The sequence below is a fragment of the Mycobacterium tilburgii genome, from assembly GCF_902168065.1.
Lineage (GTDB): Bacteria > Actinomycetota > Actinomycetes > Mycobacteriales > Mycobacteriaceae > Mycobacterium > Mycobacterium tilburgii.
This window is the reverse complement of record NZ_LR655704.1, coordinates 1-56,170: the sequence shown is the minus strand read 5'-3', so window position 1 is coordinate 56,170 and position 56,170 is coordinate 1. Positions and strand designations below refer to the sequence as shown.

The 56,170-nt window shown below is 64.5% G+C and carries 43 protein-coding genes, 2 tRNA genes and 11 pseudogenes; 29 read left to right on the top strand and 27 right to left on the bottom strand.

What is annotated here, in order from left to right:
* Together FQ389_RS19530 and pknB are read left to right on the top strand one after the other, a co-directional pair.
* Positions 1-419, top strand: a pseudogene (locus FQ389_RS19530) (serine/threonine protein kinase); the annotation flags it as partial.
* Positions 416-2,287, top strand: a complete 1,872-nt coding sequence (gene pknB / locus FQ389_RS08565; RefSeq protein ID WP_144206815.1) for a Stk1 family PASTA domain-containing Ser/Thr kinase — start codon at positions 416-418, stop codon at positions 2,285-2,287. The pseudogene FQ389_RS19530 and the gene pknB, both read left to right, overlap by 4 nt.
* Here pknB and FQ389_RS08560 read toward each other — a convergent pair.
* Positions 2,265-2,960: an aminodeoxychorismate/anthranilate synthase component II gene (locus FQ389_RS08560; protein ID WP_144206813.1), complete on the bottom strand. Its 696-nt coding sequence runs from the start codon at positions 2,958-2,960 to the stop codon at positions 2,265-2,267. The genes pknB and FQ389_RS08560 overlap by 23 nt on opposite strands.
* Positions 2,961-3,009: 49 nt before the next feature.
* Positions 3,010-3,701, bottom strand: a pseudogene (locus FQ389_RS08555) (DUF881 domain-containing protein).
* A gap of 168 nt (positions 3,702-3,869) precedes the next feature.
* Here FQ389_RS08555 and crgA point away from each other — a divergent pair.
* Positions 3,870-4,151 (top strand): cell division protein CrgA, encoded by a 282-nt coding sequence (crgA, locus tag FQ389_RS08550; protein ID WP_144206811.1) that lies wholly within the window; start codon positions 3,870-3,872, stop codon positions 4,149-4,151.
* Between the two features lie 160 nt (positions 4,152-4,311).
* Positions 4,312-4,659, top strand: a pseudogene (locus FQ389_RS19525) (hypothetical protein).
* Between the two features lie 14 nt (positions 4,660-4,673).
* On the opposite strand, the gene FQ389_RS08540 reads toward FQ389_RS19525, so the two are convergent.
* From FQ389_RS08540 to dnaA, 10 genes are all read right to left on the bottom strand, one after another.
* Positions 4,674-5,222: a peptidylprolyl isomerase gene (locus FQ389_RS08540; RefSeq protein WP_144206809.1), complete on the bottom strand. Its 549-nt coding sequence runs from the start codon at positions 5,220-5,222 to the stop codon at positions 4,674-4,676.
* Between the two features lie 288 nt (positions 5,223-5,510).
* Positions 5,511-5,583, bottom strand: a tRNA-Ala gene (locus tag FQ389_RS08530).
* A gap of 163 nt (positions 5,584-5,746) precedes the next feature.
* A tRNA-Ile gene (locus tag FQ389_RS08525) sits at positions 5,747-5,820 on the bottom strand.
* 61 nt (positions 5,821-5,881) lie between these two features.
* On the bottom strand, positions 5,882-6,754 hold the full coding sequence (locus tag FQ389_RS08520; protein WP_144206807.1) for a DUF3566 domain-containing protein: 873 nt from the start codon (positions 6,752-6,754) through the stop codon (positions 5,882-5,884).
* Between the two features lie 134 nt (positions 6,755-6,888).
* Positions 6,889-10,665 (bottom strand): intein-containing DNA gyrase subunit A, encoded by a 3,777-nt coding sequence (gene gyrA / locus FQ389_RS08515; protein WP_144206805.1) that lies wholly within the window; start codon positions 10,663-10,665, stop codon positions 6,889-6,891.
* A gap of 40 nt (positions 10,666-10,705) precedes the next feature.
* Positions 10,706-12,739, bottom strand: coding sequence for a DNA topoisomerase (ATP-hydrolyzing) subunit B (gene gyrB / locus FQ389_RS08510; RefSeq protein ID WP_144206803.1), 2,034 nt, complete (start codon positions 12,737-12,739; stop codon positions 10,706-10,708).
* 271 nt (positions 12,740-13,010) lie between these two features.
* Positions 13,011-13,568, bottom strand: a complete 558-nt coding sequence (locus FQ389_RS08505) for a DUF721 family protein (RefSeq protein ID WP_144206801.1) — start codon at positions 13,566-13,568, stop codon at positions 13,011-13,013.
* A complete protein-coding gene (gene recF / locus FQ389_RS08500) occupies positions 13,565-14,728 on the bottom strand; it encodes a DNA replication/repair protein RecF (protein WP_144206799.1) in 1,164 nt (387 codons plus the stop codon). The genes FQ389_RS08505 and recF overlap by 4 nt, the downstream gene beginning before the upstream one ends.
* A gap of 9 nt (positions 14,729-14,737) precedes the next feature.
* A complete protein-coding gene (gene dnaN, locus FQ389_RS08495) occupies positions 14,738-15,937 on the bottom strand; it encodes a DNA polymerase III subunit beta (protein ID WP_144206797.1) in 1,200 nt (399 codons plus the stop codon).
* 530 nt (positions 15,938-16,467) lie between these two features.
* The gene (gene dnaA / locus FQ389_RS08490; protein ID WP_144206794.1) at positions 16,468-18,006 is read right to left on the bottom strand and encodes a chromosomal replication initiator protein DnaA; all 1,539 of its coding nucleotides are present in this window, start codon (positions 18,004-18,006) and stop codon (positions 16,468-16,470) included.
* A gap of 580 nt (positions 18,007-18,586) precedes the next feature.
* Between dnaA and rpmH the strand changes: the two genes are divergently transcribed.
* From rpmH to FQ389_RS08445, 9 genes are all read left to right on the top strand, one after another.
* Positions 18,587-18,730: a 50S ribosomal protein L34 gene (gene rpmH, locus FQ389_RS08485; protein WP_144206792.1), complete on the top strand. Its 144-nt coding sequence runs from the start codon at positions 18,587-18,589 to the stop codon at positions 18,728-18,730.
* Positions 18,731-18,753: 23 nt separating this feature from the next.
* Positions 18,754-19,116, top strand: coding sequence for a ribonuclease P protein component (gene rnpA, locus FQ389_RS08480; RefSeq protein WP_144206790.1), 363 nt, complete (start codon positions 18,754-18,756; stop codon positions 19,114-19,116).
* A gap of 2 nt (positions 19,117-19,118) precedes the next feature.
* Positions 19,119-19,472: a membrane protein insertion efficiency factor YidD gene (yidD, locus tag FQ389_RS08475; RefSeq protein WP_144206788.1), complete on the top strand. Its 354-nt coding sequence runs from the start codon at positions 19,119-19,121 to the stop codon at positions 19,470-19,472.
* Entirely contained in the window at positions 19,456-20,541 is a 1,086-nt protein-coding gene (gene yidC, locus FQ389_RS08470; RefSeq protein ID WP_144206786.1) for a membrane protein insertase YidC, read from the top strand. The genes yidD and yidC overlap by 17 nt, the downstream gene beginning before the upstream one ends.
* 78 nt (positions 20,542-20,619) lie before the next feature.
* Entirely contained in the window at positions 20,620-21,192 is a 573-nt protein-coding gene (locus tag FQ389_RS08465) for a Jag family protein (protein WP_144206821.1), read from the top strand.
* A 60-nt stretch (positions 21,193-21,252) separates the two neighbouring features.
* Positions 21,253-21,996 carry a 16S rRNA (guanine(527)-N(7))-methyltransferase RsmG gene (rsmG, locus tag FQ389_RS08460; RefSeq protein WP_144206784.1) on the top strand — a complete coding sequence of 248 codons (744 nt, stop codon included), beginning with the start codon at positions 21,253-21,255 and terminating at the stop codon, positions 21,994-21,996.
* Complete coding sequence (locus tag FQ389_RS08455) at positions 21,993-22,955, top strand: ParA family protein (protein ID WP_144206781.1); 963 nt, start codon at positions 21,993-21,995, stop codon at positions 22,953-22,955. The genes rsmG and FQ389_RS08455 overlap by 4 nt, the downstream gene beginning before the upstream one ends.
* A 17-nt stretch (positions 22,956-22,972) precedes the next feature.
* Positions 22,973-23,974 carry a ParB/RepB/Spo0J family partition protein gene (locus FQ389_RS08450; protein WP_144206779.1) on the top strand — a complete coding sequence of 334 codons (1,002 nt, stop codon included), beginning with the start codon at positions 22,973-22,975 and terminating at the stop codon, positions 23,972-23,974.
* Positions 23,975-24,253: 279 nt separating this feature from the next.
* Positions 24,254-25,018: an acetyltransferase gene (locus FQ389_RS08445; protein WP_144206777.1), complete on the top strand. Its 765-nt coding sequence runs from the start codon at positions 24,254-24,256 to the stop codon at positions 25,016-25,018.
* Here the strand turns inward: FQ389_RS08445 and FQ389_RS08440 are convergent.
* From FQ389_RS08440 to FQ389_RS08405, 8 genes and pseudogenes are all read right to left on the bottom strand, one after another.
* On the bottom strand, positions 25,015-26,235 hold the full coding sequence (locus FQ389_RS08440; protein ID WP_144206775.1) for an N-acetylmuramoyl-L-alanine amidase: 1,221 nt from the start codon (positions 26,233-26,235) through the stop codon (positions 25,015-25,017). The genes FQ389_RS08445 and FQ389_RS08440 overlap by 4 nt on opposite strands.
* A gap of 134 nt (positions 26,236-26,369) precedes the next feature.
* Positions 26,370-26,723, bottom strand: a complete 354-nt coding sequence (gene trxA / locus FQ389_RS08435; RefSeq protein WP_144206773.1) for a thioredoxin — start codon at positions 26,721-26,723, stop codon at positions 26,370-26,372.
* The gene (trxB, locus tag FQ389_RS08430; protein ID WP_144206819.1) at positions 26,720-27,730 is read right to left on the bottom strand and encodes a thioredoxin-disulfide reductase; all 1,011 of its coding nucleotides are present in this window, start codon (positions 27,728-27,730) and stop codon (positions 26,720-26,722) included. The genes trxA and trxB overlap by 4 nt, the downstream gene beginning before the upstream one ends.
* Positions 27,731-27,822: 92 nt before the next feature.
* Positions 27,823-28,518: a hypothetical protein gene (locus FQ389_RS08425; protein ID WP_144206771.1), complete on the bottom strand. Its 696-nt coding sequence runs from the start codon at positions 28,516-28,518 to the stop codon at positions 27,823-27,825.
* Positions 28,460-29,130: pseudogene (sigM, locus tag FQ389_RS08420) on the bottom strand (RNA polymerase sigma factor SigM). Before sigM ends, FQ389_RS08425 begins: the two are co-directional and overlap by 59 nt.
* 63 nt (positions 29,131-29,193) lie before the next feature.
* Positions 29,194-32,772 (bottom strand): murein biosynthesis integral membrane protein MurJ, encoded by a 3,579-nt coding sequence (locus FQ389_RS08415; RefSeq protein ID WP_144206769.1) that lies wholly within the window; start codon positions 32,770-32,772, stop codon positions 29,194-29,196.
* Positions 32,769-35,153, bottom strand: coding sequence for a DUF6049 family protein (locus FQ389_RS08410; RefSeq protein ID WP_144206767.1), 2,385 nt, complete (start codon positions 35,151-35,153; stop codon positions 32,769-32,771). The genes FQ389_RS08415 and FQ389_RS08410 overlap by 4 nt, the downstream gene beginning before the upstream one ends.
* Complete coding sequence (locus FQ389_RS08405) at positions 35,150-35,890, bottom strand: NUDIX hydrolase (protein WP_144206765.1); 741 nt, start codon at positions 35,888-35,890, stop codon at positions 35,150-35,152. The genes FQ389_RS08410 and FQ389_RS08405 overlap by 4 nt, the downstream gene beginning before the upstream one ends.
* Positions 35,891-36,008: 118 nt before the next feature.
* Between FQ389_RS08405 and FQ389_RS08400 the strand changes: the two genes are divergently transcribed.
* From FQ389_RS08400 to FQ389_RS08355, 13 genes and pseudogenes are all read left to right on the top strand, one after another.
* Positions 36,009-37,463 (top strand): CCA tRNA nucleotidyltransferase, encoded by a 1,455-nt coding sequence (locus FQ389_RS08400; RefSeq protein ID WP_144206763.1) that lies wholly within the window; start codon positions 36,009-36,011, stop codon positions 37,461-37,463.
* Between the two features lie 42 nt (positions 37,464-37,505).
* Positions 37,506-37,855 (top strand): annotated as a pseudogene (locus tag FQ389_RS08395) (pullulanase); the annotation flags it as partial.
* Positions 37,856-37,931: 76 nt separating this feature from the next.
* Positions 37,932-38,288, top strand: coding sequence for a WXG100 family type VII secretion target (locus FQ389_RS08390; RefSeq protein WP_144206761.1), 357 nt, complete (start codon positions 37,932-37,934; stop codon positions 38,286-38,288).
* A gap of 107 nt (positions 38,289-38,395) precedes the next feature.
* A complete protein-coding gene (locus FQ389_RS08385) occupies positions 38,396-38,608 on the top strand; it encodes a hypothetical protein (RefSeq protein ID WP_260860600.1) in 213 nt (70 codons plus the stop codon).
* A gap of 59 nt (positions 38,609-38,667) precedes the next feature.
* Positions 38,668-38,802, top strand: a complete 135-nt coding sequence (locus tag FQ389_RS19520) for a hypothetical protein (protein ID WP_260860599.1) — start codon at positions 38,668-38,670, stop codon at positions 38,800-38,802.
* Positions 38,803-39,128: 326 nt separating this feature from the next.
* Positions 39,129-39,275: a hypothetical protein gene (locus tag FQ389_RS19515; RefSeq protein WP_260860598.1), complete on the top strand. Its 147-nt coding sequence runs from the start codon at positions 39,129-39,131 to the stop codon at positions 39,273-39,275.
* The gene (locus FQ389_RS19510; protein WP_260860597.1) at positions 39,272-39,493 is read left to right on the top strand and encodes an ESX secretion-associated protein EspG; all 222 of its coding nucleotides are present in this window, start codon (positions 39,272-39,274) and stop codon (positions 39,491-39,493) included. The genes FQ389_RS19515 and FQ389_RS19510 overlap by 4 nt, the downstream gene beginning before the upstream one ends.
* 119 nt (positions 39,494-39,612) lie before the next feature.
* Positions 39,613-40,550: pseudogene (locus FQ389_RS21200) on the top strand (AAA family ATPase); the annotation flags it as partial.
* Between the two features lie 55 nt (positions 40,551-40,605).
* Entirely contained in the window at positions 40,606-41,178 is a 573-nt protein-coding gene (locus FQ389_RS08370) for a ubiquitin family protein (protein ID WP_186296326.1), read from the top strand.
* A gap of 73 nt (positions 41,179-41,251) precedes the next feature.
* Entirely contained in the window at positions 41,252-41,515 is a 264-nt protein-coding gene (locus tag FQ389_RS08365) for a hypothetical protein (RefSeq protein WP_327021923.1), read from the top strand.
* Between the two features lie 126 nt (positions 41,516-41,641).
* Positions 41,642-41,788, top strand: coding sequence for a hypothetical protein (locus FQ389_RS17875; protein WP_186296325.1), 147 nt, complete (start codon positions 41,642-41,644; stop codon positions 41,786-41,788).
* A gap of 783 nt (positions 41,789-42,571) precedes the next feature.
* Positions 42,572-47,155 (top strand): glutamate synthase large subunit, encoded by a 4,584-nt coding sequence (gltB, locus tag FQ389_RS08360; protein ID WP_144206757.1) that lies wholly within the window; start codon positions 42,572-42,574, stop codon positions 47,153-47,155.
* Entirely contained in the window at positions 47,148-48,614 is a 1,467-nt protein-coding gene (locus tag FQ389_RS08355) for a glutamate synthase subunit beta (protein WP_144206755.1), read from the top strand. The genes gltB and FQ389_RS08355 overlap by 8 nt, the downstream gene beginning before the upstream one ends.
* A gap of 279 nt (positions 48,615-48,893) precedes the next feature.
* Here FQ389_RS08355 and FQ389_RS08350 read toward each other — a convergent pair.
* Positions 48,894-49,483, bottom strand: a pseudogene (locus tag FQ389_RS08350) (LLM class flavin-dependent oxidoreductase); the annotation flags it as partial.
* Positions 49,484-49,574: 91 nt separating this feature from the next.
* Between FQ389_RS08350 and FQ389_RS08345 the strand changes: the two are divergent.
* Positions 49,575-49,896: pseudogene (locus FQ389_RS08345) on the top strand (hypothetical protein); the annotation flags it as partial.
* 48 nt (positions 49,897-49,944) lie between these two features.
* A pseudogene (locus tag FQ389_RS08340) lies at positions 49,945-50,960 on the top strand (PHP domain-containing protein).
* Positions 50,961-50,976: 16 nt separating this feature from the next.
* Here the strand turns inward: FQ389_RS08340 and FQ389_RS08335 are convergent.
* Positions 50,977-52,172, bottom strand: a pseudogene (locus tag FQ389_RS08335) (Y-family DNA polymerase).
* Positions 52,173-52,217: 45 nt separating this feature from the next.
* A complete protein-coding gene (locus FQ389_RS08330; protein ID WP_144206753.1) occupies positions 52,218-52,856 on the bottom strand; it encodes a TetR/AcrR family transcriptional regulator in 639 nt (212 codons plus the stop codon).
* Positions 52,857-52,933: 77 nt separating this feature from the next.
* On the opposite strand from FQ389_RS08330, the pseudogene FQ389_RS08325 reads away from it, so the two are divergent.
* Positions 52,934-54,401 (top strand): annotated as a pseudogene (locus tag FQ389_RS08325) (flavin-containing monooxygenase); the annotation flags it as partial.
* A gap of 6 nt (positions 54,402-54,407) precedes the next feature.
* Here the strand turns inward: FQ389_RS08325 and rraA are convergent.
* From rraA to FQ389_RS08305, 4 genes are all read right to left on the bottom strand, one after another.
* The gene (gene rraA / locus FQ389_RS08320) at positions 54,408-54,881 is read right to left on the bottom strand and encodes a ribonuclease E activity regulator RraA (protein ID WP_144206817.1); all 474 of its coding nucleotides are present in this window, start codon (positions 54,879-54,881) and stop codon (positions 54,408-54,410) included.
* Positions 54,881-55,279 (bottom strand): Rv3852 family protein, encoded by a 399-nt coding sequence (locus FQ389_RS08315; RefSeq protein ID WP_144206751.1) that lies wholly within the window; start codon positions 55,277-55,279, stop codon positions 54,881-54,883. The genes rraA and FQ389_RS08315 overlap by 1 nt, the downstream gene beginning before the upstream one ends.
* Before the next feature lie 108 nt (positions 55,280-55,387).
* Positions 55,388-55,897, bottom strand: coding sequence for a copper resistance CopC family protein (locus FQ389_RS08310; RefSeq protein ID WP_144206749.1), 510 nt, complete (start codon positions 55,895-55,897; stop codon positions 55,388-55,390).
* On the bottom strand, positions 55,894-56,170 hold a 277-nt coding region (locus FQ389_RS08305; protein WP_144206747.1), incomplete at its 5' end, for a DUF1775 domain-containing protein. The genes FQ389_RS08310 and FQ389_RS08305, both read right to left, overlap by 4 nt.

Genomic DNA, 56,170 nt, shown 5'->3' with positions numbered 1-56,170 from the left:
CGTCGAATCCGGCGACCAGAGCAACCGCGGCCGCCGGCCCCCGGACTGCGGCGCCACGCCGCGCGCGCCCGTCCTCGGCCGTTCATCGTCCACCGCCGGCGCGACGCATGTTCTCCTCGGGGCAGCGCGCGTTGCTGTGGGCCGCAGGGGTGCTCGGGGCGCTGGCCATCATCATCGCGGTGCTTATCGTCATCAATTCCCGCGCCGACACCCAGCAGCAGCCGCCCCCGACGGTCACCGACACCGGTATCCCGCCGACGAACAAGACAACGGCCGGTTCGGCCCCCAGCCTGCGGCTGGATTGGACACAGAGCCCGGCCGTGAGCAATTCTGGATTCCAGAGCAGGCCATTCAAACTGAGCTGGGCTAACCCCCTGACGCCCAACCTGTCTCCGGCCCGATACGAGACACCGCAATGACCACCCCGCGGCACCTGTCCGACCGATACGAACTAGGGGACATCCTCGGTTTCGGTGGGATGTCCGAGGTTCACTTAGCCCGCGACGGCCGCTTGCATCGCGACGTCGCGGTTAAGGTGCTGCGCGCCGATCTAGCTCGCGATCCCAGCTTCTATCTACGGTTCCGCCGCGAGGCACAAAACGCCGCGGCGCTGAACCACCCGGCCATTGTCGCGGTGTACGACACCGGGGAGGCCGAGACGCCCAGCGGGCCGCTGCCCTACATCGTCATGGAGTACGTTGACGGGGTCACGCTGCGCGACATCGTGCACAACGATGGCCCGCTGCCGCCGCGGCGCGCGATCGAGATCATCGCCGACGCCTGCCAGGCCCTGAACTTCAGCCACCAAAACGGTATCATCCATCGCGACGTCAAGCCGGCCAACATCATGATCAGCGCCACCAATGCGGTCAAGGTGATGGACTTCGGAATCGCGCGCGCGATCGCCGACGGCGGCAACAGCGTCACCCAGACCGCTGCGGTTATCGGCACGGCTCAATATCTTTCGCCGGAGCAGGCCCGCGGCGACTCGGTGGATGCCCGGTCTGACGTATATTCACTGGGCTGCGTTCTCTACGAAATCCTTACCGGCGAGCCCCCTTTCACCGGTGATTCTCCGGTTTCTGTTGCCTACCAACATGTTAGGGAAGACCCAGTGCCCCCGTCGAAGCGGCACGAGGGCATCTCGGCGTACCTCGACGCGGTCGTGCTCAAGGCGCTGGCCAAGAACCCCGACAACCGCTATCAGACCGCCGCGGAGATGCGCGCCGATCTGGTCCGGGTGCACAACGGCGAGACCCCCGAGGCGCCCAAGGTCCTCACCGACGCCGAGCGCACTTCGCTGATGGCGTCGGGCACGCATGGCCCCCGCACCGACCCGCTGCCCCAGCAGCGCCTGACCGACGCCGACCTGGACCGCATGGGGGGCCCGGTCGGGCGTTGGGTCGTCGCAGTCGCTGTGCTGGCGGTGCTGACGATCGTCGTGGTGATCGCGTTCAACACCTTCGGCAGCTCGACCCGCGATGTTCAAGTCCCTGATGTGCGGGGCCAGGTCTCCGCGGATGCCGTTGCGGCGCTGCAGAATCGGGGCTTCAAGACGCGCACGCTGCAGCAGCCTGACTCATCAATCCCGCCCGACCACGTCATCAATACCGATCCTGGCGCCAACGCGTCGGTGGCTGCCGGCGACGAGATCACCATCAACGTCTCCACCGGACCCGAGCAACGCGAAGTGCCCGACGTGTCCTCGCTGAGTTACTCTGACGCGGTGAGCAAGCTCAAGGCATCCGGGTTCAGCAAATTCAAGCAGGCGAATTCGCCGTCCACCCCGGAGTTACTGGGCAAAGTGATCGGCACCAACCCGCCGGCCAATCAGACGTCAGCCATCACCAACGTTGTCATGGTCATAGTCGGTTCCGGACCCGAGACCAAGCAGGTTCCCGACGTCGCGGGACAGACCGTCGACGTCGCCCAGAAGAACCTCACCGTCTACGGCTTCACCAAGATCACCCAGGCGCAGGTGGACAGCACCCGCCCCGCCGGGGAGATCGTCGGCACCAATCCGCCCAAAGGCCAGACGGTTCCGGTGGACTCGATCATCGAGCTGCATGTGTCCAAGGGCAATCAGTTCACGATGCCAGACCTGACGGGCATGTTCTGGACCGACGCCGAGCCGCGGTTGCGGGCGCTGGGCTGGACAGGCGTGCTGGACAAGGGTCCCGACGTCGACGCTGGCGGTTCCCAGTCTCACCGGGTCGTCTATCAGAACCCGCCGGCTGGCGCCGGGGTGAATCGAGACGGTGTCATCACGCTGAAGTTCGGTCAGTAGCCGCGGGCTCGGGGAAATACGGCCGCACCGCAGAGCGGACCTCGTTTTCCAGCCGGCGGATCAGGGTGTCGTCGCGTGACCACCCGCAGTAGGTGAGCCAGTTCGCCAGCATCCGGTGCCCACCCTCGGTGAGGATTGACTCGGGATGGAACTGCACGCCGTGGATCGGCAACTCGGTGTGCTGCACGCCCATGATCACCTCGCTCGCCGTCTGAGCGGTCACCTGCAGTTCCTCCGGCAGCGATTCGGGCACGATGGTGAGCGAGTGGTACCTCGTGGCCGTGAAGGGATCAGGAAGTCCTTGCAACACACCGGTATTGGTATGGTGCACACTACTGGTCTTGCCGTGCAGCAGTTCGGGCGCCCGGTCCACGGTGGCGCCGAACGCCACACCGATGGCCTGGTGACCGAGGCAGACCCCGAGCAACGGGGTGGTCGCTGCGGCGCACGCGCGAACCAGGGCGATGGACGCTCCGGCGCGCTCGGGGGTGCCGGGTCCCGGGCTGAGTAGCACGCCGTTGAACTGCGTGGCGATCGCGGCGTGCCCGCCCGGTGGGGTCACCAACCGGGTGTCGTCGTTGCGCCACACGTCGGTCTCGACTCCGAGCTGCCCCAGGTATTGCACGAGGTTGAACACGAAGCTGTCGTAGTTGTCGACAACAAGGATCCGCATCGTGTCAGGGTACCATTCGACCGCGGGCCTGCCACTTTCCCGTGGTCTGTCAGTAGCCGATCGGCGCGTCCGGCTCGGCGTGTGGGTGCGGGCCGGTTCGCTGTGACCGCCGATTCGCACGTCCGGCCTGACAGTTTCGTGGTAGCCGAGGCCGAAGCGCACCACGTACTGCTTATAGAGGATCACCAGGGGGCCACGGCCAGCGCCGCCTGCATGGCCGTGGCATTGCCGATGGCAGTGATCGTGTAGGGCGGGACTATAGGTGCGCCCGTTGAGCAGTAAGCGTGTCACCCACGCAGCGCGCGGCACCGAGGTGGGGATGATCCGCTGGTCCTGCTATCTGGATCGCCTCCGCCCCGGCGCTCCACAGGGCGTTGAGAACGGCCACGCTGTCTTGCTGGTGCACGACCAGGTCGTCGGGGAAGGCGTCCTGCGGGAACCGGCTGTTGGCGTCGCGCTGAGCATCGTCAAGGGTGACCGTCAACCCGGGCCCGTGCACTGGGGTCATCTGCGCCTCGACCGCCAGTTCGGCGGAGCGGCGCAGCATGGCCACCAAGGCGGCGTCAGTCGATTTCAGGTTGCGTCAAGTCGATCTTGCCGGCGAGCACGTCGCGCTTGGTCTTGAGGCGATCCACCGACGCCTGCGTCTCGCGCACCAGGTCCACCAGCCGCGGCGCTGCGCCGGATCGCGGCCCCGCTCGCCACCCCGTGGGTGGCGGCGATGAGCAGACCGGTCGGCAGGCAAACTAGGGGGACGCCGAAGCATCACGGCGAGCGGCGGGGCTGTGTCATCGCGTCTCCGATTTCCTGGTCGGGCCGCCGGGTGCGTTAATCTCGTAGCCAAGTTTTGCGTGCAGCTACAACCGCTATCATTGCACCCGTCTTGTTTACCGTGATCCCGAGGTAGTCATGCCGAAGTCCAAGGTCCACAAGAAGAACGACTTTATCGTCAGCACGGTTAGCCGGACGCCGGTCAAGGTGAAGGTTGGGCCGTCCAGCGTGTGGTTCGTTGCGTTGTTCGTCAGCCTCATGCTGATCGGGTTGGTCTGGCTGATGGTGTTCCAATTGGCGGCGGTCGGTAGCCAGGCTCCGACCGCGCTGCATTGGATGGCCCAACTTGGGCCCTGGAACTACGCGATCGCGTTCGCTTTCATGATCACCGGTTTGTTGCTCACGATGCGCTGGCACTAAACAAAGATCTGATGTGGAATGAATTCGTTTCGGGGCGCGTCGGTGCCTGAACCAGCAACCTTGTGATCACCCAATCACACGCGTGTGATTTATCCCAACTGTTGGTAGCTGGTGTGGATAACCGCATCGGAGCTGGTGGGAGGGGTTAGGGTTAGACACTATGCAGCAAACAATGTGGGAGCCTGGGTTGGGGGAATCGCTGGTTGTGGCGTCGTCGGCGCTTTCATGGCTATCGCGAGTGTGACTGTGGTTACAGACGCGCCTGGCTGTGTTCTGGCCGGAATTGCCGGGGCAGAACTGCTGGTGATTGCCGGTGGCATCTGGCGCGCACGACCGAAGCTGGCAATTACCGACGACGGCCTGACTGTTCTCCCGCTGGGAACTCGGCACCGACCCGCTGGTCGTGCTGGCCGCCCTCACCGCGGTCGGATACACGGGCCGAAAGCCGCCCAGCCGGCCTAGCGTGGCCGGCTCAGCGAACAGGGCCCAACTAAAAATACCCAACTAAAGATAAGAACCTAACTAAGAAATGGTGATCGACTCGATGACGACCGGTTCGGTCGGACGGTCGTTGCCGTCGGTCGGTGTCGTCGAGATCGCCTCCACGACCTTCTGCGACTTGGGGTCGGTCACCTCGCCAAAGATCGTGTGCCGACGGTTCAGGTGCGGGGTCTTGCCGACCGTGATGAAGAACTGTGAGCCGTTGGTCCCCGGACCAGCGTTGGCCATCGCCAGTAAATACGGCTTGTCGAACTGCAGCTCCGGGTGGAACTCGTCGGCGAACTGATACCCCGGTCCGCCACGTCCCGTACCCGTCGGGTCGCCGCCCTGGATCATGAAGCCCTGGATCACCCGGTGGAAGACCACGCCATCGTAGAACGGGCCGGACGGGCCGCCGGATGCGTTCTGCGTCGAGTACTCCTTGGTGCCCTGCGCTAGGCCAACGAAGTTGGCGACCGTCTTGGGCGCATGATTCCCAAACAGAGCGATCTTGATGTCGCCGCGATTGGTGTGCATCGTGGCAGCTGCAGTCTGACGTGGGCTGTTGATCACGACACCAGAGTCTGCCATTACCCACCCCTCCGTCCACAACCCGGTGCCACCCGGCGCGGCCTGGCACGAAAATACCAACGTCGCGCCGCGATAGGCCCACCGGCCTCATGTTGGTGGCAGTCTGTAGGTTCCACAAACGGCACAGAAAGGCAGCATATGAGCGCAAACGCGGAATCCGGCCGACCCCGAGGCAGCGACTCTTTCGCGATCTCGCCGCCGCGCAGGACGTAGTCGCGAACCGATCGTGGGTGCCGCGGTCGTGGTGCTGGCCGGCGGCGCGGCCGTGTTTGGCATCGTCCGGCGGTGTGGAGCCTAGGGGAATCGAACCCCTGACACCCGCCTTGCAAAGGCGGTGCTCTACCAACTGAGCTAAGGCCCCTCTTGACCGCCAGATGCGGCAGACGGATCAACGGGTGTGGGATCAACAGCTGCCACGTGCCAGATCTCAACCCCGCGTCGCGACCACACCACCGCCGCCACCAACGCAATCAGCACCAACGGCAATGCAAGTCTCACACAACGTCTGGACGGGTACATGGTTGTGGGCCTAGGAGGACTCGAACCTCCGGCCTCTTCGTTATCAGCGAAGCGCTCTAACCGCCTGAGCTATAGGCCCGGACACGCGTACAGCCGAGCGACGAGATTACAGCACTCACCGCCCTATCCCAAAGCCCCAACTAATCTCGATCCGCCAGCGTCACTTCGATGCCTCCGATCAAGTCTGCCGTCAGGTTGTAGACGAACGCGCCGATCGTTGCCATCGCCGTAAGTAGGACGATGTTGACCAACCCGATCAACACGGCACCGCCGAAGATCGTGCCGCTAGAGACCAATTCGCCACTGCTGCCGCTGGTGTTGTTCAGCAGGTCGCCGACGTTGCTGTTCAGCTTCGCCCACACCCCCATACCACCCAGCACCAGGTAGAGGAACGCGACGGAGATCATCCACACGAAGAACAACGCCACCGACATCATCAGCGACACCTTCAACGTGCTCCACGGATCGATCCGGCGGACCTGCATGCTCGCCCGGACCGGGCCGCCGCGGCGCCGCGTGACCTGAACCAGGTTGTCGCGGCCTTCCCGCGGTTCCCGGGTGCCCGCTCGCCCGCTCGGCTGCACCGCCTCCGCGCCACAGTCCGACGGGGACTTACGCTGCACTCCGCGCGGCGCACCGCCGGAAAGGTCCGGCAGCTCGCTGGCATAGGCCTCGTGCGTTGGCCCGTTGGCGCGTTTGGGCGTCTCGGCTTCGGGGCTCTTCGGTTGGCCTTGCCCACTAGTAACAGGCGCATTGCCGCCCGCAACGAACCGGTTCAGCCGGGCGTCCACATCGGACAGCGGTCCTTGCGGTCGTGCCTCCGTCAGTGGTTCGCCCTGACGATTCTCGGGGTTGGCGGCCCGGGCGGCGCCCCGCTGCCACGGCAGCGTATCAGAACCATCGGACCCGCGGCCGGCTTGCGAAGGCGCACCGTGCTGGTACATCCCGGCCGCAATGTCGCCGTTCGGGCTGTCGCCCTTTTGGGGTGCGCCCGGCTCGCTCGATGAGGTCACCAGACTCCTTACCTCTGCTTGCCCCGGCCCGCCTGATCGGTGGCACTCGCATGGTCTGATCGTACTGAGTCTAATGCCCACGTCCGGTGGCAATGCCCCGGCGGGCCGCCTACCGGATGCAGACGCCGTGCTGGTTAGCTCCCGGACCTAGTGGTGTCGTTGGCTTCCTCGGCTTCGTCCTCGGCGCTTTCTTCTGCGTTGCGCGCGATGGCCAGCAGTGTGTCGCCCTCACCCAGGTTCATCAACCGGACGCCCTTGGTCTGTCGGCCGGCCTTGCGGACCTGGCGCGCGGCGGTGCGGATGACACCGCCGCCCGAGGTGATCGCATACAGCTCACTGTCGTCATCGACGATCAACGCCCCCACCAGCCTGCCACGCCGGCGGTCGTATTGGACCGTGAGAACACCCTTGCCGCCGCGGCCCTGCACCGGATACTCCTCGATCGCGGTCCGCTTGGCGTAGCCGCCCGCCGTGGCCACCAGTAAATACATGCCGTCCTGGACCACCTTCAGCGACAGCAGCCGGTCGTCTTCGTTGAAGCGCATGCCCTGCACGCCGGAGGTGGCGCGGCCCATCGGCCGTAACGCCTCGTCTGTTGCGGAGAACCTGATCGATTGCCCATTGGCCGAGACCAGTAACAGGTCGTCCTCGGCCGAGCACAACACCGCCCCGACTAACTCGTCGTTGTCGCGCAGGTTGATCGCAACGATTCCGCCGGATCGGTTGGAGTCGAAGTCGGTCAGCTTGGACTTTTTGACCAGCCCGTTCTTGGTGGCCAGGACCAGATACGGTGCGTCCTCGTAGCTGTGGATTTGAATGACCTGCGCGATGCACTCCTCCGGCTGGAATGCTAGCAGGTTGGCAACATGTTGACCGCGCGCCGTCCGGGACGCCTCGGGCAGTTCGTAGGCCTTGGCTCGGTAAACGCGGCCCTGCGTGGTGAAGAACAGGATCCAATCGTGCGTCGACGACACGAAGAAATGCGCGACGATGTCATCTTGCTTGAGCCCGGCGCCCTGCACACCCTTACCGCCCCGCTTCTGGCTGCGGTACAGATCGGTCTTGGTGCGTTTGGCGTAACCGGTCTCGGTGATCGTGACCACGACGTCCTCGCGGGCGATCAGGTCCTCGTCGTTGACCTCGCCGTCGGTGGCGATGATTCGGGTGCGTCGCTCGTCGCCGTGCTTCTCCACAATCTCGGCGAGCTCGTCGCGCACGATCTCGCGCTGCCGTTCCGGCTTGGCCAGAATGTCTTCCAGGTTGGCGATCTCGGCTTCGATCTTGACCAAGTCGTCGATGATACGCTGACGTTCTAACGCGGCCAGGCGCCGCAGCTGCATATCCAGGATTGCCTGAGCCTGGATTTCGTTGATGTCGAGCAGCTCGATTAAGCCGGCGCGGGCGATGTCGACGGTCTCTGACGCCCGAATCAGCATGATCACCTCGTCGAGCGAGTCTAGCGCCTTGACCAGACCGCGCAGAATGTGGGCCCGCTCGTTAGCTTTTCGTAACCGGTAGGTGGTCCGGCGCACGATTACGTCGAGTTGGTGTTCGACGTAAAAGCGAATCATCTGGTCGAGGCGTAGTGTGCGCGGCACCCCGTCGACGATCGCCAGCATGTTGGTGCCAAAGCTGGTCTGCAGCTGGGTGTGCTTGTAGAGGTTGTTCAGCACCACCTTGGCGACCGCGTCACGTTTGAGTTCGATAACGATCCTCATGCCGATTCGGTCACTGGACTGGTCTTCGATGTTCGAGATGCCGGCGAGCTTGCCGTCGCGTACTTGCTCGGCGATTAAGGTGATGAAGTTGTCGTGGTTGACCTGATACGGCAGCTCGGTGATCACCAAAGATGTTCGGCCCCTGAGCTCTTCAATTTCCACCACGCCGCGCATCCGGATCGAGCCGCGGCCAGTCTTGTAAGCGTCGGCTATACCCTGTGAACCGACGATCAGCCCAGAAGTCGGGAAATCGGGTCCTTTCACCCGCTCCATGACCGCGGCCAGCGTAGCCTCTTCGTCGGCGTTGTAATTCTCCAACGCCCAGTACACGGCCTCAGCAAGCTCACCGAGATTATGCGGCGGGATATTGGTGGCCATGCCGACCGCGATGCCACCCGAACCGTTGGCTAGCGTATTGGGAAACCTGCTGGGCAGTACAGTCGGCTCCTGCACCCGACCGTCATAGTTCAGGATGAAATCGACTGTCTCCTCGTCAATTTCGCGAAGCATCTCCATTGCCAACGGCGTAAGCCGAGCCTCGGTGTTGTGGCTGACGAATCCGTTGGTCAGGAATGCATGGTCCGCTGTGTCGACGAGTAAGCTGTACACCGGTTGCACGTCCGCGTCAACGACTGCGGCCACCTCGGCGTAGTAGAAACGTCCGTCGGTGAGATCGCTTGCGATGGACCGCACATCGGGATCAGCGATATGGGCAAGAATCTCGTCGGCTTCAGTACGCGACCTTGCGATCTCATCAACACTGTGCCGGTTCAGCCAGTCACGATCCATCCAAGAACCACCGGCGTGGCTGCGGATGAACGCCGCCAACTCCGGAACGTGGTCCGAATCGCGTCGTGCGCAAGGTGCCATCGAATGGAGGATGGACGTCAGCTTGGCTTGCTTGGCGCCAACAAAACCTACTTCTGTGGCAAACTTTTCTGCTTCTCCGCGGTTGGTTATGACCACCTTGTATCTGCCCACCGTGTGACGGTAACGGCGCGAGATAATCCCGAATTCGAGCAGCATCTGCTGCACGTCGACAGACAACCGCCGGCTGCTCGTCGAGTAAGATATCTGAATTGTGTTGCGCGACAGCATCGAACATGATCCGTCTCCTTCGAACAGCGCCTGCAGGAAGGCGCGCTTGACGGCTACGGGTGAATGCCACAGCCAATTCGGGACAAACTTGTCCGCCGACCGATTCCCGCACAAGTCGGCCAGTCGGGTTTTCTTTAGTTCGGTCAAGTCCTGGATATCGAGCTCGTGCAGCACCGAACCGGATGCGATGGTCCTAGTCGACAGGTAGTGGTGGCCGCCGACAACCGCGTCGTACGCGGCCACCACTACGTTGAAATAATAGCGATCAGGGTTGTTGAACCTGGCGCGCCCGTCAGAGACGAAACCCTCACTGATGAACGCGCCGAATAAAAGCGCCTCCATCGTCGAATGCGAATCTACCGGACCGAACTCCACCGACGGTGTCCGCTGCAACGCGACGTGATCGCCGGGTCGGATTTCCTCGATTAGCTTCCACAACAATGTAGGTATACCGCCGACGTTGACCAAGCACAGGAGCGGGTGGTTGGCCGTTCCCGTGACTTCGTAGCCTTCGGCTGTTCGCACCGCATATGTCTGGTGCTCGCCCGAATGAAACAGTCGATTGGCGACCACAGGGTTGCCGTGCCGATCGAGCACCTTCAATTCAATTGCATTGTCGGAGTTGGGTCGGGCGTTTGGCACCACATCGGCAATACGAACCGAGCCACCGAATGGTAAGCGCACCAACGCGTCCCCGGTGACGCAGTACCGCATCGCGGCTGGCGGGTCGTTGCCCGGCGAACCGAAGTTGCCTTGGCCGTCGATCAATGGGTAGCGCAGCGACCACGGCTGCGCCATCCGCACCAACGTGTCATAGATCGACGCGTCACCGTGTGGGTGATAGTTACCCATCGTCTCGGCGACTGACCGCGCTGACTTCGCATGGCTGCGGTCTGGCCGGAATCCGGAGTCGTACATCGCGTACAGTACCCGGCGATGCACTGGCTTGAGTCCATCGCGAACTTCCGGCAAGGCGCGGCCCACGATCACGCTCATTGCGTAGTCGATGTAGCTGCGCTGCATCTCCTGCTGAATGTCGACCGGCTCGATCCGGTCGACAGAATCGTCGCCCAGGGGTAGCGTCGTGTCGGTCATGTAGTCCTCTTTTTAGAAGTCGCACAACAGGTTAAGACTTTTAAACGTCGAGGAAGCGGACGTCTTTGGCGTTGCGGGTGATGAAGCTACGGCGGGCGTCGACGTCTTCGCCCATCAGAATGGAGAATGATTCGTCGGCGGCGGCAGCGTCGTCGAGGGTGACTTGACGCAGTACCCGCACCAAGGGGTTCATGGTAGTTTCCCAGAGTTCTTTGGCGTCCATTTCGCCCAGCCCTTTGTAACGCTGGATGCCGTCGTCTTTGTTGATCTTTTTGCCCGCCTTCTGCCCGGCATCAAGCAGGCCGTCGCGTTCCCGGTCGGAATAGGCGAATTCGGGGTCGCTGCGTTGCCATTTGAGTTTGTATAGCGGGGGCTGGGCCAAAAACACGTGCCCGTGTTCGATCAGCGGGCGCATGAACCGGAATAACAGGGTGAGCAGCAGGGTAGAGATGTGTTGGCCGTCGACGTCGGCATCAGCCATCAGCACGATCTTGTAGTAACGCAGTTTGGTGATATCGAATTCGTCGTGGATTCCGGTACCCAGAGCGGTGATGATGGCTTGGACTTCGGTGTTTTTCAGCACCCGGTCAATGCGGGCCTTTTCGACGTTGATGATCTTGCCGCGCAGCGGCAGGATAGCCTGGAACATCGAGTCGCGGCCGCTTTTGGCTGACCCGCCCGCAGAATCTCCTTCCACCACATACAATTCGGACTTACGTGGATCGGTAGAACGGCAATCGGACAACTTACCCGGCAATCCTCCCAAATCCGTGGCACTCTTACGCCGCACCAACTCCCGCGCGTTACGCGCTACAATGCGGGCTTGCGCGGACGAAACCGATTTTTTAACAATGGTTTTCGCCGCGGAGGGATTCGCCTCGAACCAGTGCGTGAGTTGTTCGTTACAGACTTTCTGCACGAACGACTTCACTTCGGTGTTACCAAGTTTCGTCTTGGTCTGCCCCTCGAACTGCGGCTCGGTTACCTTCACCGAGATCACCGCGGCCAGGCCTTCCCGGATGTCTTCGCCGGTCAGGTTGGGATCCTTGTCTTTGAGCAGCTTTTTATCTTTGGCGTACTTGTTCACCACCGAGGTCAACGCGCTGCGGAAGCCTTCTTCGTGAGTGCCGCCCTCGTGGGTGTTGATAGTGTTAGCGAATGTGTGCACCGACTCCGAATAACCGCTGTTCCACTGCATCGCGATTTCCATCTGGTATCCCGGTTCCCCGCCGCGGAATTCAATTATGCTGGGCTGGATCGGATTCTTGGTACGGTTGATATGCTTGACAAAGTCGACCAGACCACCCGGGTAATGGAATGTGCGGTACTTGACCTTATGCGGCTTGGCCGATTTGGCCGCCTGCTCTTCGGCCGACCGGGGCGCCTCGGCCGTGTCGCTAACCACCTCATCGACGACCTCGTCCTGCAACACCCGTTCGTCAGTTAGGTTGATCGTCAAACCCTTGTTGAGGAACGCCATCTCCTGCAGCCGGCGCGACACCAACTCGAAATCATATTGGGTGATTTCGAAGATCTCGGGGTCGGCCCAGAACCGAATGGTGGTCCCGGTCTTCTTGGTGGCCTCGCCTTGCTTGAGCGTGCCGGGCACCGCATGGTCGTAGTACTGGAACCACTCATAGCCGTCGCGTTTGATGTTGACCTCCAGGCGGGTGGACAACGCATTGACCACCGACACACCGACGCCATGCAGGCCGCCGCTGACAGTGTAGCCGCTGTTCTCGCCGCCGAACTTGCCTCCGGCGTGCAGTTGGGTCATGACGACGTCGACGGTTGGAGCGCCAGTAGCGTGCATGGCCACCGGAATGCCCCGCCCGTCGTCGGCCACCTCGACGCTGCCATCATCGAAGATACGAACGTCGACCCGGGTCGCGTACCCAGCCATCGCCTCGTCGACAGAGTTGTCGACCACCTCCCAAATGAGGTGGTGCAGACCTCGCTCACCGGTGGACCCGATATACATACCGGGTCGTTTCCGGACGGCCTCGAGCCCTTCGAGCACGGTGATCGCTGACGCGCCGTATTCGTCTTGCGCCTTCTTCTTCTGGGCAGCCACGGTCAGAATGCTCTCCTTGGGGTTTCATGCGAGCGGTTCCAGCCACCGCAACAGTCGCATTCATCCACTCTACCGTGATCGACGTTTAAGACCGATTCTCCGAGCGCGTTTCTGCCTAATCTGTACGCGCCGTATGTCCGATTTCTTCAATGACGGTACGTCCTCCGGGTACGTACGTCATGGGGGTTCATTTCGTCCCCGCGTCTCTGAGTCGCCGCCCGTTTCCGTCTCCACCCGGCAGGAATCCGAGCACCACACGGCCCCGATAGTGTCAGCCGTAGGTGTCACGCGGCCCGCGCCCAGAGATGTGTCGCGGACCCTTCCGCCATGACGGAGCGGCCGGACCGGTGATTTTCAACGAAGTGACCACGCCGTTGCCGACCGCGGCGGCGATCTTGACAAGCAATTGTGCCTGGATCATCCTCAGCTGGGTGGCCCAGGCCGTCGACTCGGCGGCCACGCTGAGCACCCCCTCGTGCAGCCGTGTCGGCGTGGCGTGATCGGCGATCTGCTGCCCGACCACCGTCGCCCAATGGCCTAAAACGGTGCCCTCGGCGACGTGTCCGGACCAACCACGCTTTTTCGCGAGTTCACGGGCGAGCCGCCCGAGCGGTTGCGGGTCGCGCACGTCGGGTCCCGGACCCGACCAACTGCGTCGCTGCCCGGTCACCCGCCGCTGCCCCGCACCGCTGCCCAGCCCAACGTCTTTGCCCTGCGCTCGTGCGGCCGCCCACGCCTCCTCGAGTGTACGCCGCACCAGATCGATATCGCACAACTCAGTGGGTGGTGGGGAAGTGACGTCCTGGGGTTCCTGCTCGGAGCCGGTCATGGCTGCATCACCGAAATCCGGCCCGAGTCGTCGTCCCGTAAGTCGATGTGCACCTGCTTAGCGTCCCAGCCCTCGGGGATATCTTCCAGCCCCGCCGCTGTCACCAAAACTTGTTCCGCAGAATTCGCGATGGTGGCCAACGCCCGGCGGCGAGCGGCGTCGAGTTCGGAAAAAACGTCGTCGAGCAACAAAACCGGTTCACCACCGTCGGCGCACAACAACTCGTACGCGGCCAGCCGCAGGGCGAGCGCAAAAGACCACGATTCGCCATGGCTGGCAAAGCCTTTCGTCGGCTGGTCGCCGAGCCGTAATTCCAAGTCATCGCGGTGCGGGCCGACCAAACAGACCCCCCGCTCCAGCTCGGCGTCGCGGCGCGCCGCCAACGCCGACAACAACGCGGCTTCCAACAATTTCCGGTCGCCGCCGGTGTCTGCCGGATTGTCGATACCCGCCCGGTCGATGCTCGACTTGTAGCCGACGGCGGCGGAGCGCGATCCCGGGGCCAGCAGTTTGTAAGCCTTCTCCACCTCGGACGTCAGTTGATTCATCAAATCGATACGGGCAGCCATCAATTCGGCGCCGTGCTCGGCCAGCCGCGCATCCCACACCTCGAGAGTGTCCAACGTGTCGCGGTCACCGCGGTACCGCGCCCCGGCCAGCGACTTCAACAGTGCGGTGCGCTGCCGCAGCACCTTGTCGTAATCCGCGCGCAGCACGGCGAATACCGGGCGTCGAACGGTCTCCAGATCGTCGAGGTATCGCCGGCGATCAGCCGGATCACCGCGAACCAGAGACAGATCTTCGGGAGCGAACAACACCGCACGCAAGACCCCGACCACCTCCCGGGTACTACGCACCGGTGACCGATTGAGCCTGGCCTTGTTGACTCGGCCGGCGATAATCTCCACATCGATCGCGCATTCCCGGCCGCCGTTGACCACGATGGTTGACACCACCGCGCGGCCGCACCCAGCCCGGATCAACGGTGCATCGACACCGACCCGATGTGAACCCAACGTAGTCGAATACCACAGCGCCTCAATGAGATTCGTCTTTCCGAAGCCGTTGGGTCCGACAAACACCGTCCGGCCCGGTTCCAGCTCGACGTCGGCGTGCGCCCAGGACCGGAAATCGCGCAGCCCTAAATGTCGGACGTACACCTGTTCGGCCTATCCGGGCAACCGAACTGGCATTAACAAGTAGACGTAATCGGTGGGCAATGCGGAGAACGGGCCGGTACCCGTGGGGTGGCTATCCGCATCGAAGGCTGGGCGTAGCAACGCCGGTTTCCCGGGAGTGGTGAAGCCGAACAACACCCGATCGGCGTGGACCGATCCGAGTCCGTCGGTTAGGTAAGTCGGGTTGAACGCGATGGTCAACGGTTCACCGGCGAAGTCGACGGCGAGCGCTTCTTCGGCCCGGCCGACGTCGTCGGCGCCGGCGGACAGCCGCAACGTCCCCTCGGAGAATTCCATCCGCACCTGAGCGCCGCGATCCGCGACCAGCGCGACGAGCTTGATCGCCTCGGTCAGTTCGGCGACGTTTATGGTCGCCACCGCGGTGTGCTCGGCGGGAAGCAACTGACGGAATTTCGGGAACTCGGCATCCAACAGCCGGGTGGTGCTGCGCTTACCGTTGCCGCTGATGCCAATCAGCCCGTCATTGCCGACACCCAAACCGCTGCCCAACGACAATCGGACGTCGGACCCGTCGGTCCCCGCTTTCGCCGCCTCGGCCAGGGTTTTGGCCGGCACCAGCACGGCAGCCTCGATATCAGGTGACAACACCGACCAGGTCAGTTCGCGGACTGCCAGGCGGAACCTGTCGGTTGCCGCCAAAACGAGCGATTCACCGGAGATCTCGACGCGGATGCCGGTCAGCATCGGCAGCGTGTCGTCGCGGCCGGCGGCAATTGCAACCTGGCTGATCGCCTCGGCAAACAAATCCGACGGCAGGCTGCCGGTCTCTTCCGGCAGCGTCGGCAATGTCGGGTAATCCTCGACCGCCATGGTCGGCAGGGAGAACTTGGCACTTCTACAGGTCAACGTCACCCGGTTGCCGTCGACATAGAAATCGATCGGCTTGTCCGGCAACGCCCGAACAATGTCGGACAACAAGCGTCCCGACACTAAAACACTTCCCGGAGAAGCGATTTCGGCCGCAATCTGTGCCTCGGCGGAGACTTCGTAGTCGAATCCAGAGACCGTCAACCCCTCATCGGTGCCCGTCAATAACATGCCGGAGAGGATTGGCACAGCCGGCCTCGACGGCAGGTTTTTCGCGACCCACGACACAGCGTCGGCGAACGAGTCTCGGACCAGCCGAAACTTTAGGTCGGTGAGGCCAGCATTCGTCGTCGCCACGTTCATAGCGTCCTTATCACCTACCCAAATCCGAAACCACCGGTTGGCTGTGCGCCCCGCCGGCGTGCCTTCTGCTCCACGACATCCACAACGGCACGAACAACAACAACCGTAAAGCTTCCTCGTCCATCTTTAAAGCTAATCGCAAAGGCCGACAACCCGAGTGGGTGACGACCAGATGAGCGCTATGCGACCACGTGTCCCCACAGCTGCTCTTCAAAGAAAAACAAACGGAAAGATTTCAGTACCAGTATTAAGGCCTGTGCATTCTGGGGACAACCGCGGTTTGATGCAGCTAGCGCGGTGGCGACCCTGTGGGTGACCGGCAGGGGAACTGTGCAGTCGGTGTTGGGGCGCTGGGGATCGGGGCGGGGTGTGCACGCTGGCGCCGGGTACTACACCGACATTCGGCACGTTTGTACACAGTATTGCCCACATATCGGGGGTGTGGCTGGAGTTACAAACGAGCGAGAAGTTTTTACGAAAAGTTGGTATTTCCGCCCGCACCGCGGCGCTCTTGTGGGTGCGAGGGTGAGTCAGCGCTTGGAGCGTTGCCGGATCCGCGTGGTGAGTTCTTTGACGTGATCGAACACTTCATGTCGCTCGGCCATCTCGGACAAGATCTTTCGCTGTGCGTACATGACCGTGGTGTGGTCCCTGCCGAACGCCTGGCCGATCTTGGGTAGCGACAGGTCGGTCAGCTCGCGGCAGAGGTACATGGCGATCTGGCGGGACTGAGCTAGCGCTCGGGTCTTGCCCGGGCCGCGTAACTCCTCGATGGTGGTATCGAAGTATTCGGCGGTGGCCGCCATGATCGTCGCCGCGCTGATCTGCATCGTGCTGGCGTCGGCGATCAGATCCCGCAGCACGATTTCGGCCAGCGATTTGTCGATCGGCGTTTTGTTGAGCGAGGCGAACGCCGTGACCCGGATCAGGGCGCCCTCGAGCTCACGGATGTTGCGTTCGATGCTGCTGGCGATCAACTCGAGGACGTCGTCGGGCACCGCGAGGCGTTCCATCTGTGCCTTCTTGCGCAGAATGGCGATGCGGGTTTCCAGCTCGGGTGGCTGGACATCGGTGATCAGGCCCCATTCGAACCGGGTCCGCAGTCGGTCTTCCAGGGTGGCGAGCTGTTTGGGTGGCCGGTCCGACGAGATGACGATCTGTTTGTTGGCGTTGTGCAACGTGTTGAAGGTGTGGAAGAACTCCTCCTGGATACCTTCCTTACCCTCGATGAACTGGATGTCATCGACGAGCAGCACATCGACATCGCGGTAGCTGCGTTTGAACGCGACCTTGCGGTCGTCGCGCAGCGAGTTGATGAAGTCGTTGGTGAATTCTTCTGTCGAGACGTACTTGACCCGCATCTCGGGGAACAGTCGCTGCGCGTAATTGCCTGCGGCATGCAGTAAATGGGTTTTGCCTAGGCCAGACTCTCCCCAGATGAAGAGTGGGTTGTAGGCCCGCGCCGGCGCTTCGGCGATAGCTAGGGCTGCGGCATGAGCGAACCGGTTGGAGGCGCCGATGACGAAAGTCTCGAATGTGTAGCGCCGGTTGAGGCTGGTGCCGTCCGCGGCGCCGGAGTCGGTGGACAGCGGCTGTCCGGTAAAGTAATTGGGCCAACTCTGCTCGGCCGCGACGATTTCGCCGTTTTCGGTGGTTTCACTGCTCTCGTAGGCTTCGTCAACGTCACTTGAAGTTTCTTGGCCGGGATCATCGGCGTAGGTGTTGTCGGATGTGAAGGCGACATCCTCGGTGTCGTCGGTGGGCGGCGCGATGCGGACCCCGAGCTGGATTTGCTGACCAAGCCGCCGACTCAGCGCATCGGTGATCGTGATGCGCAGATGGCGTTCGATCTCGTTCTGCACGAAACTGCTCGGCACCGACAGCAGCGCGAAACCCTCGACAATGGTGAGGGGCTGGACGAGATTGAGCCAGGCACGTTGTTGCGGGGTCAGTGGGGTGGCGAGTGTGGTGCGGTTGTCGGTCTCACCGTCTTCGTCGGAACCACCGTTGAGCTCGGAGACGACCGCGTTCCACACGGTCGTGAAACCAGAACCGGGGTCATCGGTCAACGACGCACTCTCCCTGGTCCGACGTCAAACCCTAACCACTTGCCGACAAAGCGACTGTCCACATAAGTTATACACATGTGTGGACAGGATAGACGGGTGCGTGCTGCATCCTGTCGGTGACAGCTCCCAAACTTGTGGGCCGGAGACAACCCAGGCCAGGTCGTCTACACCGCCAGAAGATCCGCCATCATGCTTCGTTGTCGAGCGCCGTCCCAAATCTGAAACGGCATTGCTCGAAGTTAACAGTTTTCCGTGCGGCTGCCAACAGTTCTGTTGCATTCCAATCGCGTTTTTTAGGGTTGGTTCGGGATAGTGCCGGCTCGAGGTGCTTCGACGTTGGTCGGGAGCGTGTCTTGTTGGCGTAGGCTAGGTTTGACCCGGCGAACATGCGTCAGTACCCTCATACAGTCGCCCGAAAGTCGGCGATACGGCTACGACCCAGGAGTTATGTTTCTCGAGGACCGCGCCGGCCAGCAGTAAGACCACAGTTCTGACCGATACGAAGATAATATGGCTGAGCCAAACGTGAACGGCCGGAGGGCTGAGAAAGCTTCTAGCGAGATAGAACGAGGAGAACGCCGTGGCTAAGGGCAAACGGACTTTCCAGCCGAACAATCGGCGCCGTGCCCGGGCGCATGGCTTCCGCCTGCGGATGCGGACCAGGGCCGGGCGCGCCATCGTTTCTGGCCGTCGCCGCAAGGGTCGCCGCGCTCTTTCTGCTTGATCTGACCGACAGGTTTGTTGGCGGTGCTTCCCGCACGTAACCGCATGCGGCGATCTCGGGAATTCGACGCGACGGTGAAATACGGGGTACGCGCGGCGCAGTCCGATCTTGTTGTCCATATGCGGCGGGACACCAACGTCGGAACCGTCAACGGTCCACGCGTCGGGCTGATTGTCGGCAAATCGGTCGGATCGGCCGTTGACCGTCATCGGGTGTCGCGTAGGTTGCGGCACGTGGTCCGCGGGATGCTGACCGATCTTGAGTACAACGACCGGATGGTGATTCGCGTGTTGCCGGGTAGTCGGGACGCATCGTCGGCCCGGCTGGAGCAGGAACTGCGCCTCGGGTTGCGGTGGGTCCTCAAACAAGGTGGGACGAACCGTTGAGTATGACGGCGCCGGGGAGCACTGGCGTCACCCGTGCCGGCACGACCGTAGTGCGTGGTCTGGTGTTCGTGATCCAGGTGTACCGGCACATGGTGTCGCCGCTGCGGCCGCCGACGTGTCGCTTCATGCCGACCTGCAGTCAGTACGCCGTCGAAGCGCTCACCGAGTTCGGACTGTTTCAGGGGAGTTGGTTTGCGTTGGTCAGGTTCGCCAAGTGCGGACCGTGGCATCGGGGAGGATGGGACCCAACGCCCGAGCGCCGCTTCGCAGACCAAGGCTGCCCGGTGAACCGTGATGACACCAGCGCTGTCGGGGAAATCCCGGCGTCGCGAGGGGAGAGTGGATCTGTTGTTTGACGTGTTTAGCCTCGACTTTGTCTACTACCCGGTGTCGTGGATCATGTGGGTTTGGTACAAGCTGTTTGGGGCTTTACTGGGACCCTCGAACTTTTTCGTCTGGGCCCTGTCGGTGATGTTCCTGGTGTTCAGCTTGCGGGCGCTGCTTTACAAACCGTTCGTCCGGCAGATCCGCACCACTCGGCAGATGCAGGAACTCCAGCCCCAGATCAAGGCGCTGCAGAAGAAGTACGGCAAGGACCGCCAGCGGATGGCGCTGGAATTGCAGAAGCTGCAGCGCGAGCACGCATTCAACCCGATACTGGGCTGCTTGCCGATGCTCGCCCAGATTCCGGTGTTCCTTGGGCTCTATCACGTGTTGCGATCGTTCAACCGCACCACCGGCGGGTTCGGCCAACCGCAGATGTCGGTGGCTCAGAACCGCGCCACAGGTAACTACATGTTCAGCTCGGCCGACGTCGGTTACTTCCTGGATGCGAATCTGTTCGGCGCCCCGATCGGTGCATCGATGACACAGCGTACCGGGTTGGACGCCTTCATCGATTTCAATCGTCCGGCGGTGATCGCGGTTGGCGCGCCGGTGATGATTCTGGCGGGCATCGCCACGTACTTCAATAGCCGAGCATCGATTGCCCGGCAGAGCGCGGAAGTGTCGGCGAATCCTCAGACGGCGATGATGAATAAGCTTGCGCTGTATGTCTTTCCATTCGGTGTCGTGGTTGGTGGCCCGTTCCTTCCGGTGGCGATCATCCTGTATTGGTTCTCGAACAATATCTGGACATTCGGCCAACAGCATTATGTGTTCAGCATGATCGAGAAAGAGGACGAGGCGAAGAAGCGGGAGACGCTGCAGCGAAGGGTGGTCAATGCTCCGCTGCCGGGTGCCAAGCCGAAAAGAAAATCCGCGCCGACGAACAGTGACGTCCGCGACGAAGGCGACGAGAGCGCCTCGGACGTGGCCGAGAAGACGCCGAAACCGAATACCGACGGCAAACCGATCGGCGGTGCCACCGGTCTAGCGAACCGGACCCTGAAACCAAGGGCGCGACCCAAGAGACGGAAGCGCTAGTGCCACAGGTTTACTGTGCTAGCGCCGAAGAGTGACCCGAAAGAGATTAGGGGCAGACCCATGGACGAGGTAGAGAAGATGACGGACGCCGACACCACCGAACGGGATGTTGACTCCCGGCCGACGGTCGCGGATGCACTCGAGTATACCGCCGCGATTGACGCCGGTGCCGACGAGAGCGACGACCTCGAGGAGCGATTAGTCGCCGAAGGCGAGATCGCTGGCGATTATCTCGAGGAGCTGCTGGACCTGTTGGATTTTGACGGGGATATCGACCTTGACGTGGAAGGGAACCGAGCGGTCGTTAGTATTGACGGCAGCGACGACCTGAATAAGTTGGTCGGGCGCGGCGGCGAGGTGCTGGACGCCCTGCAGGAGCTGACTCGGCTGGCTGTGCATCAGAAGACCGGCGTGCGCAGCCGGCTGATGCTTGACATCGCGAGCTGGCGCCGGCGTCGCCACGAAGAGCTGGCGGCGTTGGGTAACAAGGTGGCCCGGCGGGTGCTGGAAACAGGCGAGCGTGAAGAGCTCAAACCAATGACGCCGTTCGAGCGGAAGATCGTTCACGACGCGGTCGCCGCCGTCGCTGGCGTACACACCGAAAGCGAGGGTGTGGAGCCGTCGCGACGGGTTGTCGTTTTGCATGACTAGCCTGCTTCAGGATTGCACTAGTCCAGTTTGTTCGCAGCCGTAGGTTCCAAGGTTGGAGGAATGTTTTACGTGAAACATGGTGGGGGTTCCGATCCAGAAGGGGTGATCCCCGGTACGGCGGATATTCTACCGAGGCCTGTGCCGGCCGGGGCTGCGGTGTTCTTTGGAGCGGGCCTCGGCACCGCCGCGCAGTATGCGGAGATCCTCGCGATCGCCGCAGTGGAACGCGGCCTGTTGGGCCCCGGTGAGGTGCCGCGTATCTGGGACCGCCATGTACTGAACAGCGCGGCCGTCGCCGAATTGTTCGGCGACGGCGAACGGGTTGTCGATATCGGGAGCGGAGCGGGACTGCCAGGAATACCGTTGGCAATTGCTCGACCGGATCTGGATATGGTCTTACTCGAGCCGTTGCTGCGCCGCAGCGAGTTTCTCAAAGAGGTAGTTGCAGAACTAAGGCTAAGCGTCGAGGTGGTGCGTTGCCGCGCCGAAGAGCCATGGGTGCAGCAGCAATGGGGCAACCGCGATGTCGCGGTGTCCCGAGCACTGGCCGCGTTGGACAAACTGACGAAGTGGAGCATGCCGTTGCTACGTCCGGGTGGACGCATGATCGCGATTAAAGGGGAGTGCGCTCCCGGTGAAGTCTTACAACATCGGCGTGTAATGGCGACGCTAGATGCAGTTGATGTCAGAGTAGTGACATGTGGCGCGAGCTATTTGCATCCGCCCGCAACTGTGGTGGTAGCGCAGCGCGCAGCCCGGTCGCGACGCGAATTGACATCGCGGGCGGACAGGAGAAGGCCATGAGCGTACCCCAAAACTTGCCAGAGGGTGTGGGTGTGGTACCACAGGCGCCGCAATCCTCACAGACGGTGAACCCACCCTCCGATGTTTCACGTAAAACATTGAGCGAATTCGACACCCCGATCGGCGCAGCCGCCGAGCGGGCGATGCGGGTGCTGCACACCACCTACCCGCCGCTACCCAAGCTCTCTCATCCCCGAGTCTTTACGGTCGCGAACCAGAAAGGCGGCGTCGGCAAGACCACCACCGCGGTGAACCTGGCGGCGGCGCTGGCTTTACAAGGACCCAAGATCCTGGTGATCGACCTCGACCCGCAGGGCAACGCCAGCACCGCGCTCGGCATCACCGATCGTCAATCCGGGACGCCGTCCTCATACGAGGTACTGCTGGGGGAGGAGACCCTGGCAACCGCGCTGCGGCGCAGTCCGCACAGCGACCGGCTATATTGCGTGCCGGCCACGATCGATTTGGCCGGCGCCGAGATCGAATTGGTCAGCATGGTTGCCCGGGAGAGCCGGTTGCGAACCGCGCTAGCGCAATTGGAGGGCTTCGACTTCGATTACGTCTTTGTGGACTGCCCGCCGTCGTTGGGACTGCTGACCATCAACGCGCTTGTCGCCGCCCCAGAGGTGTTGATCCCGATTCAGTGTGAGTACTACGCGCTCGAGGGTGTATCGCAGCTGATGCAGAACATCGAGATGGTGAAGGCCCACCTCAACCCGCAGCTCGACGTCACCACCGTGGTACTTACCATGTACGACGGACGGACCAACCTCGCCGACCAGGTTGCCGAGGAGGTCCGCCGCCACTTCGGCCCCAAGGTGTTGCGGACCGTCATCCCGCGCAGCGTGAAGGTCTCCGAAGCGCCGGGATACAGCATGACAATCATCGACTACGACCCTGGCTCGCGTGGTGCCATGAGTTACCTCGACGCGAGTCGTGAACTCGCACAACGTGATTAATCTCCGAAGGGACCACAATGACGCAGCCATCACGTAGGAAGGGTGGCCTCGGCCGGGGCCTGGCTTCGCTGATTCCGACCGGCCCTGCCGAAGGGGCCTCGGGACCCGCGACGCCGGGGCCGCGGATGGGTGACGCGGCAGCCGACGTGCTGATCAGTGGGCCCGCGCCGACGATCAACGAAATAGGCGCGGTCTATCGGGAGATTGCGCCGTCAGACATCGAGCCCAACCCGCGCCAGCCGCGCCAGGCGTTCGACGACGAGGCGCTGGCCGAGCTGGTGCATTCGATCCGCGAGTTCGGCTTGTTGCAACCCATCGTGGTGCGAGCGGTGTCCGGGAAGGCCACCGGCGCCCGTTATCAACTCGTGATGGGAGAGCGTCGCTGGCGTGCCGCGCAGGCGGCCGGCCTGGCCACCCTGCCGGCGATCGTGCGGGAGACCACCGATGACAACTTGTTGCGCGACGCCCTGTTGGAGAATATTCACCGCGCACAGCTGAATCCCTTGGAAGAGGCCGCCGCATACCAGCAGTTGCTCGACGAATTCGGGATCACCCACGATGAACTGGCCGCACGCATCGGTCGATCGCGACCGTTGATCACCAACATGATCCGACTGCTCAAACTCCCGATTCCGGTGCAGCGGCGGGTAGCAGCCGGCGTGCTGTCCGCCGGCCACGCCCGTGCACTGCTATCGCTGGAGGCGGGTCTCGAGGCCCAGGAAGAGCTTGCGAGCCGTATCGTCGCCGAGGGGCTGTCGGTGCGCGCCACCGAGGAGGCCGTGACGCTGGCCAACCGAGGCGACGCGACGACCCCGGCACCGCCACGCCGCAAGCCGATCCAGATGCCCGGCCTACAAGATGTCTCCGAGCGGCTCTCGAACGCCTTCGACACCCGAGTGACCGTCAGTCTCGGCAAGCGCAAGGGGAAGATTGTCGTCGAATTCGCCTCGGTCGAGGATCTCCAGCGAATAATCGACATGATGGTCCCGCCTAAGGCGCGACCGGCTCACCCGCAGTAACCACGTCACTGTGACACAGCCTAGGATTTGGGGACGGGCCACAGTGCTACAGACTACACTATCAAACGAAGATCCACTGTGCAACGATTGATACGCGATGTCGCAGCGCTCCGCGCCGCGATTTGGGCCGGTTTTGCGGCCGGAGCAGAGTGGCGGGGTCAACACTGGTCCGGGAACAACAAACCCTCCTATCCTGGAGGGGTTCGTCGTGCACGTCGGGCTGGAAACAGCCGGTCCGCGGGTAATCCGGTCGCGGTACGCACGGAGGCCAGGAGGCTAGTGTCTACTCGAATCACGCCACTGCGGCTCGAAGCTTTCGAGCAGCTTCCCAAGCATGCCCGCCGGTGCGTGTATTGGGAGGTCGATCTTGCGACGCTGGGCGATCAGGACCACCTGGCCGATCCTGAATTCGAAAAGGAAGCCTGGCTGTCGATGGTCATGCTCGAGTGGGGTTCGTGTGGCCAAGTTGCCACGGCGATTACCGACGAACGCAATCAGGCCGAACCACCCTGCCTGGGCTACGCCCTGTATGCCCCTCCAGGAGCGGTACCGCGGGCACGCCGGTTCCCGACCGCACCGGTGTCGGCAGATGCGGTGCTATTGACGTCCATGGGTATCGAAGAAGAGCATGCCACAGACGATTTGGCGCAGAGCTTGCTGGCCCGGGTGATCGAAGAATTGGTGCGGCGCGGCGTCCGGGCCCTGGAAGCTTTCGGCCGTACCTCGGCGGTGTCGGAGTTGTCGGATCTGCGGCTGGCCGACCCCGCCACCCGACCCGTGCTGAAATTACTCTGTGACTGTTCGGTAGAGCGCTGCATCATCGACGCAGGATTCTTGCAAGACGCGGGATTCGTTGTGGTAGCGCATCATTCGTATTTCCCTCGGCTACGGCTCGAGCTCGACAAGGGACTGGGTTGGAAGGCCGAAGTGGAGGCCGCACTGGAGCGCCTGCTGTCGAACGCTCAGCTGCAGCAGCCGGTGGGGGCCGGGTCGAACTACGTTCTGCAGGAGGGAAATGCATTGCAGAACAAGAGGGCTGGTTAAGTTCCGCCGAACCTGGTGGTCCGCTCCACGGACAGCTCGTGCGCGAGCAACTCGGCGAACGTGAATGTGCCGGTGGGCCGGTCGTTTTTGCCGAGCAGGTAAAGCCGCTTGACCGCGGCGAGAATGCCTTCGGCAATCGCGTCCCGGGTTTGGGTCGAGATCAGCCGTTCCCGATCACCGGGATTGGTGATGTATCCGACGTCGACCTGAACGGTGGGCATCCTTGTCAGGCGCAGCAGATCCCAGGTGCGTCCATGAGTCCGGCAGTCTCGTAATCCGGTGCGGGCCACCACTTCACGCTGGATGAAGTCGGCAAGATTACGACCGATGGTCGACACCGATCCGTGTGAGTTGCCGAAATAGAACGAAGCGACACCGTTAGCCGAGGGGCTGACCTGAGCTTCGCAGCGCAGGCTGATCATCAGGTCGGCACCCACGTTGTTGGCGGTTGCGGCACGTTCGGCGTCCGAAGGGGCCCGGTTGATCAGCCGGGACAGGAAGGTCTCCATGCCGATGGCTGTCATCCGGCTTTCGAGCCGACTCGCCAAGTCCCACAAGATATCTGCTTCGCTGATAGGGCCGGCAGGACCATGCGCGATCAGTCCGTGGTCGTCGTCGCCGCGGCCCGGGTCGATGATGATACGCTTGCCGGACAGCCGTGGACCCGACCGCCGAACCAGTTCTTCTTCGCGAATGGCGTGCGGTGAACCACCACTGACCCGCGAACTCAGAAAGTATAATGAGCGCAACGTTTCCGGACCGCAGATTCCATCGGGGGATAGCCCGTACTCACGCTGGTAGGACATCAACGCGTTGTGTGTTTGTAGGCCGAAATGTCCGTCGACCAGACCTGTGTAGAACCCTAGATCTTGCAGCCGGGCCTGCAAGGTAGCCACGTCGTCACCGTATAGCGGGGTACCGAACTGGTGATATAGCGTGCGAGCGCCAAGCCGGTAGGAGGACTCTTTCAGCGCCCGGTAGGTGGCCTCGTCGACGATGCCGTCCACCAGGAGTCCGCGGTGCTGCTGAAAAGCCCGCACGGCCTGGTCAAGTTGGGCATCAAAGACGTCGGGAGCCACCTGGCGCCCGGTACTCAAGTCTTCTTCCGAATTGTTCAGCAGCCCTAAAGCGGCCAGGGACGCCCGGATCTTGGTCACAGCTGCGCTGCGGTCGCCACAGCGCAACGCGTCGTCGTTTTCGCGGCGCGGACTCGACATACCAAGGGCCTTCCGGGACAAACTGACAGGCTCACAAACGCATTACAGCTAATCGGTATTGTCGCAGATACTTTCCGGTTTTCTGAAAACCCCAGGCTGAACGGTGAGGTACTGCCGCCCAGCGCAGCCCGTTCTCAAGTGAGGTCGGGAACCGCGTCCGACAGCTCACGCAGCAGCGCTGCCTTGCCTTTGGCGCCCACAATTCGCTTGACCGGCCGGCCGTCCTTGAACAGGATCATCGTCGGGATCGACACCACCTGGAAATCACGCGCGGTTTTCGGGTTTGCGTCGACATCGAGCTTGGCGACGGTCAGTTGGTCCGAGCATTCCGTAGCGATTTCCTTGAGAACTGGGGCGACCATCTTGCATGGGCCGCACCAGGTTGCCCAAAAGTCAACCAGCACAGGCTTATCGTTGGACAACACGTCGGTGGAGAAGGACGCGTCCGAGACCTCCTTTATGGCCGCGCCCTTTTCGGTATCGCTCATCGTGGTGCTCCAATCAGATCGTTACTGTCCGCGTCTCCCGCTCCCGATTCACCGGCGTCGGCGTCGTCGTGGTCGGCCAACCAGCGCTCGGCGTCAATCGCTGCGGAGCAGCCGCTCCCGGCAGCGGTGACCGCCTGCCGGTAGATGCGATCGACCAAGTCGCCGGCGGCGAACACCCCCTCGATAGTCGTGTAGGTGGTATGCCCCTGGACCTGAACGTAGCCGTCGGGGTCGACGTCGAGGACGTCACGCACCAGTGCCGAACGGGGATCGTGACCGATCGCGACGAACACACCCGTCACCGGTAGCACCGTCTCTTCACCGGTTACGTTGTCGCGCAACCGTAATCCGGTGACGGTCGACTCACCCTCCACGGCGACCACGATTTGGTTGGTCATGAAGGTGATCTTGTCGTTGGAACGCGCCCGGTTGAGCATGATCTTGGAGGCCTGGAATTCGTCGCGACGGTGTACCAGGGTCACGCTGCGGGCAAACCGGGCTAAAAACGTCGCCTCTTCCATCGCCGAGTCGCCGCCGCCGATCACCGCGATGTCCTGGTCACGGAAGAAGAAACCGTCACAGGTGGCACACACGCTGACCCCGCGCCCTAGCAACTCCTGTTCGCCCGGCACCTGCAAGTACCGCGCGGCCGCACCCATCGCCAAAATCACCGCCCGGGCCTTGAACGTCTCACCCTTAGTGGTGGTGACCGACTTGATAGGGCCCTCTAGCGACACCGACTCGACGTCCTCCATCCGCAGGTCCGCGCCGAAGCGCAGAACCTGCTCACGCATCTGGTCCATCAGCTCGGGGCCGGTGATGCCGTCGCGGAAACCGGGGTAGTTCTCGACCTCCGTCGTCGTCATCAGCGCGCCGCCGAAGGACGTCCCCTCGAACACCAGCGGCGCCAGCTGCGCGCGGGCGGTATACAACGCCGCGGTGTACCCGGCCGGACCGGATCCGATGATGATGACCTCGTGAACGGTGTCGGGTGCGGTTTCGCTCATGGTTGCCTTTCCGGTGCAGGTGCTCACGCGTGTTGAACGTCAGCGTAGGCGCGGGCTGTTCCCGGCCGTGTCGTGCAACACGTGGCACCACTCTAAGGGCGCGGAATCTGGGTGCTGGCCAAAAGCCCGGTGTCAGCGGCGCTGCAGTTCAGCGCCACCGCGAAGACCGCCAGGTCGGTCGGCGCATCGCCGGGCAGAACCAGCAGGACACCTGGGCGCGCGTTGATCTCGATCGGCCGTGCACCGAGTACCTGTGTGGCCGCGGGATAGCCGAGACCGGCCAGGCACGACGCCCGTCGGGACACGTCGGTCAGCGGACCGTAGTCCAGGGTGTGACCGAGCAAGGCGCCGATCTCGGCCGGCGACAGCGGGACTACCATGGGCGGTGTCGACACCGTGATGTGCTCGATAGTGGTCGGCGTGCTCGGCGCTGACGGCGGCTCGTCGAGCAAGGCGGCGGTACCGAAGCCCGCCGCCGCGAGGGCCGCGCAGACGCCGGCCACTCCTGCGAAGACCTTGGCCGGGCGGACGCCCGAGCGTGCGGAGTGGGTCATCGCGCCGGCGGCCGCGACGTTGCGCCGCACCCGGTGGAGCGCTTGCAGGGCGCGCTGAGCGCCCGGGTCGTCGCGCACCCGGCGGTACACCCGGGCGGCGGTGCTGTCGTCCAGCAGACTGGCCTGCAGGTCGGCGAGCAGCTCCACGCTCGGCGCCGGTTCGGATCCTGGTTGCTCATGCTGGTCCGGCTGGTCGGCCCCCGGTTGGTTCGTGGGGTGTTTCGTGTCGCCCATCCACCCCAGTCTCCGTCATGCCCACGGCGAAGGTGGGCCCCGGCCCTGGCCTCTGACCGGCCGGATGGCGGGGAGTGTCGAGAAACCCGAGTAGCTGGGCGAGCCGGACCCGGCCGCGGGCCGCAGCGGCTTTTCATGGTGCTTTCGGCGACGCCCAGCAGCGCCGCGGTATGGGCGATCGAATAGCCCTGCATTTCGACGGCCACGGTCGTGGCCCGCTGCTCGATCGGCAGGCGCATCAGGGCGCGGTGGCACCATCACCGCGGTTTCGACCTGACCGGTGCGGTCCGGCACTGGATAGACATCCTCGAGTGGCCTGGTCGGGTGAGACTTGTTGCGCGCAGCCGATCCAGGCAGGCGTTGACGACAATCCGGTGCAGCCACCTGCCGCCCCGCGGCGTCGTGCCGAAACGATCCGGCACCCCGGTGCGCCGACAGCATGGCGTCCTGCAGTGCGTCCTCGGGCATGCGGCTGCTCAGCCGCGCCAGACGGTGGAGTTGGCGGCGATGACGGTAGAACAGCTCGCCGAAGGAGCAGCCGTCGCCGGCGACGTGGACGGCGAGCAGCTCGGCGTCACTGCGGCGCAGCCGTGTATCGCTACCGATGCCCAACCGCCGGACAGTAACCAATCGGCCGGTCCGGCAGCACTTCACTCAGCGGTGTGGGTGTGAGTCTCAGGAGACCGCTTGGATTGTGATGTTCGACAGCTCGGAGCGGTTCTTCCCGTCGGTGTTGCCCAGGGTGGTGATCCACACCAGGACAGTAGACGTCTTCGCGCCGGAGCGCACCGGGATCGTGTTGTGCCCGGGCTTGAGCGCGATGGCCGGCACCAACAGGGAGGTGTCCTCCAGCCGGACCGGCGACGGGCTGGACGATGACCGGATTTCGACCCTGGTCCCGGTGCTGGGGGTGTCGATCGACACCGACCCGACCGCCGTCGGGCTGGGCAGTTGCAACATCAACCCGACCCCGTTTTTGAAGCTGGGGAACGGCACGGCTTCGGTGTAGATGTCGGTCTGCCAGCCCGTGGTGGAGTTGCCGTCAATGGCCATGCTCGCCTGGCCCGGATTGTCGGCTTCGCCGTCGGGGGAGAAGACCGTGGCCCTTATGGGTTTGATGACGCTGCCAGACGGCGCAGCGGGCACCGTCGACGACGCGCTCGACGAACTCGGTCCGTTGAGTCCGAGTTCGTCCTTGTTCAGGCCGCCGCCCACATTGCCGAAGATTTTGCTCACGATCGAGGCCAGCACCAGCAGTGCGACCACGATCACCGCGAGTGCCGCGGCGCCACCGATCAGCATGTTGCGCCGTCGCCGCGCTAGCACCGCATGGTCGTCGCACGCGGGCGGCGGGGCGGGCGAATCGTCGATCGGACCCAGCACCTCGGTCCGGTCGGCGACCGCGGTCGCTTGCTGCAGAAGGTTCAAAAGTGTCGAGGCACTTCGGATCCCGCCATCCTCCTGCGCGGCGCGGACGGCCACTGCGGAGACCTGGAAGGGGATGTCGCGATCGATGACGCTGGGCTCGACGGGAAGGCCCAACATGTCGCGCTCGGCCGGTGCGAATCCGCTGCGCACCCCGGATTCGGGCAGCGGCCACCGGTTGACCAGCAGCGCATACAACGAGGCACCGATGCCGCGGATGTCGTCTTCGGGATTGGCGTCCGGCATCGTCGCCGGGTATGCCAGCACGACGTCGCCGTCGATGCTGACCCGGATGCGGCTCGGGTGGTCGATCGACAGGGCGACGCCGGCCCGGTGGGCGGCTTCGGCGGCAGCGGCCAACGATTGCATGGCCCGGACCGCGCCGAGCGGTGAGGGAGCGGTGTCGGCCACCTCTTGCAGGGAGCCGCCCCGAATCCACTCCGCGACCACCAGGCCGCCCCGCTGGCTGTGGACGACGTCGAGCACGCGCGCGATGCCGGGCTTGTCGATCCGGCTCAGCCGCAGCGTGCAGGACAGGATTTCCTGCTGCACGTCGCTGGGCAGGCTGCCGTCGGGGTCGACGAAGGTGAGCGCGACCGGCCGGTCCAGGGCCGTGTCGAGGGCCTGCCAGAACTGCAGCGGCGGGGCGCCGCCGTGGAAGACGAGCAATCGGTAGCGGCAGCCCGCGATGCGGGCGCCGGGAACCAGGTGCGCATCGTCGCCGGCGGGTTCGGCGCCGCGGTCGCGGGGCGCGTCGAACGGGATCGAGCCGCTGGACGGCTCGTCGGCGGCCCCGCCATTGCGCTGCTCGGGCGGGTGCGAAACCGGTGGGAATGCCGTGCGCTTGGACGCAATGTCCGACTGAAAGTCATTGGCAGCGGTACGCGGCCGGTCGCCGCTGGATCCGGAGCTGGGTGCGGCGCTGTCGACGGGGCGGTCGGTCACCTCCGGTCCTTTCATCAGCCGGGCGTTGCCTGCTCGTTCCGGAGGCCTACGCCGGATCGGCTCCTGGACCGTATTAACCCCCGGCGGGGACGAATTCCTCTGTTCAGGGTACGTGACGGGGCGGCGGTGAGACGATCCCCGGGGGCCAGCCGACGAGCGGGAGCTGATCCGACGCCGCACCGCGGCCATGGCCGTCACCGCCTCGGGAACCTGCGCGCGCACCATGACCGTCGCCATGATCGGCAGCATGATGCACCCCAGGATCAACAGCCGCAGCAGCGAACCGGCGGCGCCGCCGTGCGCGGTCAACGCGCCCACCCCCAGGAGCCGGTCGATGACGTGGGCGATCAGGCCGGCGAGCATCGACGCGACCACCGTAACCAGGATCGTGCGAACCTCCGCCAGTCCGACCAGATGGCCGCCGGCAGGCAACAACGCATGCCGCAGCAGTACGTAGCCGACGATCGCGCCGGCCAGGAAGCCGAGCCCGTTGGCCAGCCCGAGGAAGCCGGCCACCAGCTGCGGGTCGTCGGTGACATGTGGGGCCAGCACCGAGCCGGCGATCTTGATGGCGGTGATGACGAGGATGATCACGATCGGCGTCCAGGCCTGCTCTCGCGCGTAGAAGACACGCAGCTGCAACAACACCAGGCCGTAGGGGATCAGCGTGAACGCCGACAGCGCGATCGCGGCCCCCAGATACCCGGCGTCGGTGCCGCCAAAGTGGCCGTAGGCGAACAATGCGCTGCCGATCGCGGGACCGCCGACGGTCATGAACGCCACGATCGGAATCAGCGTGATCAACGTCAGCCGGGTGGCCAGTGAGAGGTCGGCCAGCACAGCGCCCGTGTCGTTGGCCGCGGCGTTGCGGCTCAACCGCGGCATCACCACGGTCAGCACGGTCACGCCGATCATGCCGAACGGCAGCATCAGTACCAGCCAGGTGTAGTTGTAGATCGCCGGGCCAGAAGCCGCTGCGGTACTGGCGATTTGGTTACCGACCACCAGTCCCAGCTGACTGATTAGCACGTAGAGCACCATCGCGGCGGCCATCGTGCCGAACCGCTTGAGCCGTTCGTCGATACCCCACAGCGGGCGCAGGCTCACGCGTTCGCGGCGCAGCGCGGCCAGCAACACCGCGGTCTGTGCGAACACGCCCAACGTGGTCCCGATGCCGAGCACCAGCAGCTTGGCGTTGGCCATGCGAACGGGATCGACTGAAAGTTCCCCGGGGACCAGCAGATACACCGCCAGTGTTAGCAGCGCGACGACGTTGTTTACGACCGGGGCCCAAGCCGTCGGCCCAAAGACGTTGCGGGTGTTCAGGATTGCCATGAACACCGAAGTCAAGCCGTAAGCCAGCACCTGGGGCAGTAGCAGATAGGCGAACCCTGTGGTGAGCGGCTCGTTCACCTGCGGGTCGCGGCCGAGCATCAGCCGAACCAGCAGCGGCGCGGCGGCCACCGACGCGACGGTCGCGAACAACAGCAGCGTGGTCGTCACCGTCACCAGGCGGCGCACGAACGCCGCACCGCCGTCGGGGTCGCTCTGCTCGGCGCGGGCCAGCACCGGCACGAAGATCGCGGTGAATGTCGCTTCCAGTACGAGCGCGGCAACCAGGTTCGGCAGCTGATTGGCGACCGAGAACGCGCTGGACAGCGCCGCACCCAGGATGGCCGCTAACACGACGATCCGGCCGAAGCCGGTGATCCGGCTGACCAGCGTCGCGAACGCCATCGCCCACGACCGGGAGACCAGCGCGGAGTCGGACAACTCCACCCGTCGGGTGGGTAGCTCGGTCACGGGCGACAGCGGTCCGGTCGGGGGCGGCTGAGGCCGACGCGGCGGGTGGTATGAATGGGGCCGCCGGAAGGCGGGTTTCATACGCGGTGCTCTTCGTCCACGCGAGTGCCGACACCGCTCCGGTCGGCCGGCTGGTGGTGGGGCGGATCGGCGCGGTCGGGCTGGTCGCGGAACCGGTGCCACAGCCGCCGGCCGGCGAGGAAGAACAGCACCGCAGCGGCGGTCAGGGTGATCGCGAAGAGAACCTTGCCGTAGGCGTTGGAGTGCACCGACAAACGCACCGGCTCACCCAGCCGGGTGCCGTCGGGGGTTCGCAGCGTGACGTTGATCGAGACGCGTTGGGTGAAGTTCACCTCGATCGGAACCCGCAGCGGCAGATAGCCCGGCGGCAATTCGATCTGCCCGATGTCGGTCACGGTGATTCCGGGCGGGGCGTCGACCTGCAGGCGCACCTTGATCGGCACCGCGAGACCGTTGTGCAGGGCCAGTGGCAACGGGCTGTGCTCGGTCGCCAGGGTGTAGGAGCCGCCCGGGTTCACGATCGTCACCGCGCCGAACAAGTCGTTGACCGTGTCGCCGACCACCGCCAGTCGTTGTTTCGCCAACTCGTTGCGACCGTCGGGGGGCTGCGACTGGCTCAACGCGCGTAGCATGTCCTCGCGCATCGGCGCGGTGTACTGGACGCCGGTCAACCCGGTGCGTTCATCGGTGCTCAGCGCCGAGGTCAGCCGCCACAGCCGGCCGGTCTGGCCGTTAATGTCGGCGGTGACGGTCTCGGCGAAGCGGCCGCGCCCCGGGGCGGAGACATCAGGCGGTGCTCCCGGCTCCGTGCAAGCCGCGGCTTCGGCAATCACCGCAGCGAGCGGGTGGGGCACGCCCAGCCCCGATCGGATGATGGTGGCCAGCGCGGTCAGGATGACCTGCGCGTCGTCGGCCTGCAGGTTCCAGGTGGCGGGCGGCACGAGGAGCTGCGTGCGCGGCGGGGCATCGCGATCCAGGGCATGCCAGAACATGGACCCCAGGGCGTCCTGGCGGCGCGCGGTGGTGGAGTCGTGCGTGAGCCGGACCGTCAATGAGGGGTCGAGATAAGTGGGCACGCTGGGATCATTACCCGCTCCGGCTAGCGCCGCACTGACCGCGGGATCGAACGGCGCCAGCACCACCTGCTGGGACAGCCGCCGGAGGGTGGTGTCGACATCGTGGAAGCCGTCGGCGGACGATTTCGAATCCGGCGCGGCCAGGTGGGCCGCGGCGACGGCGACCGTGCTGTTGTTGGCGTTGAGCAGACCGACCGCACCGACGGTGAGTGGGCCGTCGGTCAGCAGCATGGCGCCCCGGGTGGACGCCACGTCCAGGATCTGGTCTACGATGTTGCCGACGCTGGTTGTCGCGATCACGGTGAGCCTCCGATCGTTGATCCGCTGCAGCGCGTCCAGGTCGGCCTGCGCGTATGGCAGCGGTGTCACGCAGACGTGATGCGCTAGCGCCCGTAACCGGTTCAGCCACCCGGTCGCGGCGGCTTGCCCGGCGCCCGGGTGGGTGGGAGCGCCCGGCTGCTGGGCGGGGCCGCCGGGCGGGTTCGACACCACGTAGCCCGCCGTCATCGCATTGACGGTGACCAGCAGATCCGGGTCGACGGCAAGGCAGAGCGCACGGCCGACGGCGCCGTCGGGGTCGACGTCGTGGCTGGTGGCGACCTCGGCGGCGGAGAGCAGAACGTCCAGCCGGCCTCCGGTGGCCAGCGAGGTGGCCAGGTCGTCGTCGACCAGCCGGACCGGAACCGTGCCGCCGGGCTGCCCCGGGGCCAGCCGCGGCCGGTCGGCGAGCGGCCATAGCATGGTCACCCAGACCGGTTTCGACGTGTCGGGAGCCACGGCGGATTCCAGGGAGTCGGCGCGGTCGGGTGGGACTCCGATCACCGGCAGCAGGAACCGGGCATTGTCGAGCCGGGCGGGGTCTCCGTGGTCGGGCGTGCCGTTGACGTTGACCAGCAGCGGGTAGATCCCGGGCTGGTTAATGCCCAGCGACGGCTTGGTCAACGAGCGCAACGGCGCGGACAGGGCGAAGCCGGCCTCCTGCCCGCGCCGCAGTTCGGGCGCGATGGTCAGGAAGTCGGCGGCCGGATGGTACTGATCGGTGGCACCGTCCAGCGAGGTGCGCAGCCCCGCCGAGGTGTCGACCGCGGCGGCGTGTTCGAGCCGAACCATGACGTCCCGGACCGGGCGGTCGCCGATGTTGGTCACCATTCCGCTGACCGTGACGACGGGTTGGCTGGTGGTGGTCACCACGTGCGGGGTGACCTGATCGACCCGGACGCGGATGAACGGCGTCGACCGGGGTTCATCGGCGGCCGCGCGGGGGAGGCCGACCGGGCCGGTGAGCGGCACGGTGAATCGGGCCACGAGGGCGACCACGGCAGCCAGCCGCAACAAGCCGGCCCAGTAGGAACGGGGCGCGGTCACGACCCTGGCCCGTGGCCGTTGCGACGGCTGGCGGTTTTGTCGGAATGCTTTGTGCGCGAATGCGTTTGCGGGTTGCGACGCGGCGTGCTGGGCGGCAGCGGCGGCAGCGCGGCGGGCCCGCCGCGCTGCAGCTTGCCGATCAGTTCGTCGGCGACCTGAGCTAGCCGGCGCTCGTCGGCGTAGGCAAGTCGCGACGGCAGCTCTCGCATCGGCACCCACGCGACCTCGGCAACCTCGAAGTCCTCGTCGGACAGCTCGCCGCCGGAGAACCGCATCAAATAATGGTGCACGGTCTTGTGCACGCGGCGGCCATCGGTGACGAACCAGTAGTCGATGCGCCCCAACGCGGCCAGCACGCTGCCGTGGATTCCGGTCTCTTCGGCAACCTCACGAATGGCCGTCTGCTCCGCGGTTTCGCCCAGTTCGATATGCCCCTTGGGCAGCGACCACAGCATCCGTCCGCGGCGGTCGATGCGCCCGATCAGGGCGGCCATCTGCGCATCGCGCGGCCCGTCGATGCCGTCGATGACCAGGCCGCCCGCGGAGGTCTCGTGCACAGTGCGCAGCCACTCGGGCACCCCACGTGGCGCGCGAGACCGGCGCCGGCTATTCGTCTTATTGGCCGCGGGGGTGGCGGTTACCGTGGTTTCGGGTTCTTTGTCGGACGCCTTGGCGCCGCCGCGACGCCGGCGGCGCCCGCGGCGGCGACGTGGTTTGGCCTGTTCGCCATCCGACACCCAAGCGATAGTAGCTGGCACGAGCTGGTCTTCCGGACACACTCGCCGCTGTCCCGGCCCGCATCGCCACCCGACGGTGTGGGAGGTCGGGTTCCTAACCCGACTAGGCTGACCGAACGTGTCCGACGCCCCCCATGATGTCGAGCTGCTAGCAGCAGCCGCCGTCGCCCTGAATCGGCAAGCCGAGGTGCTGCGCGCGCTGGGTGCGTTGTTCGACGCCGCGGGGCACGAGTTGTATCTAGTCGGCGGCTCGGTACGCGATGCCCTGCTAGGCCGGTTGAGTCCCGACCTGGACTTCACCACCAGTGCCCGCCCGGAGCAGGTCCAGCAGATAGTGCGCGGCTGGGCTGACGCGGTGTGGGACACCGGCATCGTCTTCGGCACTGTGGGTGTCGACAAGGACGAGCACCGGCTGGAGATCACCACCTTCCGTGCGGACAGCTACGACCAGGTGTCGCGGAATCCCGAGGTGCAGTTCGGCGACCGGCTCGAGGATGACTTGGTGCGCCGCGATTTCACCGCCAACGCGTTGGCGGTGCGCATCACAGCGGCCGGCCCAGGCGACTTCGTGGATCCGCTGGGTGGGTTGGCCGCGCTTCGTGCCCGGGTGCTCGACACCCCGGCCGATCCCGAGGTGTCTTTCGACGATGACCCGTTGCGGATGCTGCGCGCCGCGCGGTTCGTCGCGCAACTCGGGTGCACCATCACCCCGCGGGTACGGACGGCCATCGAGAAGATGGCGCCGCAGTTGGCGCGGATCAGCGCCGAACGGGTGGCCGCCGAGCTGGACAAGCTGCTGGTCGGGACCGACCCCGTCGCCGGCATCGACCTGATCGTGCAGACCGGAATGGGTGAGGTGATACTGCCCGAGGTCGGTGGCATGCAGATGGCGATCGACGAACACCACCAGCACAAAGACGTCTATCAGCATTCGCTGACCGTGCTGCGCCAGGCCATCGCGCTGGAATACCCACCCCCAGAAGGGGGCCCGGACCTGGTGCTGCGGTGGGCCGCACTGCTGCACGACATCGGCAAACCGGCGACCCGACGCCACGAGCCGGGTGGCGGAGTCAGCTTCCATCACCACGAGGTGGTCGGCGCCAAGATGGTCCGCAAGCGGCTGCGGGCACTCAAATACTCCAAGCAGATGGTCGACGACGTATCGCAGCTGGTCTACCTGCACCTGCGATTCCACGGTTACGGCGACGGGAAGTGGACCGACTCCGCGGTGCGTCGCTATGTCACCGACGCCGGCCCGCTGCTGCCCCGGCTGCACAAGCTGGTGCGTGCGGACTGCACGACCCGCAACAAGCGCCGGGCCGCGCAGCTGCAGGCCAACTACGACCGCCTAGAGGCAAGGATCGCGGAGCTGGCCGCGCAGGAGGATCTGGCACGGGTACGCCCGGACCTGGACGGCAACCGGATCATAGAGCTGCTCAACATTCCGGCGGGGCCGCAGGTCGGGAAGGCGTGGCGGTACCTGAAAGAGCTGCGGCTGGACCGCGGGCCGCTGACCGAAGACGAAGCGATCGCCGAGTTGCTGGCTTGGTGGGAGACCCGCGGGAACACGTAGAGGCGGCCACGCGTCCGAATCCGTATGGATTACTGCCTTTCTGACGGCGACGGCGTCGTCGACCACGCGGTGTGCGATCTTGACAACGACGGGACGCCCGAGGCGTACTTCACCGACGACGGATCCGGAACCTGGGCGGTCACCGTGGACCGGGCGGAAGCCTGCGATGGTACAGACTCAACAGCAGCGAGCACACCGGGGCCTGATGGTCGACTTCGATGGACGGGGCCAGGCTGATCGACGTCGACGGCAACGGCGTTGCCGATCGGGTGCTCTGCGCCGAGGACACCGGCGTGACCGGTTATGTGGACACCGACGGCGACGGACGGTGGGACGTCCGATTGACCGATACCGATGGCGACGGCTCAGCGGACGGCACGAGCACCCTTTGACAAGGCGTTTCGCGCTGTTCGGCAAGGGTGATTCAACATCCCAGGTGTGGGAGCCTAAGGATTCGAGGGAGAAAACATGGCGGGGACGACAGTTGTTACACCGGAACTATTACGCAGTTCGAAGCAGCGGATTGAAACGCGGCTGCAAGAAACGGCCGCAATTGCCAATCAGTATTTAAGCGGTCACGAGAACGTCGTCAGCGCCACTGGGTGGGCCGGTCAGGCCGGGTCCACGACCCTGAACACGGCGGGCCAAATCGCCCACGATCTCCAGCAGATCATGACGGGCGGCAACCGCTTGGCCCACGGCCTCGGCCGGGCGTCGACATGGATGAAGCACCACGAAGCGGATTCGGCGCACAGCCGCAATGGTGTGTTCGGCGGGGTCCAAGTCCACCTAAATACAAATTCCGGCCGACCCCAGAACTTTTGACTTACTTTTGACTTAAGGAACAACGAACATGTCCAGATTAGATTGTTTACAACCATGCTGCGGTCAGTGGCCTCTCCAGTGACATCGGTACGCAGGCCGCGCAGCTGATGGAAATTCACGACGACGTTCTGCACATCGCCCAGTCGCTGGCCGAGTTCTTTCAGGGCCACGGCGTCACGGCATTCTTCGACGCACAGCAGCTAGATGCTGCACGGCTTGCAGGACATGATCCAGACCGTCAGCCTGCACGGGCACACGTCAACACAGTGCACGAGAACGCGATCAACACCGACCAGCAACTCGACAGTCAGTCCTTGTAGTCCCGGCTTGGCGAGGCGCACGCACGCGTGCGCCTCGCGCTTGGCTCTAAGGGAAGACCGTGCTAACCATCTCACTGGACGGTCTGTGGGTCTTGCAGGTACTCACCGGTGTCGAGGTCCTCGCACCCGAAATGGGGCTGCTGCCGCACCTGCCCGGCGTCGAGCCGAAGCGCAGGCGCTGCAACACCCGGTGACCCGAACTGCGGGCCGCCGGGGTGATCGATGAGACGGACTCCGTCGACGGCACCTTGTCGAATGGCTGACGGTGCTGTCCCGCCGAGACATCGGGCTGATGATCCATTTCCGGCTGCCCGGTGACGGCGAGCCCACCCACGCTACTCGCCAGGTTTGCGCATTGGTGGGTGTCCATCGAGCGATCGGGCGGACCTGGTGCGAATTAGCGGGGCCGGCATCGCGAGCGAGAGCGCGGCCAGCGAAGCGCACGGCGCTCAGGTCGAACGTATTTGCGGCGCAATCGATCTCGCGCCAGCTGCGGCCTGTCACGCTGGACTCGGACGCGATGCGCGCCGCGGCCACCGACCAGAGCTCGCTGCATGAGTTTCTCGTCAACCAGAGCATCGAGGCCAACCAGCTGCACCTGTTGAAGCTGGTCACCGACACCGAGCGGTCCGCCCAGGCCCCGAAGTTGCCATCCAGTCGGGGGTGAACAGCGGCCGGCCCACCCACACCTACATCGATCAGGGCGCGGTGACGATCATCGACACATCCGAAGGCCGGCTTGTCGCCGAACACGTTCCTTCCGCGGGTAAGCAGTGGATGATCGTCGCCCCGGGCACCAGAAACAACATCGCCTCGGCGATCAGCCACATGATGCGGCGCCTGCCCGCCGACCAAGAATGGTATTCCTACCGAAAAGTCGTGTAGTCGAAAGGTAACGTGAAAATGATAGCATCGACATCGTGACGAATCCGTGGACGGGCTCATCTAATTCCCCGTAACAGGGCGGACCGACTCGGCGAGAAGTCCCCGCTGCACGCTACCAAAATCAAGACTCCGTATCAGGAACGCTGCGCATTTCCGATATGGTCGCCTCCCGGAAAATTCCGCCCGGTAGCGACTGGCGAAAATTGTTTATCAAGCGACATTTCATGCCATCAACTTCGGCGATCGCCCGCCGAAAGGCATTATCGAGAACTGCAGGAACGAATCCGTCGCCACACCCGCAAGCAGTAAGTGATCGGGGTGATGTCGGGCAAGGGTGGCGTCGGCAAAACCACGCTGACGGCGTGCATCGGCGCGGTGTTCCGGGAATGCTGTCCCGAAAACGTGGTGGCGATCGACGCAGCCCCCGGCTTCGGCACCCTGGCCGGGCGGATGGACGAGTCACCACCGGGTGACTACGCCACCGTCCTCAATGACACCGACATGCAGGGCTACGCCGACATTCGAGAACACTTAGGGAAGAACAGTATTGGCCTCGACGTACTAGCCGGCAACCGAGCGTTGGATCAGCCACGGCCGCTGGTGGCCGCGATGTTCTCCGGGGTGCTGTCGCGGCTGCGCCGTACGCACACCGTCATCGTGGTGGATACCTCCGACGACTCGAGCACCCGGTGATGAAGACGGTGCTCGACGCCTGCACCCTGGTGTTCGTCTCCAGTCTGACCGCTGATACTTCACTGCCGGTGACTCGGGCGATCGACTTGCTGCGCTCGATTGAGATATCACGAACTCATGTCCCGCAGCATGGTCATCCTGAACGACAGTCGCAATAAATATGATAGAGAGACCGCATCTACCTCACCGAACGATTCGCACAGACCGGCGCGACAGTCGAATCCATGCCGTACGATCCATTCCTCGCCAAGGCAGAATAATCGGTACGCAGCACGAGCTGAAAAAGAAAACTCGGCTGCGGCTATTCGAAATCACCGCGGCATTGGCGGACAAATACATTCCAGATGCCGACAGGCCGCGCTAATGTCCGCGTTCGTGGGTAAGGTTTCTTTTCCAGCCCGCTGCGCGGTCGCGGTTGTATGTGGCGAACATTTAGTTTCGCAGGCCTACCCTGCCTCGGTGCCGATCGAGGCGTTCCTCGACAACGTGGTGGAGCTGCTCAAAGAAGAACTCAAGCGCCGGCCGGGCTCGAGCCCGGCGTCGGGTACGAACTGCACAAAGCGAACGGGGTTCGGCTCGACGTTACCAAGACCCTCGATGAACTCGGCGTCGAGGACGGAGCCACGCTCACCCTGATTCCCGCGGTAGCAGGGGAATCCTTTGAGCCGCAACACGAGTCGCTGTTCACCTGCCTGGCCCGGGTCGGAAAATCCCTGTTCGAACCGGTCGCCCTGCAAACCGCGGCCTGCGCCGCGCTCGTCATCCTCGCGATCACATCGCTGACCTTACTGGGATTGGTTGTACGCCGAGCGACCGAAATCGACCCGTCGATGGCGGACACCTGGCTGGGCCGGATCGCCGCCGGAGACGAGGCACGCTCGACCATCGAGCAGTTGTACAGGTGCGGCAGCCGGCTGCATCGGGAGACCAACCAGATCGGCGCGCGTTTGTCGGCCCCGATCAAGGCTGGGCCCTTCTGTCGATCTCGATGACCGAGGCCTCCCATGCCGGCCTGGCGCCGGCCAGTGCCCTGATCACGACCGGCAGTGAGAGAAAGCCAAAGCGCTGCTTGCGGATTCGACGCTGCTAGACACGCGGGAGAACCATCAGTGGAAGCAGTACATCGAGGTCTACCTGATGTTCGCGACGCAACGCTGGCCCGATGTCGTATCGGTGGCGGCGGCCATCTTGCCACCGCAGGCGATCATCGTGTCGGCGGTGACCGCGGCGATCTGCACGCTGGCGGCGCACGCCGCGGCCCATCTCGGGCAGGCGCGGGTGGCACTGGAATGGACCGATCGTGTCGAGCTGCGCAGCGTATACGGCTAGCAGACGGAGGCGCTGCGGCACCATCTCGAAACAGCCGTCACCGCCAAACAGGCCTTGGCAGATCCCGCGCTGCAGCTGGTGATCGCCGCCAGCAGTCGATCAGTTCGCGCACCAACAAGTGGGAATGTGACCACCGAGCGGTCGGCGCAGCAACGTGAGGAAGAGGAATACCGGGAGCACCGCGACGAACTGCTCGAAGAGGGCCGCGCCTTGTTCGACAACCAGGTCGGGCTGGCCGACGTCAAGCGGGCGGTCGCCGAATTGGAGGACTAGATCGAGTTCCGGGCCTTGCGGCTGGCCGCGGGCCTGCCGGTGGCCAACCAGACCAATCACATGCTGCTGGTCGGAAGGACGGCCGGCCGGATATGATTGGCATGGAAGCCGTCAACCAGCTCCTGGTCGCGCTCGAGGTGCACCGCTTCGACTTCTGTTCATCGGCGCCGGTTACGAGAAGGAAGTCGACCGAATTCCTCACACGTCAACCCGGGTCTAGCGGGCAAACACGTTGAACCATGGCCTGGTTCGTGATCCCGATCTGCCCCTGTCGGAGGCGAAGATCTGCAACTACGACGGGCACGGAGCAGAATATCCCGCCGTCGGTGTCGCCGGCGGCGCAGCCATGTGATCGCGGCCATCGCGGCAGCGGGGTACGACGCGCGTTACGGCAAACCCGATCGGCCGGTGGTCGGGGCGGCGGGAGCGCGCCGATCTTTGCTGTCGTGGGCGGGTAGCCGGAGGGTTGACCGCATTTTCGCGGTTCATCGCGGGCGGCCCGCAGCGAATTTACGTTGCCGTTACTCGCCGGGCTACACTTGCAGAAGTTGGCATGTCAGGCGGTTTTTGTCATATCGTTTTACGACTTGTCGAGACCGGGTACACGCCACCGTTCAGCGCTGCACGGACGATTCCCATATCGGATCAACTTTCCATCTGGGAGACAGTCTATCGACAAGACCGAAGGGGCCAGCTCGCAACCCCCGGGCGCAGCCCCGTCGGAGCCACCGAAAATGGCCGCAAACGGCCGCGCAACAAGTTCTGGTGAAGAGGCAGGTGCATATGACGCCCGAGCGCGTTGGGTTGTACAACCCCGCGTACGAGCACGATTCGTGCGGGGTAGCCATGGTCGTCGATATGCACGGCCGCCGCAGCCGCGACATTGTCGACAAGGCAATCACCGCGCTGGTCAACCTCGAACACCGTGGCGCCCAGGGTGCCGAGCCGCGCAGCGGAGACGGCGCGGGCGTCCTGATTCAGGTCCCCGACGCCTTCCTGCGCGAGATCGTCGACTTCGAACTGCCCGCCCCGGGCAGCTATGCCACCGGCATCGCGTTCCTGCCGCAATCGTCCAAGGATGCCGCCGCCGCGTGCACCGCGGTGGAGAAGATCACCGAGTCCGAGGGCCTGACGGTCCTGGGTTGGCGCAATGTGCCCACCGACGACTCGTCACTAGGCGCGCTGTCGCGCGACGCGATGCCCACGTTCCGGCAGATCTTCATCGCGGGCGCCTCAGACATGCAGCTCGAGCGCCGCTGCTACGTCGTCCGCAAGCGCGCCGAGCACGAGCTCGGAACCAAGGGCCCCGGCCAGGATGGGCCGGGCCGCGAAACGGTTTACTTCCCCAGCCTGTCTGGCCAGACGATGGTCTACAAAGGCATGCTAACCACCCCGCAGCTCAAGGCGTTTTACCTTGACCTGCAAGATGATCGGATGACCAGCGCGCTGGGCATCGTGCACTCGCGCTTCTCGACCAACACCTTTCCGTCGTGGCCGCTGGCGCACCCCTTCCGGCGCATCGCCCACAACGGCGAGATCAACACCGTCACCGGAAACGAGAACTGGATGCGCGCCCGCGAGGCGCTGATGAAGACCGACGTCTTCGGATCGGTCGAGGACCTGGAGAAGCTGTTTCCGATCTGCACCCCGGGCGCTTCGGACACCGCCCGCTTTGACGAGGCGCTGGAACTGTTGCACCTCGGCGGCCGCAGCCTGCCGCACGCGGTGCTGATGATGATTCCCGAAGCCTGGGAGCGCAACGAGTCGATGGACCCGTCTCGGCGCGCGTTCTACGAATACCATGCCTCGTTAATGGAGCCGTGGGACGGCCCGGCGTCCATGACGTTCACCGACGGCACCGTCGTCGGCGCCGTGCTCGACCGCAACGGCCTTCGCCCATCCCGCATTTGGGTCACGGCGGACGGCTTGGTGGTGATGGCCTCGGAGGCCGGGGTCCTGGATCTGGACCCGTCGACGGTGGTGCAGCGCATGCGGCTGCAGCCGGGCCGGATGTTCCTGGTGGACACCACCCAGGGCCGCATCGTTGCCGACGAGGAAATCAAAGCCGAACTGGCGGCGGCGCACCCCTACCAGGACTGGCTCGGCCGGAACCTCGTACCGCTGGAGGCGCTGCCTCAAGGCGAGTACGTCCGAATGGCACATGATCGACTTGTCATGCGGCAGTTGGCTTTTGGTTACACTTACGAAGAACTCAACCTGCTCGTGGCGCCGATGGTCCGCACGGGTGCCGAGCCGATCGGATCGATGGGCACCGACACCCCGGTTGCGGTGCTCTCGCAGCGGCCCCGGATGCTCTACGACTACTTCCACCAACTGTTCGCCCAGGTGACCAATCCACCGCTGGACGCCATACGCGAGGAAGTGGTGACCAGCCTGCAGGGCACCACTGGCGGGGAGCGCGACCTACTCAGTCCGGACGAGTTCTCCTGCCATCAGATCGTGCTGCGGCAGCCGATTCTGCGCAACCACGAGCTGGCCAAGCTGATCAACCTGAACCCCGACGACGAGGTCAACGGGCGCCCACATGGCATACGCTCCAAGGTAATTCGGTGTCTGTACCCGGTCACCGACGGTGGCACCGGGCTGGCAGACGCGCTGGAGGATGTGCGCGCTCAGGCCTGCGCCGCGATCGCCGACGGCGCCCGGGTGATCATCCTGTCCGACCGAGGCTCCAACGAGCAGATGGCGCCGATTCCGTCGCTGCTCGCCGTCGCCGGGGTGCACCACCACCTGGTGCGCGACCGTACCCGCACCCATGCCGGTCTGGTCGTCGAGTCCGGTGATGCCCGAGAGGTGCATCACATGGCGATGCTGATCGGCTGTGGCGCCGCCGCGGTCAACCCGTACCTGGCCTTCGAATCGATCGAGGACATGCTCGACCGCGGCGTGATCGACGGCATCGACCGCGACCAGGCGCTGAACAACTACGTCAAGGCCGCCGGCAAGGGCGTGCTGAAAGTCATGTCCAAGATGGGCATTTCGACGCTGGCGTCCTACACCGGCGCCCAGCTTTTCCAAGCCATCGGAATCTCCGAAGACGTGCTCGACGAGTACTTCACCGGTCTGGCCTGCCCGACTGGCGGGATCACCCTGGACGACATCGCCACCGACGTGGCGGCCCGGCACCGGCTGGCCTACCTGGATCGGCCGGACGAGCGCGCCCACCGCGAACTCGAAGTGGGCGGTGACTACCAGTGGCGCCGTGAGGGCGAGTACCACCTGTTCAACCCGGAAACGGTGTTCAAGTTACAGCACGCCACCCGCACCGGGCAGTACAAGATCTTCAAGGAGTACACTCGCCTGGTCGACGACCAGAGCGAGCGGATGGCTTCGCTGCGCGGGCTGCTCAAGTTCCGTGGGGATGTGCGCCCACCGGTGCCGCTGGACGAGGTTGAACCCGCCAGTGAGATCGTCAAACGCTTTTCCACCGGAGCGATGAGCTACGGCTCGATCTCCGCGGAAGCACACGAGACGCTCGCCATCGCGATGAACCGGCTGGGCGGGCGGTCCAACAGCGGTGAGGGCGGCGAGGACGTCAAGCGATTCGAACCGGACCCCAACGGCGACTGGCGCCGCAGCGCGATTAAGCAGGTCGCCTCGGCGCGGTTCGGTGTCACCTCGCACTACCTGACCAACTGTACGGACATCCAGATCAAGATGGCTCAGGGTGCGAAACCCGGTGAGGGCGGCCAACTTCCGGGACATAAGGTGTACCCGTGGGTGGCCGAGGTACGGCACTCTACGCCCGGTGTCGGCCTCATCTCGCCGCCGCCGCACCACGACATCTACTCGATCGAGGACCTGGCGCAGCTGATTCACGATCTCAAGAACGCGAACCCCCAGGCGCGGGTTCACGTGAAGCTGGTTTCGGAGAACGGTATCGGCACGGTCGCGGCCGGCGTGTCCAAGGCGCACGCCGACGTGGTGCTGGTCTCTGGCCACGACGGCGGCACCGGAGCCACCCCGCTGACGTCGCAGAAGCATGCCGGTGCGCCCTGGGAGCTTGGCCTGGCCGAGACGCAGCAGACATTGCTGGTCAACGGATTACGGGACCGCATCGTGGTTCAGGTGGACGGGCAGCTCAAGACCGGCCGGGACGTGATGATCGCCGCGCTGCTCGGCGCCGAGGAGTTCGGCTTTGCCACCGCACCGTTGGTGGTCGCCGGCTGCATCATGATGCGAGTATGTCACCTCGACACCTGTCCCGTCGGTGTGGCCACCCAGAACCCGGTGTTGCGGGGGCGGTTCACCGGCAAGCCGGAGTTCGTAGAGAACTTCTTCATGTTCATTGCCGAAGAGGTCCGGGAATACATGGCGCAGTTGGGCTTCCGCACGCTCAACGAGTCCGTCGGCCAGGTGGGCGCGCTGGACACCACGCTCGCGCGAGCGCATTGGAAGGCGCACAAGCTGGATCTCGCTCCGGTGCTGCACGAGCCCGAGTCCGCGTTCATGAACCAGGACCTGTACTGCAGTTCCCGTCAGGATCACGGCCTGGACAAGGCTCTGGACCAGCAGTTGATCGTGGTGAGCCGGGAGGCTCTGGATTCCGGCAAGCCGGTGCGGTTCTCCACCACGATCAGCAACGTGAACCGGACGGTGGGCACCATGCTCGGCCATGAGTTGACGAAAGCTTATGGCGGCCAAGGCCTACCGGACGGAACGATCGACATCACCTTTGACGGGTCCGCGGGCAATAGCTTCGGCGCCTTCGTGCCCAGGGGTATTACCTTGCGGGTGTACGGCGATGCCAACGACTACGTCGGCAAGGGCTTGTCGGGTGGCCGCATCGTAGTCCGCCCGTCCGACAACGCACCGCAGGACTACGTCGCCGAGGAAAACATCATCGGTGGCAACGTAATCTTGTTCGGCGCCACCAGTGGGGAGGCTTTCTTGCGCGGCGTGGTCGGCGAACGGTTCGCGGTCCGTAACTCCGGCGCTCACGCTGTGGTGGAGGGCGTAGGCGACCATGGGTGCGAGTACATGACCGGAGGCCGGGTGGTGATCCTCGGACACACCGGACGTAACTTCGCGGCCGGCATGTCCGGCGGCGTGGCCTACGTCTACGACCCCGACCAGCACCTGCCGCAGAACCTGAACACCGAGATGGTCGATCTCGAGGCGCAGGACGCCGACGATGTGGAGTTTTTACGCGGCATCATCCAGGCGCACGTCGATGCCACCGATTCCGCGGTCGGACAGCGGATTTTGGCCGACTGGCCGGGACAGGAACGGCACTTTGTCAAGGTGATGCCGCGCGATTATAAGAAGGTGCTGGAGACGATCGCCGAGGCGGAGCGCGACGGCATCGATGTCGACAAGGCGATCATGGCGGCAGCACATGGCTGACCCAACCGGGTTTCTGAAATACACGCATCGGGAATTGCCGCAACGGCGGCCGGTCTCGTTGCGGTTGATGGACTGGAAAGAGGTCTACGAGGACTTCGACGACGGCACGCTGCGTGAGCAGGCTAGTCGTTGCATGGACTGTGGTATTCCATTTTGTCACAATGGTTGTCCGCTGGGCAACTTGATCCCGGAATGGAACGACCTGGTGCGCCGGGGCAGGTGGCGCGACGCGATCGAACGGTTGCACGCCACCAACAACTTCCCGGACTTCACTGGTCGGCTGTGTCCGGCGCCCTGTGAGCCGGCCTGCGTGCTGGGCATCAACCAGGAACCGGTCACCATCAAGCAGATCGAGTTGGAGGTCATCGACCACGCCTTCGACGAAGGCTTCGTGGACCCCAGGCCGCCGACCAAGCTGACCGGTAAGACCGTCGCGGTGATCGGATCGGGCCCGGCCGGATTGGCCGCGGCCCAACAGCTCACCCGTGCGGGACACAGCGTCACCGTCTTCGAACGCGCCGACCGCATCGGGGGACTGCTGCGTTACGGCATCCCGGAATTCAAGATGGAAAAGCGTGTCCTCGACCGTCGGCTCGACCAAATGCGGGGCGAGGGGACTGAATTCCGGCCCGGCGTCAATGTCGGGGTCGACATCACCGCCGATCAGTTGCGGGCGGACTTCGACGCAGTCATCCTGGCTGGCGGCGCCACCGCCTGGCGTGACCTGCCGATCCCGGGCCGCGACCTGGACGGCATTCATCAGGCGATGGAGTACCTGCCGTGGGGGAACCGCGTGCAGGAGGGCGACGACGTGTTGGGGCCCGACGGGCAGCCACCGATCACCGCCAACGGCAAGAAGGTCGTCATTATCGGCGGCGGCGACACCGGCGCCGACTGCCTGGGCACCGCACACCGGCAAGGCGCGTCGTTGATCCACCAGTTCGAGATCATGCCACGTCCGCCGGAGGTTCGCGCCGAATCTACGCCCTGGCCTACCTACCCGCTGATGTACCGGGTCTCTTCGGCACACGAGGAAGGCGGTGAACGGGTCTTCTCGGTCAACACCGAAGAATTCGTCGGCACCGACGGGCGCGTGAGCGCGCTCAAGGCGCACGAAGTGAGGATGCAGGACGGCAAGTTCGTCAAGGTGGACGGATCCGAATTCGAACTCGAGGCCGACCTGGTGTTGCTGGCGATGGGCTTCGTCGGCCCGGAGAAGGCGGGACTGCTCACCGACCTGGACGTGAATCTGACCGAGCGCGGAAACGTCGCGCGCGGGGCCGATTACGAGACTTCGGTGCCGGGCGTTTTCGTTGCCGGCGACATGGGTCGGGGCCAGTCGTTGATTGTGTGGGCGATCGCCGAGGGTAGGGCCGCGGCGGCGGGGGTGGACCGGCATTTGATGGGGTCAACTGCCCTTCCGGCGCCGATCACGCCGACGGTCGCGCCGCGTCAGTAGCCACACCAGTCACTTCTGAAACACGCCGGATGTTGATCGGCGAGCCTGCGACGTTTGCCTGGCGAGAGGTGTCTAATGGCCAATTGTGTGATTCCTCACAGCGGGGTCACGCTAGAACAGATCGGTCGCAGGAGTGATCACTGTGCTTGTGAATCCAGTACCTCGTTCGCGGGTGGGGCGAATGGCCTGATCTTGGCTTCGTCACCCTGTGAAGAGCCGTGAGTTCCCTGCAAAAAAGGGGACGCCTGATCAACCGACGAGGAGATGTTGCCTGCGATGTTAACAACTACACCCAGGCACCGACCAACCCTCACCGACCGGATCAACCGGTCCACAACCCGAATCCCGGATCGCCTCGGCGAGCGGCTCGAGCACCGCCGGGGCGTGCGGCGGCGGCAGATAGAGGATCCCCAGGTCGAGACCCTCCGCGCCGAGCGCGCTCGCCGTCTCGATGAGCTGCCCGAAGTCGTGATCCTCTACCTAGGCGCGCATGGGCCGACATGGTGATCTCCGTCGATGTCCGCACACCGCGCGGCCGGCACGTCGCGTTTGCGGGCGAACTCCTCGAGTGTCCCGCCGGCAAAATTCCAGTGCTGGACGCAGCGCGGTGAGCGGCAGCGCTCTTCCCCGCTGCCGCCGATGCAGATCGGTGGATGCGGACGTTGCGGGCCCTTGGGTTCGTTGCGCGTGTTCTTGAGCTGGTAGTACTTGCCGTCGAAGTTGGTCGTCTCCTGGCTGAGCAGGCTGACCAGCACCTCGCACGCTTCTTCGAACCGATCGAAACGCTCCCGGATGCTGCCCAGCTCGATGCCGTAGGCGCCCGACTTCTCCTCGTTCCAGCCGGCATCGATGCCCCAGCTCGAGGCACCCGTTGGAGATCTATGGGGAAGTCTTGAAGGCGAATCGCATGCCATCGACCGTAGTCGAACTATATGAAGCGCAACTAAACTCATTGCCGCGATGAGCTATACTCTCGGCTTCGACACTAAGGTCACTCTGCTGGCGGCCGGGCTGATTTTTTGCTCGCGCTCTTCCTCGGGGTGTGGAAGTACCGGCAGATCATGACGGCGAAGGAGCACCGGGCTCATCCGTATGTCGATATCGCCCACCGGGCGGCCTCCTAGCCGGCCTCTTAAACATTGGGCACGGTGCGCGACGCGACACCGTCAACCAGTTCGCCGATCCGGCGCGTGGCGCCGCGGTGGCGATGGCGCTGCTGATCGTCGGTGAGATCGGCGGATTCGCGGTGGTGTTCGCCGGCTTCGTCGCGGGCCAGCTGTGGTGCACCTGGACGAGCGTCGGTGACCCGCGGCGCGGGCACACTGGAGCCATGGACCCGGTGACCGCGCTGCGGCAAATCGCCCTACTACAAGGACCGGAGCCGCCAGGACCCCAGGCGCGTGATAGCGTACCGCAGCGCCGCCGACGTGATCGAGGGCCTGGACGAGGCCGAGCGCGAGCGCCACGGTCAAGCCAACAGCTGGCAGACGTTGCCGGGCATCGGGCCCAAGACCGCGAAGGTCATCGCACAGGCTTGGGCGGGCCGCGAACCCGACGCGCTGATCGAATTACGGGACGCTGCAACCGATCTCGGTGGCGGCGAGGTGTGCGCCGCGCTGCGCGGCGATCTGCATCTGCACTCCAACTGGTCGGACGGGTCGGCCCCGATCGAGGAGATGATGGCGACAGCGGCCGCGCTGGGCCATAAGTACTGCGCATTGACCGATCACTCGCCCTGGCTGACGATCGCCAACGGGCTGTCACCGGAGCGGCTCCGCAAACAGCTCGACGTGCTCGACCGGCTGCGCGACGAGTTCGCGCCGATGCGCATCCTCTCCGGCATCGAGGTCGACATCCTCGACATCCTCGACGACGGCGAGCTGGATCAGGAACCCGAACTGTTGGAACGCCTCGACGTCGTCGCCAGCGTGCACTCCAAACTGGCAATGGACGCGGCGGCGATGACCTGCCGGATGGTGCGTGCCGTCTCCAACGATCACACCGACGTGCTCGAGCATTGCACGGGACGGCTGGTCGCGGGCAACCGTGGCATCCGGCCGGAATCGAAGTTCGACGCCGAAGCGGTCTTCACTGCCTGCCGGGATCACGGAACCGCCGTCGAGATCAACTCCCGTCCCGAACGGCGCGACCCGCCTACCCGGCTGCTCAACCTGGCCCTCGACATCGGCTGTGTCTTCAGCATCGACACCGACGCGCATGCGCCGGGCCAATTGGACTTCCTGGGCTACGGCGCCCAACGCGCACTTGATGCCGGTGTGCCGATTGACCGGATCGTCAACACCTGGCCGAGCCGAGAAACTGCTGGCGTGGACCGCGGCCAACTGACGCCGGCGGGCGGCGCCTAGTCCGGCAGATGCGGCATCTCCAGACCCGGATCGCGGCCGAGCAACACTCCGCGAGTGAGCGCGGACTTGCCGAACCGCTGGCGCACCTGATCGACGGCCGCTTCTACAGCGGGTGGCTCGTCCTCGAACGGCAGCATCAGCTGTTGCGCGCCAATGCGGTCGATCCCCGACACCGCGTATCCCACCAGCGTCAAACCGCGCTGCGCGATCAGCGAGACGGCGGCCGCGACCAGTTGCCGCGCGGCAATCAGGATCGGCTGCGTCGACGCCGTTGCCCACGGCAAGGTGTGCGACCGAGTGGCGCGGAGTAAATCGTCGAACCGCAGCCGCAGCACGACGGTGCGCCCAGCGTTCCGCATCCACGCGGTGATGCGGTCGATCAGGTTGACCACCACGGCGTCGAGCTCAACAGGCGATATCCGGTTCCCGGCCCGGCCGAGTGCCCGTCGGGCACCGACGGACTGGCGGCGCACACCGGTGTCGACCCGGCGGCGGTCGATGTTGCGCGACAGTGCATACGGCTGCCTGGCCATCGCGGCTCCGAGCAGCGAGGTCAGCGTCGACTCGCTGAGCGCGGCGACGTCGGCCACCGTGGTCAGCCCGTGGGCGTGCAACTTGCCGGCGGTCACCGCGCCGACGCCCCAGAGCTGCCGCACAGGAAGCGGCCACAGGAAGGCCAGCTCCTGGTCGGGTCGCACCAGCAACAGGCCGTCGAGTTTGGCTTCCTGGCTGGCGACCTTCGCCAGGAACTTCGTCCAGGCAATTTCGACGATGATGGGCAGACCCACCTGGTCTCGCACGTCGACGCGCAACCGCTCCGCGATCTGGACTGGGGTGCCGGAAACCCGGCCCAGGCCGCCGACATCAAGAAAGGCCTCGTCCACCGACAGCGCCTCGACGATCGGCGTCGTCCGCCGAAACGCGTCGAACACGGCGTCACTGGCGTGCGAGTGGCCTACATGCGAGGGCGGCACCACGATGGCGTCTGGGCACAGCCACCGGGCCTGTCGGCCGCGCCCATCGCGCAGTATGCACCCCGTACGTCTTGGCCTCGTAGCTGACGGCCAGCACGACGCCACCGCCGACGATCACCGGGGCGGCCGCGCAAGGAGGGGTCGTCGCGCTGCTCTACAGACGCGTAGAACGAATCCAGGTCCGCATGCAGGATGGACGCGTCACACCGCACGAACATATGTTCGCATGCGGGTCCGACAGCCTCCGGAGATCCGCGCCGTCGCTAGCCGGCGCCGTAGATGCTGCTGACCCAGATGTGGGTGAGGGTGTCGACGACGCGCTCCTCGTCGACCGCCGGAGTTTCGGCCGACAGCGCGGCCATCATCGTCCGCTCGTTCATCTGGTTGAGCGAGGTCGCCAGGTCCGCCGCAGGGATGGTGTGCGGCGCGGCGCCGCGCTCGCGTTCCGCGGTGATCATGGCGGCGGTCTGGTCGATCCACTTCTGCATGAATCCCAGCCAGGTGGTGCGCAGTTCGGCGCTGGTGGCCAGGGCCTCCGTGGCGGCCCGGGCGAGCGCACGGTGTGTGCTGAATGCGGTGAATAACGCATTGATGCCGTTACGCCACACCCGCCGCGCGTCGGCGGGGAACCGCTGGATCGCCCCATCGAACTCCGAATCGGCCCGTGCGATCACCGGTTCGAGCATCGACAGCAGCACGGCCTCTTTGGATTTGAAATAGAAGTAAAACGCGGGGCGCGACAGGCCGGCGCCTTTGGCCAGGTCATCGACCGAGATGTCGGCGAATGACCGCTGTTCGAGCAACCGCTCGACGGTCGCCAGAATGGCCTGTTCGCGGTCGTCGCCGGACGGGCGCAGGGCACGCCGTCCGCGCAGGGCTCGAGTCTGGCCGGCAGTCGTCACGCCGGTTACTTTACACATCGTCGAGAATTTCGACAGTGTGTTTACTAATTCGACACAGCGTTGGTACGGTGGCCGTTATGACTGAGCACCTCGACGTCGTCATCGTGGGCGCCGGTCTCCGGTGTGAGTGCGGCATGGCACCTGCAGGAGCGGTGCCCATCCAAGAGCTACCTCATCCTGGAGATCCTGGAGCGCCGCGACGATATGGACGGCACCTGGGACCTGTTTAAATACCCCGACATCCGATCCGACTCGGACATGTTCACGCTGGGGTTCCGGTTCAAGCCGTGGTACTCGGCGAAATCGATCGCCGACGGCGTCGACATCAAGGCCTATATCAAGGAAACGGCGGCCGAAGACCGGATCGAACAGGCACATACGCTACAGCCACCGGGTGCTGGCCGCCGACTGGTCTGACGCCGACAGCCGTTGGACCCTGACCGTCGAGCATGACGGTGAGCAGCACGAGATCACCTGTTCGTTCTTGTTCGCCTGCACCGGCTACTACAACTACGACGAGGGCTACTCGCCGACCTTCCCCGGTGCCGACAACTTTGCCGGGACCATCGTCCACCCGCAGCACTGGCCCGAGGACCTCGACTACGCGGGCAAGAAGATCGGCGCTACCGCGAACACCTTGATTCCCGCCCTGGTGAATTCGGGCTCCGGCCATGTCACCATGTTGCAGCGGTCGCCGACCTACATAGGGTCGCTGCCCGGGGTGGACCCTTTCGCCGTGCGGACCAACCGGCTGTTGCCGGGGCGCCTGGCCCACATGGCAAACCGCTGGAAGCCATCGCGTTTACACCTTATCAATACCAGCTCGCCCGGAAACGCCCGGCATACATGCGCAACCTGCTGATGACCATGGCGAAGCGACGGCTACCGGCGGACTACGACGTCGAGAAGCACTTCGGGCCCTGGTACAACGTATGGGACCAGCGGCTGTGCCTGGCTCCGGACGGCGATTTCTTCCGCGCCATCCGGCACGGCAAGGCGGACGTCGTCACCGACCCATCGACCGATTCACCAAAACCGGGATCAAGCTCGACTCCGGCGAGGAACTGCAGGCCGACATCATCATCACCGCAACGGGTTTGAACATGCAACTGCTCGGCGGGGTTCAGCCGACCCGCAATGGCGAGCCATTCGACTTGACCTCGCTGATGACCTACAAGGGCCTGATGTTTTCCGGGGTGCCGAACTTCGCGATCACCTTCGGCTACACCAACGCCTCCTGAACACTGAAGTCCGACCTGGTCTCCGGGTTCGTCTGCCGGTTGCTGAGTTACATGGACGACAAGGGTTTTGACACCGTCGAACCGCAGCATCCCGGCGACAACGTCGACGAGCAGCCGTTCATGGACTTCAGCCCAGGCTACTTCCAGCGGGCGATGCACCTGCTGCCCAAGTCGGGATCGCGGGTGCCGTGGCGGCTCAATCAGAACTAACTTCTTCGACATGCGCATGATCCGGCGCGGCAAGGTCGCTGACGGCAACCTGCGGTTCTCGAAGAAAGCGAGCGCGCGTCGCGGTTCAACGAGCCGCCAGCTACACGACGACGATGCCATCGTCGTCGCTGTACGCGATTTGCCCGGGCACGAACGTCACGCCACCGAGGCTGATCTCGATATCGCGTTCGCCGGCACCGGTCTTGGTGCTCTTGCGGGGATTGGTGCCCAGCGCCTTGATGCCGATGTCGAGGCCGCGCAGCGCGACGGCGTCGCGGACCGCGCCGTTGATGATCAATCCGGCCCAGCCATTGGAGCGGGCCAGCTCGGCGATCAGGTCACCAACCAGCGCGGTGTGCAACGAACCGCCGCCGTCGATCACCAACACGCCACCCTCATTGGGTTGGGACAGCACGGATTTCAACAAGGCGTTGTCCTGGAAACAGCGGACCGTGGTGATCGGCCCGGCGAACTCGGCGCGGCCGCCGAACTGGCGGAATTGAAGATCGCAGCTGCGCACGTCGGCACCGATGCTGTCGACGAGGTCAGCAGTCGCCGTGAATGCGACATCCATCAATGCCGCCGGAGCTGACGGATCAGCAGGATCGCGAGCAAGCTCAGCGCAACTGCAACCGCCACGGGGAGGGCCGACTGCGCGCCGATCGACCGCGGCAGGTCGGCGGAAACCGGGGCGTTGGCGCGATCGATTGCTGACTTCGCTTGCGCGGCAGCATCTTTAGCCGCTGCGGCGATCTCGACCGCGGGCTGGGGCTGTTGGTCGTGCTGCGCCTGCGGCGGTTTCGGCGGCGCGGGGAGCGGGCCGGAGGCGGGCGCCTTCTGCGGCGGAGCCTTCTTCTCCGGGGTCTTTTTGGCCGAAGCCTTCTTCGCGGGAATCTTGGCGGGCGGCTGCTGCGCCGGTGGCGTCACCACGCCGTCGGGTCCGGTGTTCGGTGAATCTTGAGGGTCTGCCATGCGGCCGCTCCTTAATATAGCTTTCTCTCGGCCATTCTTAGCGCCACCAGAAGTTACGTCGAACCCATCATGTCAGGACGGGTCGAGGCGACCTGGGGAGCCAACCGGTCAGCGGTGGCGCCGCCGCAACCAGAGCAGGCCGATGGCAACGATCGCCGCCACGGCGCCGACTAGCGGCCACACCGGCCCGTCATCGCCGGGCCCGCCGCCCGTAGCGCGGGGACCCGGCGTGCCCGGACCGGTGACCGTCAGCCGAAACGACCACGAGCCGGACACCGCGTGGCCGTCCGCGGAGGTCACACGGTAATTTACCGTGTAGGTGCCGGCCGGTCCGAGTGGACGCAGGCCCACCCCCACCACCACGCCCTGCACGGTGGGCTCGCCGCTGGACCAGATGTTGTCGTCCGGCCCGACGACGGTCATGGCGGCGAAGGTGGTTTGCAACCGCTCGTTGAAGGTCGCCCTGACCCAGGCGGGAGCGGTCGACAGAACCGCGCCGTCGGCGGGGTCGGCGGAAATCCGGACGGCATGTGCCGATGCGGCCGGTGCCACCAGCACCGCGACCGACAACATGCCCGCGAGCAGCAGGCCCGCCCCGGCGACGACAAGCCTTCTCATGTGCGGCGGCGGACCAGCACGAGCACCATCCCGACGGCGGCGACCGCAAGGGCTACGCCGCCCAGTATTCGCGAGACGGTGTCACCCGAGGTGGCTGTGCCGGAGTGACCGGTCGGCATGCCCGAATGGTGGTGATGATTAGAAGGCTCGGCGCTGAGGGTGAGCATCGGCGCGGGATGCTCGGGCTCACCGCCATCGGCCAGCGGCGGCTGATCCCACCTCACCACTGAGCCGTCGGCATAGGTCTGCGTGGCCGGGAAGCTGACCACGGCA

Excerpts from the sequence above, each read along its gene's own strand:
- pknB (WP_144206815.1), top strand. The coding sequence starts at position 416 with ATGACCACCCCGCGGCACCTGTCCGACCGATACGAACTAGGGGACATC.
- FQ389_RS08505 (WP_144206801.1), bottom strand. The coding sequence starts at position 13,568 with ATGACCGGCTCCGAGCAGGAACCCCAGGACGTCACTTCCCCACCACCC.
- FQ389_RS08425 (WP_144206771.1), bottom strand. The coding sequence starts at position 28,518 with ATGGGCGACACGAAACACCCCACGAACCAACCGGGGGCCGACCAGCCG.
- FQ389_RS08465 (WP_144206821.1), top strand. The coding sequence starts at position 20,620 with ATGACGGACGCCGACACCACCGAACGGGATGTTGACTCCCGGCCGACG.
- gltB (WP_144206757.1), top strand. The coding sequence starts at position 42,572 with ATGACGCCCGAGCGCGTTGGGTTGTACAACCCCGCGTACGAGCACGAT.
- FQ389_RS08310 (WP_144206749.1), bottom strand. The coding sequence starts at position 55,897 with ATGAGAAGGCTTGTCGTCGCCGGGGCGGGCCTGCTGCTCGCGGGCATG.
- FQ389_RS08370 (WP_186296326.1), top strand. The coding sequence starts at position 40,606 with ATGTGGCGAACATTTAGTTTCGCAGGCCTACCCTGCCTCGGTGCCGAT.
- FQ389_RS19515 (WP_260860598.1), top strand. The coding sequence starts at position 39,129 with ATGCGCGCCGCGGCCACCGACCAGAGCTCGCTGCATGAGTTTCTCGTC.
- crgA (WP_144206811.1), top strand. The coding sequence starts at position 3,870 with ATGCCGAAGTCCAAGGTCCACAAGAAGAACGACTTTATCGTCAGCACG.
- rraA (WP_144206817.1), bottom strand. The coding sequence starts at position 54,881 with ATGGATGTCGCATTCACGGCGACTGCTGACCTCGTCGACAGCATCGGT.
- FQ389_RS08390 (WP_144206761.1), top strand. The coding sequence starts at position 37,932 with ATGGCGGGGACGACAGTTGTTACACCGGAACTATTACGCAGTTCGAAG.
- trxA (WP_144206773.1), bottom strand. The coding sequence starts at position 26,723 with ATGAGCGATACCGAAAAGGGCGCGGCCATAAAGGAGGTCTCGGACGCG.
- rsmG (WP_144206784.1), top strand. The coding sequence starts at position 21,253 with ATGTTTTACGTGAAACATGGTGGGGGTTCCGATCCAGAAGGGGTGATC.
- gyrA (WP_144206805.1), bottom strand. The coding sequence starts at position 10,665 with ATGACCGACACGACGCTACCCCTGGGCGACGATTCTGTCGACCGGATC.
- yidD (WP_144206788.1), top strand. The coding sequence starts at position 19,119 with ATGACGGCGCCGGGGAGCACTGGCGTCACCCGTGCCGGCACGACCGTA.
- FQ389_RS08440 (WP_144206775.1), bottom strand. The coding sequence starts at position 26,235 with ATGTCGAGTCCGCGCCGCGAAAACGACGACGCGTTGCGCTGTGGCGAC.
- FQ389_RS08450 (WP_144206779.1), top strand. The coding sequence starts at position 22,973 with ATGACGCAGCCATCACGTAGGAAGGGTGGCCTCGGCCGGGGCCTGGCT.
- FQ389_RS08315 (WP_144206751.1), bottom strand. The coding sequence starts at position 55,279 with ATGGCAGACCCTCAAGATTCACCGAACACCGGACCCGACGGCGTGGTG.
- FQ389_RS08385 (WP_260860600.1), top strand. The coding sequence starts at position 38,396 with ATGGAAATTCACGACGACGTTCTGCACATCGCCCAGTCGCTGGCCGAG.
- FQ389_RS08355 (WP_144206755.1), top strand. The coding sequence starts at position 47,148 with ATGGCTGACCCAACCGGGTTTCTGAAATACACGCATCGGGAATTGCCG.
- trxB (WP_144206819.1), bottom strand. The coding sequence starts at position 27,730 with ATGAGCGAAACCGCACCCGACACCGTTCACGAGGTCATCATCATCGGA.
- FQ389_RS08415 (WP_144206769.1), bottom strand. The coding sequence starts at position 32,772 with ATGAAACCCGCCTTCCGGCGGCCCCATTCATACCACCCGCCGCGTCGG.
- FQ389_RS08455 (WP_144206781.1), top strand. The coding sequence starts at position 21,993 with ATGAGCGTACCCCAAAACTTGCCAGAGGGTGTGGGTGTGGTACCACAG.
- FQ389_RS08540 (WP_144206809.1), bottom strand. The coding sequence starts at position 5,222 with ATGGCAGACTCTGGTGTCGTGATCAACAGCCCACGTCAGACTGCAGCT.
- FQ389_RS08560 (WP_144206813.1), bottom strand. The coding sequence starts at position 2,960 with ATGCGGATCCTTGTTGTCGACAACTACGACAGCTTCGTGTTCAACCTC.
- dnaN (WP_144206797.1), bottom strand. The coding sequence starts at position 15,937 with ATGAACGTGGCGACGACGAATGCTGGCCTCACCGACCTAAAGTTTCGG.